This window comes from Hymenobacter rigui, from assembly GCF_003944715.1.
Lineage (GTDB): Bacteria > Bacteroidota > Bacteroidia > Cytophagales > Hymenobacteraceae > Hymenobacter > Hymenobacter rigui.
On sequence record NZ_RWIT01000024.1, the window covers coordinates 1 to 48662 of the forward strand.

Here is a 48662-nt window from a genome sequence, read left to right on the forward strand (position 1 = left end):
CTGCCGGGCTCCGGGCTCAGTCAGCGCCTGCGCCACGCGCTGGCGCAAATCCATCGAATACGCTTGCATATACCTGCTTACGTACGCTAGGCGACGGCAGCTACACCGTTCATGAATCCGCTATAAGGATACACTTTGTGGTAATCTGAAGAGGAATTCAGACTCTACTATTCGTCACTATTGGAGCTACTTGAGTTCTAATTCATTCACTTCGATATCAACTTTTTTCCAGTTTTCAGAATCAATATTCTTATTATCAACTTCTTTAATCCAGCTTATTCCTGGCAGTATCCTTATTTTATCCACATGACGCTGTCTATAACTACCGGGGCCAGGGTTCATCATTTGATATTCTATCACCCTATTACTTGAATGTATATTCTGATATTCAATAGTTTGAGTTTTCCAATCACCTCTCCAGATAAAAAGCAGCTTGAGGACAATCATTGTAATAATTAGTACCACAGTAAATATTACTGCTGTAGTAATGCTCCAGCGAAAGAACACTTTACCTACATAGACGGCTGCAGCGGCAAGTGCAACAACCAAAATACACAAGCTTATCAACAAGCTATTGATATCCAATGGAGTGGTTATATCGGCTATTAATAAAGTAGACGATACTAAAAACGTTATTAGTAAAACCCTATTTATCTTCATCGATTCACTACCTAGAATTTTTACGGCTATGCAGCCTCACGGCCGCGCCGCCATCGTAAACACCAGTTCCCCGCCCTTCACCACGTCCGCAAATTGCAAAAACGGCCGCGTGAGTTTCTGGCCGTTGAGGCGCACTTCCTTTACGTACACATTTTTGTCGCTCTGGTTTTTGACGGTGATGCGGAAGGTGTTGCCGTTTTCCAGATTCAGCGTGGCCCCGTGGATGGCGGGGCTGCCGAGGGCGTATTCCGGCGAGCCGGGGGCTACGGGATAGAAGCCCAGGGCCGAGAAGATGTACCAGGCCGACATCTGCCCGCAGTCGTCGTTGCCGCCGAGGCCGTCGGGGATGGGGCGGTACATTTTGGGCAGAATCATCCGGACGCGGGCCTGGGTTTTCCAGGGTTGGCTGGTCCAGTTGTAGAGGTAGGCCACGTGGTGGGCGGGCTCGTTACCGTGCACGTAGTTGCCGATGATACCGTCGCGGGTGATGTCCTCGGTTTCGGCGAAGAACTTATCCGGCAGGTGCATCGTGAACAGGGAATCCAGGTGGGGCAGAAACTTCTTTTCGCCGCCCATCTTGGCAATGAGGGCGGCGGGGTCCTGGGGCACGTAGAGGCTGTAGTTCCAGGCGTTGCCCTCAATAAAGCCCTGGTCGTGGGTGCTCAGCACGTCGAAGCGCGGGCGGAACGAGCCGTCGGTGAGGCGGGGGTGCATGAAGTTGATGCGCTGGTCGTACACGTTCTGCCAGTTTTGGGCCCGCTTGCTGAACTCGGCTTCGATGTCCGTCTTGCCCAGCTTACGGGCCAACTGCGCAATGCACCAGTCGTCGTAGGCGTATTCCAGGGTTTTCGATACCGAGGAGCCGCTTTTGTCCTCGGGCACGTAGCCAATCTGTTCGTAGAGGATAATACCGTCGAAACGTTGCTGGTGGGCGGTGGCCACGCAGGCGTCGAGGGCGCGCTGGGCCTGGTCGGCGGGCACCACGCCTTTCAGCACGGCATCTACCACCACCGGCACCGCGTGGTAGCCAATCATGCACCAGTTTTCGTTGGCATAGTGGCTCCACACGGGCAGCATGTGCAGGGTGCTCTGGTCGTAGTGGGCCAGCATGCTTTGCACCATGTCGGCGTTGCGCCGGGGCTGCAGCAGGTTGTAGAGCGGGTGCAGGGCGCGGTAGGTGTCCCAGAGCGAGAAGGTGGTGTAGTTAGTGAAGCCCTCGGCCCGGTGGATGTTCTGGTCGAGGCCACGGTACTGGCCGTCCACGTCCATGTAGGTAGTGGGGCTGAGAGCGGCGTGGTACATGGCCGTGTAGAAGTTCTCCTTGTCCACCCGTTTCGGCGACTCAATTACCACTTTGCTTAGCTCCTGCTGCCACAGCGCCTGCCCGGCCCGCTTCACGGCCTCGAAGTCCCAGCCCGGCACTTCGGCGCGCATGTTGCGCAACGCCCCCTCAGTGCTCACCCCCGACAGGGCCATTTTCACCTTCACCTTCTCCCCCGCCGTGGTCTTGAAATCGAAGAACAGCCGCAACTGCTCGCCGGCCAGCTCGGGGAAGTTCTGGCTCTGGTCGAAGCGGCCCCAGAAGCCCCGATACACCTGCTTCTTGGAGAGGTTGCGGCTGCCGTAGCTCACGAAGGGCTTCGAGAAGCTCATAGCGAAATACTGGGTGCGGGTGCGGGCCCAACCGTTGGTTTGGCGGTAGCCGGTTACCAGCGTGTCGTTTTCCACCCGCACAAACGTCCACACGTTCTTATCGGGGTAGTTGTAGATGCCGGCTGTGAGGTCGAGGATGATATGCGCCTGCTCCGACTGCGGAAACGTGTACTGGTGCATACCCACGCGGTTGGAGGCCGTCAGCTCGGCCAGGATGTCGTGGTCGTCGAGCTTCACGCGGTAGTAGGCGGGCTCGGCCACCTCGTTCTGGTGCGAAAACCGGGAGCGGTAGCCCCGCTCGGGCTGGTCGGCGGTGCCGGGGTTGAGCTGGAGCGGGCCGGTGGTGGGCATCACCAGAAAGTCGCCGAGGTCGGAGTGGCCGGTGCCGCTGAAGTGGGTGTGCGAGAAGCCCACGATGGTTTTATCGGCGTACTGGTAGCCGGCGCAGTACTCGTACACGCGGGGGTTGTACTTGCCGCTGAGCTCGTAGCCGATGGTGTCGGTATCGGGCGAGAGTTGCACCATGCCAAAGGGCACCGTCGCCCCCGGGTAGGTGTGCCCCATCCGGGCCGTGCCCACCAACGGCTTGGCGTACTGCACCAGGTTTTCGGTGGTTTTGGCCTTCTGGGCTAATGTGGGAACGGCTGCCAGGAGCAGCGCAGCAAGGATGGAAAGGCGGGGCATCAGCTTCGGGAGGTGGCGTAGAAGCTGGTAAGGTAGGGAGGTGTTACAATACTATTACAGTAAACTTCTAGCTTCTCCTATCTGGTCTGACCTAGCAGAATACTTAATGCCTTACTAGTTGCTTCCTCATTCAACCCAATCATTGGCTTAGTCATCACCCATCTTTTTTTAATATAATTGGGTAAACCGTTTATTGAGAGGTCGTCATCAATAATTACGTAATCCTCAGCTGCGCCGAATTGATCCACCCAAGCCTTAATCTCTTCACTCCTATTACCCAGTAAATTAATCGAATCCTTTTCATTAATTTTTACAATATCACTTGCTACCACACCCCTTTCCCTGAACAATATATACCACTGCTCTAAAGAAAAATTTATTCTATGTGTTGTTGTTAGCACAATAGTCGAATTTGTTGCAGAAATAATATCCGCTAAATTTTTCGATGCACTTTCATCAAATTTCAAGAATCCATCGGCTAACACCTCCGCTTTTCGCCAGATTGGTGTCGTTACCAATACTCCATCAATATCGAGTAAAATTTTCATAAATCTATTGACAGTATATCAGTGCCCATAACTCACCACCCGCGTCACCTGCCAGCGCCCGTCGCGTAGGCGCCACACCATCATGTTCTTGAAGGTGCCGCAGTCGTCACGGCCGTTTTCTACGTGGCAGAAGCGGTGCTGGTAAGTTTCCACGGCACCGTAGTTGTGGATGGGGTACACCTCCAGGGTGCCGGGCACGAGCTGGCGGTTGAGGCCGGTGGTTTTGTTCTGTTCGAACAGATTCCGGAAGCCCTGCATGGTTTGCTGGAAGTTGGCCAAGCCGCCTTTGTCGTGGTAGAACTCCAGGTCTTCGGCGAAGAAGGTTTGCAGCGTGGCCACATCGTGCCGGTTGAAGGCCACAAACATCAGGCTGTCCTGCCGGGCAATGGTGCGGTACAGTTCCGGCGACACCGGCGGCTGGGCCGCTGCCGTGGCGGGGGCGGCGGGGCCTACCGGGGCGCAGGCGGCGGCCAGGAGCAGGAGCAGCGCGGGTAGCGGGAGTTTCATGTGCGTTGGCGGAGGCCTGAATGGTGGCAAGGTAGAGCTTCCGCTGGATTTCTGACACGCTGGCTTCTAACAGAAGTATTTAGGCTGGGAATTGCGCAGCTTGACTGGCGGCCGGCTAATCGACCTTCAGCGGCGGGCCTATCACTTTCATTTCGTGGGCGGCAAACAGCTGCGCAACCTGCTGGGGCGTGGGTTCGGTTGTCAGGGCCGCCATGGCTACAAAAAACTCCTCCAGTTTGCCGGCCGGCTGCATCGTAACCAGCATGTGGCCTCGGGCACTTACCTGCGTCCAGGCGTGGGGCACCTGACGGGGCAGAAAGATGGAGTCGCCGGTTTTGAGTCGATACTTATCCTCTCCTACCTGAAACGCATATTCCCCGTCTAGCACATAGAAAACCTCATCCTGCCCCAGATGCACGTGCAAAGGCGTGCCCCGGCCCTGCGACAGGCTGGTTTGCTCGAAAATAGCTAAGTCGCCGTTGGTATCGTGGCCTGATACCTTCACGTCCAGGATGTTCTGATTCACACCCTTGAGTTGAATATGGCCATGCCGACGCCCTTCGCCGGCGCGGGCCCTGAACCCTTTGGCGTTGCGTTCTTCTCTCTGAAGAACATGGGGCCCGACCGTGGCGGCTGGCAGGGCTGCCAGAGTAGTGCGAATGAAGTGACGACGTTGCATAGCATCGGCCGGTAAATGCGCGAAGAAATCGACGAACTGTAGCCCGGTCCGGAAACACTGCCGCCACCAGTTCAGCTGCCCGGAACTATTCCGTACCAGAAGATACCATAGTAAAACCAGAATATAGAATTCGTGGACTTTGCCCCAAAGCCAATGGGGTTTCAGGAATGCATTGCGGCACTGGTCAGTTATCTTTGTAGGAGCCCGAAAGGCGTTTTCGCGTACCGGAAGCCCCGGTTGCTTCCTGGTTGTTGCTCTTGCCCGCATGAAAATTCTTCGCGTCCGTTTTTTCAACCTCAACTCTTTGCGCGGGGAGCACGCCGTTGATTTCAGCCAGACTCCCCTCTCCGACGCCGGCCTGTTTGCCATCACTGGTCCCACCGGCGCGGGCAAAACCACCATTCTGGACGCTATTACGCTGGCCCTCTATGGGCAGGTGCCCCGCCACGAGAGCAGCGGCCCCGAGCACGTGATGAGCCACGGCACAGGCGAAAGCTGGGCCGAAGTGGAGTTTGAGGTGAACGGGCAGCAGTACCGCAGCAAGTGGGGCCAATACCGGGCCCGCAAGCAGCCCGGCGGCAAGCTCCAGGACCCCAAAATGGAGCTGAGCGAACGGAAAATGGCCGAGGATGGCACCGAAACCTGGCCCTTCCTGGAAACCATGAAGCGCAACGTGCCCGTGCGCATTGCTGAGCTGAGCGGGCTGGAATACAAGCAGTTTCTGCGCTCCGTGCTGCTGGCCCAGGGCGACTTCACCCGCTTCCTGAAGGCCCCGGCCGGGGAGCGGGCGCAGTTGCTGGAAAAGATTACCGACACCCGCAAGTACTCCGATATTTCCCGGGCCGCGTTTGAGCGGGCCAAGCAGGAAACCCAGCTGGTGGACCAGCTGCGACAGGGTTTGGAAGGCGTGGCGCTGTTGTCGGCGGAGGAAGTGGCGCACCTGCAAACCGAGCTGCAGGACCTCAACGCCCAGCTCACCAAAGTCACTGCCACGCAGGAACAATGGCGCGAGGCCCGGCAGTGGCACCTGCGCCTGCAGGAGTTGCGCGAGAAGCTCCGCATCACCCAACAGCGGCAGCAGGAACTTACGGCCCAGGCTGAAACCCTGGCTCCGCTGCGTCAGCGTCTGGCCCTGCACCAGCAGGCCGCGCCCTTCGCCACCGACCACGCTTTGCTTCTGCAAACCGAGCGACAGGTAGCTACTCTTCGGCAGGAAGTAGCGCAGCTCCAGGCCCAGCTGCCCAAGTTGCAGCAGGCTGCCACCGCCGCCGAAACCGCCGGCACGGCCGCTACGCAGGCGTACGAGCAGGCTGCAGCTACTTTGCGCACCCAGGAGCCGCGCTTGCGCGAAGCGGAGCTGCTGGACCACCAGCTCCGGGAAAAGCAGCAGCAGCTGGAACAGGGCAAACAGGAATACCAGGAGCAAAACCAACTCTGGAAGCAGCAAAACCAGGAAGCCACCACCGCCGACCAGCAAAGCAAGCAGCAGCGGCAGCAGGCCCGGGACCTGCGCGAGTGGCTGCTGCCGCGCACGGTGCTGAGTACCGTAGCCGATGCCCTGCCCCCCCTGAGTGGTTACCTCCAGGACTGGCAGTACATCCAGACGGAGCTGGCCGAGCTGAACCGCAACCTGCAGGTGCGGCGGCAGCAGCTGGCCGCGGCCACGGCCACCGAGCAGGCCAGCTCGGAGCTGCTGCGCACGGCCCAAACGCAGCTGGCTACCGCCACCGAACAGCAAACCACCGCCACCGCCACCCGGCTCGACTGGCGCCACCAGCTCAGCCACCACGTAGCCCGGCTGCACCACGAGGAAACGGCTCTGGAAACCAGCCTGCAGGATTTACGACGGCTGATGCACGCCCACCAGTTGATTCTGACCCACGAGCAGGCCCGCCAGCAGCTGCAGGCCGGCGAGCCGTGCCCGTTGTGCGGGGCCCTGGAGCACCCCTACGCCGCCGGGGTGCTGGGCGTGAGCGAAGACTCGGTGCAGCGCGACCGGGACCGGGAACAGGAGCTTACCCGCCAGATGGTAACGCTGAAAGGCCGCATCAACCGGCTGGTCAGCATCAGCGGACTACTGGAAACCGATACGCTGCCCACTGCCCCGGAAAGCACCGTATTGCGCTGGCTTTCGGAGGAAGAGGAAACCACCGTGCCCGCCATTGTGCGCGGACTGGTGCAGGAGCTGCGCACCCTGGAGCAGCAGCAGCAGCAGGCCCACCTGGCCCAGACCAAAGCCGAAGCCGACCAGCACAACGCCCGTCAGCAGCAGCAGCAGCTTCAGACGGAACTGCAGCAGCTTGCCCTGCGCCTGCAGGATACTCAGGAGCAGGCCCCCAAAATCAAGGAAATTATCAGCAGCCTGCTCAAAACCTTTGGACTGGATTTTTCGGGTGAGAACGGACCGGAATTGATGCGCCGGCTAGAGCAAGCCGGTACCGAGTACCGCCAGAAGCTGCAGGAGGTCGAAAAACTGGAGCGGGAACTGGACCTGACCCAGGAGCGCGCCAACGCCGCCCTGCAGCGCCGCCAGGAGTTGCAGCAGTGGCTGGATAAGCGCAAAACCGAGCTGCACGCAGCCCACCTGGAGGTACTGCAGCTCCAGCAGCGCCGCCAGGAGCTGCTCCCCGATGCCGATGTGGCCCAGGCCCGGCAGCGGCTGGAAACGACTTTGCTCCATACTGACCAACACCGCCAGCGCCTCGATCAGCAGCTCCAGCAGCACCGCACCACTCTGTCGGTGGCCGTAGATAAGCTGCAGCAGCGCGAGCAGGCCCTTACCCAGCAGCAACAGGAGCTGCAGGAGCGCCGCACTACTCTCGCCCAAAACCTCACTGCCGCTGGCCTGAACCCCGAGCCTGCTACCCTTCCGGCTTTGCTGTTACCTCACGCCGAGGCCACGGCTGTGCAGGCCCAGCTGCAACGCTACGAGCAGGCCGTGCAGGTAGCGAACCAAACCGCCGAGGAAACCGCGCAGCAGCTAACCGCCGAGGAAAACCGCCACCTCACCGCCGAACCTATGGAAGCCGTGAGCCACTACCTCAGTATTGCCGGTGAGCAGCTGGCTACCCTGCACCAGCAGGTAGGTCAGCGGCAGGAGCGCCTGAATGCTCACCAGGTTGGGCAGGAGCGCCATGCCGCACTGGCCGCACAGCTGGAGAAGCAGCAGCAGGAAGCCCGCCGCTGGCGGCAGCTGGCCGACCTCATCGGCTCCGCCGATGGCAAGAAGTTCAGCGAGTTTGCCCAGGGCCTCACCCTGGCCCGCCTCACGGACCTGGCCAACCGCCACCTGCACCGCTTCACCGACCGGTACCGCATCCTGCGCAACGCCGAACAGCACCTCGATCTGCTGATTCAGGATGAGTACCAGGCCGGGGCTGTACGCACCATGAATTCGTTATCGGGTGGGGAGAGTTTCCTGGTGAGTCTGGCCCTGGCCCTGGGCCTCTCGGAGCTGGCCGGCCGCCGCACCCAAATTGACACGCTGTTCATTGATGAAGGCTTCGGCACCCTCGACCCCGATACTCTGGACGTGGCCCTCTCGGCGCTGGAGCTGCTGCAGGGCACGGGCAAAACCATCGGCATCATCTCCCACGTCGAGGGGCTGAAGGAGCGGATTGCCACCCAAATCAGCGTGCGGAAAGAGGCCGGCGGCGTCAGCTCGCTGCGGGTGGTTGGCTTTGGGGAGGAAGTGTAATGCCTTACTATGCATTGCCATTCCGAGCGAAGCTGTTTGAGACGTGAAGAAACGTCATGCAGAGCCGAAGGCGAAGCATTTCGCGTGCTGACGTCTGAATAGCCTGGCAACGCCAGTACGCGAGATGCTTCGGCTGCGCCTTTGCATGACGGTCAGCAAGTTGTAAACGACTTTTCAGACACACCTCAAGCCTCCTCGCGCTGGCCGGCAGTCCGGATTTCGGCCCAGGTCCAATAGCGCTTCGGCTCAATACCGGCGTAGCCCGCCCGGAAAAACGCCACTACTTCCTGCTCCAGCCGCTCTGGGGTGATGGAGGAAACATAGATGGGCCGCTGGTCGGGGTCGGCGTAGCGCTGCACTTTGGTGAGGCTCTTGCCGCTCAGCCGCAGCAGCGGACCGGTATCGGTAATGCCGTCGAAGGTCCAGCGGCGCGGGGTAGTTTCCAGCTGATTCAGGCGGGCAGTAAGGGCGTCCAGGGGTAAGCGGGGCAGCGTGGGTCGGCTTTCCAGATCAACCCAGGTCGTGTACTTGTATTCGAACTCGTAGCGCTGCCCACTGTACAGGCTCAGCACCACATCGGTACCCGCCGTGGCCCCGAACAGCGCGTAGTACGGCAGCGGCTCCGGCATGCACACCACCGTCAGCCCAATTTCCGGGTAGCGGCGGATGGTAGTGGCCGGGCGCTGCACAGTGGCTACGCCCTGCTGCACGCGCAGGTATTCCGGCTCCCAGGCAGCACGGCCGGCTTCGGGGTTCTCCAGCACCGCCGCGAAGCGGGGCAGAAACCACGCGAACTTCTCAGCCGATGCCTCATCCTCGCGCCGCCGCCGGGCCGGGGCTCCAAACGGCTCGTAGAACCGAGCTTTTTCCTCGGCATTCAGCCAGCACACCAGCTGCAGGGCGTGGTCGGCCTGCGGATCAAGCCAATTCATTTCCCGGAAGTCGCCGAGGGTGGCGACCAAGCGCAGCAGGTGCTCGTGGCGCAAGGCCAGCGCCGGATTCAGCAAGGCCCACACGCCCACAAACCCGTCAATATCAAAGTGGTTGGCCGTTACGGCGGCGGCTTCCAGGCCCGGCGTGTTGGGCTGGTGCAAAGCCCGCAGCACCGAGCCGGCACTGGTATCGTCGCGCAGCCCATCCGGCGTGGCGGCTCCACGCCAGTGCGCCAGCGTGAGTACCGCACCCAGCCCGGTACTGTCCACTACAATAGTCGGCTGCTGCCGGATCTGGCGGAAGGGCACAAAATATTTCACGATGATGCGGGAACAGTCTGGTACAAGGCAAAGGTACTGACCGGCATGGTTGCCGACTTCAGCCCTTTACCGACGGGGCCGGCGGTTACTGATGCGCTCTACCTTGCTGCGGCATACCCAGTGCAGATAAACCTGCAGTTCGGGTGCTTCGCGCAGGAGCTCAATGGTGTTGTACTGCCGGGCCAGCTGCCGGTTATCGAGCAGCAAATGAATGGTACTGTGGCAAGGCTGGCACAACTCAACCACAGGTCCGTAGCGGCCACCCTCCTCCCGGGGTACCAGGTGGTGGCGCGAAGTATGCTGTACCTCCCGCCCACACAAACCACACTGCCCCGCCCCCGCATGGGCCGCAGGAGCAACCGGCCATTCAATCTTCTTTTTTCGCATACTGCATTTCAGCATCTACGGAGTGGCATCAGATACCAGATTGATAGTCAGAGGGGATTTTTTTTGAAAGCAGCACAAAATCTTATTGGAGTTGTCGAATATCATTTATATTTGATTGCGCCTCAGTTGTATGATCATGTGAAGTGGGTAGATACCGGGTGCTTTCGTCTTCTCTCGTCTTCTTTTAAAAAGTCGGTTTTTCACCTTTATCGTTTCCCGTATGCGCGTTTCTACTCCTGCTCTCTCCCTCCGCCGTTTGCTGCAAACCGTTGGCTTTTTGTTGGCGTTGGTAGTTTTTTCGCCTACACAGGCAAAAGCCCAAACCTGGCTGGTATCCACGGATGCCTACGTGAAGATTGGGGTAATGGATAAGTTCGGCCAATTAGGCGGCTACACGGCCAAATTCGTTGTGATTAACCAGGAAACCGGTAAGGAATACGTACTGGTTAAGCAGGTTCCCAAAGGCCAGAATGGCATTGATGTGATATTCCCTTCCGAAGCAACTGAATCCGAGTACTTCAAAACTGACCGTGGCGAAGCGGGTAAAGCAGCTCCTGGCCGCTATACCTGGGAGTGTCAGGTTGGCGGAAAAAAAGTAGTTGGTGGCCGCTTCGGTTTTTCTGAAGTCGCAAATGATGTTACCTTGGTGGGCAAGAATTAACTCCTCTTTTCACCCGCACTCACCCACACCCAAAAGCCCAGTGTTGCAGCACTGGGCTTTTTTGGGCCTTTTTAGTTCATTTTAGCCGCTTACCGTTCCGGCGAAACCACCGTATAACGGGGAATACAGCCGCATGGTGCGGCAGATGCAACGACCCTGTATATGCCCAAAAAGTCTTTTTCTGAGTTGATTAACAGTCCGGGCATGCCGGTACTGGTTGATTTTTATGCCGACTGGTGCGGCCCATGCAAAACCATGGCTCCCATTCTGGAGCAGGTGGCTAATCAGCACCAGGGCAAGCTCAAAGTCATCAAGATTGATGTGGACCGCAACCAAGCGGTAGCGCAGCAGTTTCGAGTACAGAGCATTCCAACGCTTATTCTGTTCCACCAGGGGCAGCCGGTATGGCGGCAGGCAGGCGTAGTGCCCGCCGCACAAATCAGCCAAGTGGTACAGGGCGTGCTTCGCTAAGCCAATGGATTCTGCGGGTTTTACCCCAAAATCTATGCCTTGAAGCTGTTTATGGCGTTTTCCCAGGCCCGGCAACTCCGGCCGCCACTTTTGAATCATTTATCGACTCATTCGGTCGTGTGCGGCGTGTGCCCGTACTTTGGGGCTCATGGATAGACAGGGTAGAATGGTGGTTCAGTTTCTGATTTCTGGATTTCTGGTTTTGCTGACCGTGCTGCCCAACGCGGCCTGGGCACAGATTCAACGTACCCTGAGTGGCACCGTGCGGACTACCGGCACGGCCGAGGCGCTGCCCGGTGCCACGGTAGCCGTACCCGCCCTGGGCCTGGGTGCCACCGCCGATGAGCAGGGCGCCTATTCGCTCCGGCTGCCAGAAGGTCGGCATCAGGTAGTGGTTTCCTTTATCGGCTACCAGACCCAGACACTGACTATCAACCTGACCCGTAACCAGCGCCAGTCGTTTCAGCTGGCTGGGGCCGGCAATGAGCTGGGAGAAGTGGTGGTGGAAGGCCGCGGCTCGTTGCAGCAGAAACTCCAAACCGCGCAGATGAGCGTGGAGCGCCTTACGGCCAAGGAAGCCAAGCTGCTGCCCGCCCTGTTCGGGGAGGTAGACATCCTGAAAACGCTGCAGCTGAAACCGGGCGTGCAGAACGGCGGCGAGGGTACCTCGGGCCTGTTTGTGCGCGGCGGCTCCGCCGACCAAAACCTGGTGCTGGTGGATGATGCCCTGGTGTATAACCCCAGCCACCTGTTCGGGCTGTTTTCGGTGTTCAATCCCGATGCCGTGCAGTCGGTGGATTTGTACAAGGGCGGGTTTCCGGCGCAGTACGGCGGGCGGCTGTCGTCGGTGGTGGATGTGAAGCTGCGGCCCGGCAACCCCGAGAAGTTGGGCGTCAGCGGCGGTATTGGCCTGATTTCGTCGCGCCTGACGGTAGAAGGCCCCATCAAGAAGGGCAAAGGTGCGTTCTTACTATCGGGGCGGCGCACCTATTTTGATGTATTCACGCGCCAGATCAACAAGCTCAACGAGGGCAAGGACGACTACAACCCCATTCCCGACTACTACTTCTACGACTTCAACGCCAAGGCCAATTATAAGCTGGGCAGCAAGGATGAGCTGTTTCTGTCCGGGTATCTGGGCAATGATAAGTTTGGGTTCAGCTCGCAGAACGGCTTTAACTTCAAGTTTAACTGGGGCAATGCCGTGGGCGCGCTGCGCTGGAACCACGTGTTCAACCCGCGGCTGTTTCTAAATACCACGGCCTCCGTCACGCGCTACGAGTACCAGATTCGCAACCAGCTCGACCAGTTTGCCTTCAACCTGTCGTCGAACATCCGCGACCTGACGCTGCGCTCCGACCTCGACTACCTGCCCAACGACCGGCACGCGCTGAAATTCGGGCTGACGGCCACCGCCCACCGCTTCGGCACGGGCACGCTGCAGGCCGGCTCCGAGGACGGCCGCCTGGCCCTGGGCTCCAGCACCACCTACCCCGGTGCCGAAGCCGCCCTCTACGCCGCCGATACCTATAAGCCTACCCAGAAATGGCAGCTGGAGTACGGCCTGCGCCTGTCGGGCTTCCAGTCGGGAACCGACCACTACGGCGGGCTGGAGCCCCGGGCAGCGGTGCGCTACTCACTCACGCCCACCGTGTCGTTGAAAAGCAGCTACGCCCTCATGTATCAGTACGTGCACTTGGTTACCAACTCCGGGGCCTCGCTGCCTACGGATATCTGGTATCCGTCGCGTAAGTCAGTAAAGCCGCAGCGGAGTCAGCAGGTGGCGGCCGGTATCAGTTGGCTGCTGGGCGACGGGCGCTACCTCATCACCAACGAGGTGTACTACAAGTGGGCCCAGCGGCAGATTGACTTTAAAGACGGAGCCCAGCTGTTTGTGAACCCCGACCTGGACTCGGAGTTCCTGTTTGGCAAGGGCTGGGCCTACGGCAACGAGATATACCTGGAGAAAAAGCAGGGCCGCACTACTGGCTGGGTGGGCTACACCCTGGCCTGGACGAAGCGGCGCTTTCCGCCCCAGCGCGGCACTACTGGCGTCAACAACGGCAACACCTTCTACCCCACCTACGACCGGCGCCACAACCTGACGGTCGTGGTGCTGCACAGCCTCTCGGAGCGGGTGCAGCTCACGGGCTCCTTCGTATTCAGCTCGGGGCAGGCCACTACCCTGCCGCTGGCCCGGTTTGCATTCCAGGATTTGTACGGCGAGAAGGTGGCCGGTGTGCCTGTGTACCCGCAGCGCAATACCTACCGGCTGGCCCCCTACAACCGCCTCGACCTGGGTGTGGTGTGGAAGATGCGGCCCACCCGCTGGATTCCGGAAGCTGACCTCACCTTCAGCGTATACAACTCCTACAACCGCCGCAACCCCTATTTCGTGTATTTCGACCAGGTGAAGGACGAGCAGACGGACGAGGTAATCCGCTTCCGAGCCCGGCAGGTGTCGTTGTTCCCCGTCATTCCGTCGGTAACCTATAACTTCAAATTCTGAGCGCGGAGTATGCAGATTTCTCAGATTACGCGGATTTTGGTTTTGGCATTTGGGCATGAGGCTCAGCCGAACCCGTTGGGCAGCCGGCGGGGCGCTGTGGGCCGGTGGGCCGCGGGGACGCTGCTCGCGGGGCTGCTGGCGGGCTGCGGGCTGCAGAAGGACGTGGACGTGGTATTGCCCGATTACCCGCCTCAGCTGGTGGTGGAGGGCTACCTCGAAAACGGGCAGGTGCCGCGCCTTACCGTGTCGGAATCGGTGCCGTACTTGGCCACGCCTACCCCGCAGGTGCCCACCGATGTGAAAGCCGTGCTGACGCTGCCCAACGGACAGCGCCTGGAGCTGCCTTTCAGCCCCGGCACCGACCGGCGCACCGGCAAAGTGTACACCCACACCGGCAGCCGCCGGCTCACGGCCCTGCCCGGCCAGACGTTTGGCCTGGAACTCACCGACTCGCAGGGCCGCCGCGTGACGGGCTCGGCCACCATGCCCGCCACCGTGCCCATTGATACGGTGGAATGGAAATTCAACGACAAGCAGGGCGAGTTCCGCAAGGCCTACGTACTCACCCGCTTCCAGGACCCCGCCGCCACCGCCGACTACTACCGCCTGCAGATTCATAAGAGCCGGTTGGCCACCTCCCCCACCATCGACTACACTCCCGAGGACCGCCTCAGCAACGGCCAGGAATTTACGCTGGGCACCAGCTACCAGTTCGACACCAACGACACCTTATTCGTCTCGCTCTACCACATCGATCAGCCGTACTTCCGGTTTTTGCAGTCAGTGCAGGATGCGCGCAACGCCAATGGCAACCCCTTCGGTCAGCCCGCCGCCATCAAGAGCACCGTGGAAGGCGGAATCGGCGTGTTTACGATACTCAGCTATGATCGGCGCATGGTGATTTTGAAATAGCGGCAGCATACGTATTATGCAACCGCAGCCGCCACGGCGGGCTCTCTACTATACCCAACCTGCGGTACAAAGCGCTGCTGCTCCCGATAATCTGCCTGCCTTCTTAAGTATAGAGTTCTTACAGAAGCACTATCTTTCAACTGCATTTCTTACCCCCTATTTCTTTCTCTTTTTATGAATCGATTCAGTTTTGTTGTTCTTGGATTGCTGGCCGTATCCGGGATATCCTCCAGCTGCTCCAAAGACGACGTTAAGCCCGCCGCTACTACGTCGGTGGTAACGGCCCAGATGGCCCAGAAGTGGCGGCTCGACGACGTGTACCTGAACAACCAGCCGGCAGGCAGCGGCAGCGCTATCAAGGACCGGTACACTATCCAGTTCAAGGCCGATGGCACCTACGTACAGACGCTCATGGCCGATGGCACCACCTTCAACGGCACTTGGAAGCTGGATGAAAGCAAAATGCTGCTGAACCTGGTGGACCACAAAGGCACGGCGCAGGATTACAACGTAGGCAAGGTATCCAACCAGGAGTTGCGCTATGCCTGGGTGAATAAAAGCGGAGAAACCGAAGAGCGGCGCTTCACCAGTGTACTGTAAATAGCCCTTGGCTATTGCGCGTAAACAAGCTGATTTACATAAAAAGAGGCCCGCTACCACTTGGTGGCGGGCCTCTTCGATTTATGAAGATGTATTTGAGAATTACAGCTTCTCCAGTACCCGGCGCAGCAGCGCCGTGAGGCGAGGCTCGGCTACGGCAGCCGTGCGCAGAATGTCGGCAATGTCCACCTTCTTGAGCTTACCGGGGGCGCACAGGTCGGTAATAACGGATACGGCCAGCACCGGCAGCCCCATGTGTACGGCGGCAATTACCTCGGGCACGGTGCTCATGCCCACGGCATCGGCCCCAATGGTGCGCAGGTAGCGGTACTCAGCGGGCGTTTCCAGCATGGGGCCGGGCAGGCTGGCGTACACGCCCCGACGCAGATACTGCGTGAGGTCCAGCTCTTGGGCGGCTTCCTCGGCCAGCTGCAGCAAACTCAGGCTGTAGGGCTCCATCATATCGGGGAAGCGCAGGCCCAGCTCATCCAGGTTTTTGCCAATGAGCGGGTTGGTAGGCTGCAGGTTGATGTGGTCTTCCAGCAGCATCAGGTCGGAGTAGTTGTAGTCGGGGTTGAGGCCGCCGCTGGCGTTGCTCACGAACAGGTGCTGAATGCCCAGCAGCTTCATTACGCGCACCGGAAATACCACCTGCTCCATGGTGTAGCCCTCATAATAGTGAAACCGGCCGCGCATCACCAGTACCCGCTTGCCGGCCAGCGTACCGGCCAGCAGCTCGCCGGCGTGGCTTTCCACCGTGGATACCGGAAAGTGTGGAATATCGGCGTAGCTGAAGCGGTACTGTACTTCAACTTCCTGCGCCAAAGCGCCCAGCCCGGTTCCCAGGATAATACCCGCCTGGGGCCGGAATTCCAGCAGGGCGTGGCGGAGGTAGGTGGCGGCTTCGTTCAGTTCTTTCATCATCAGTTTTTTGGTGCAAGGTACGGCTTCACGCTATGGCTGCGCGGTGGAAAGCACAGCGTCGTTCAACGGGCCATTGCGTGAAAACAAAAAACCACCGACTTGCGCCGGTGGTTTTCTACGTGAAGCAAAAACCGTTACTGCACGTTCACCTCGAACGGCATCCGCATTTGCGCGCCTTTCATTTCGGAGAGCTTCTTGTACTGCTGGTACATGGGGTACATCGGGCCCATTTCGTCCTTCACCATGCGCAGGCGGGCTTCCTCGGAGAATGAGCTGAACAGGTTTTCAGCAAACGACTTCTGGCGGGGCAGCTTCTGGATGCGGTAGTCGCCTTCCTTCAGCTTGGCACGGCGGGCGGCAATGCGCAGGGCATCGTCCATGGAGCCCAGTACGTCCACGAGGCCCCGGGCTTTGGCTTCGGTGCCCGACCATACCCGGCCCGAGGCCAAGCGGCGCAGGCGCTCCACCGGCATGTTGCGGCCAGCGGCGGCTTTAGTGGTGAAGTCGGCGTAGATGCGGTTGATTTCCGCCTGAAACTGCTGCTGCTCAAACGGCGTGAGGGCGCGCGTTACGGTAGGAAAATCCGAGAATTTACCGGTGGTTACCCGGTCGGTGGTAATGCCGATTTTGTCGCGCAGGAAGGGCTCAATATTCGGCAGCACGCCAAACACCCCAATGCTACCCGTAATGGTGGTCGGGTGAGCCACAATGGTGTCGCAGCCCATGGCAATGAAGTAGCCGCCCGACGCCGCCACGTCCGACATGGAGCAGATGATGGGCTTCACTTTCTTGGTCAGCATTACCTCGCGGTAAATGATATCGGACGCCAGCGAAGAGCCACCGGGCGAGTTCACGCGCAGTACCACGGCTTTCACGTTCTTATCGAGGCGGGCCTTGCGGATGGCTTCGGCGAAGCGGGTGCTACCGATGCTTTCGTTGCCGCCCTTACCCGTTACAATGTCGCCCTCGGCGTACACTACGGCAATGCGGTTGCCGCTGGTGCTACCCTCGTCATCACCGGCCGACTTTTTGTAGTCCGACAGTTCAATCAGGCTCAGTTTTTCGTCCTTCTCCACGCCCAGCTTACCCTTGATATAGTCGGTGGCCTGGTCGTAGTAGCCCAGGTCGGTTACCAGCCCGAGGCGCTTGGCGTCATCGGCGTTGTGCACCAGCATGGAGTCAGAAATAACCTTGAGGCGGGCCGGCGTAATTTTGCGGGCAGCGGCCACTTCGGCCAGCATGGAGTTATTCAGCGAGTTCAGGAATGAAGACGTCTGCAGGCGGGCCGAATCCGACATGCTGGTGCGGAAGAACGGCTCCACGGCGCTTTTGAACGAGCCCACGCGGAAAATCTGCGCCTGCACGCCCAGCTTATCGAACAGGTTTTTGTAGTACATCGTCTCCGACGACAGACCGTTGAACTCCAGCGTACCCTGGGGGTTCAGATACAGCTTGTCGGCCACCGAGGCCAGGTAGTAGCTCTTCTCCGACTGCGCATCGGTGTAGCTCACGATGAACTTACCAGCCTTTTTGAAGTCCAGCAGCTCATTGCGGATTTCCTCCATAGAGGCCATACCGCCCTGCACCAGCTCCAGGTTCAGGAAGATGCCTTTGATGTCGTTGTCGCCTTTGGCCCGGCGGATAGCTGCCTTCAGCTCATCCAGCCCGATGGTGCTGCTCTGCCCGCCCGTAAAACCCGACAGCGGATTGGTAAACTCCCGCTCCCCGATGGGCTTATCCAGGGTAAGCTCCAGCACGGAGTTGCTGGCGACGGTTACTTCTTTATCGGAGGAAGCGGCGGCGGCAATGATGAGGACCAGTACCAGCAGGCCAACCCCGGCAAACAGTACGAGGCCGGTGAGGGTGGCCAGTACGTACTTGAAAAATTGTCTCATGGAAGTAGCAGATTAAGTATCTGAAGCAAAAGTAGCCGCTTTTCGCGCCCATAGCCGGGTATTCAACCAACAGCCCGGTTTGGAGGTGGAACGGGACTTAAAACGCCTGAGAGAGTAGATGATCTACAGAAATTCAACTCGCCCTGTGTTCTTATTCTCTTATCCAGACTTTACCTGTTCCTATTCCCAAATCAACTTGCCATAAAGTGCCCTTGGACACAGTAATGAGTTTAAAAGTAGTTGCGGGAAAGCCTATACCACTGACAGTAAATCGATAAGAACCTTCTCTAAGCCATAGATTATAATCACCCAACTCGTTTGTTGTTATCCGCTGAGTAGAGTTTGTTGCTGTATTGCGAGCCTCAATAACCCATTGTTTAGCAACCATATCAGACTTGTAAGCTTTTTTCGCAGAGCTCAGCGAAACAATACGCCCTGAAACTAAGGCAAGAATACTGTCTACAGTTCCTTTCTTCTCAAGAACAAGAATTCGGCTGTGGGCACCTCTATACTTTTGACAAACTACTTTGTTCGTTTGAGCTGGTAATGGTAGTGAGCAAAGCAAAGAGATAATAAGTATTAGAAGTTCTTTCATATTTCTGCTTGAGAGATAATCTGATTTAATACCCGTATTTCTCGCCCCAGAGCTGGCGCAGGCGCTCCTGGGCTTTGATCTCGGCGGGGTTCTGGCCGGGGTGGTAGAACGTGGTGCCGCTGAGGGCTTCGGGCATAAATTCCTGGTAGGCGAAGTTACCGGGGTAGTCGTGAGAATACTGATACTGGTTGCCGTAGCCCAGCTCTTTCATCAGCTTGGTGGGCGCGTTGCGCAGCGGAATAGGTACTGGCTGCACGCCCTGCTGGCGCACCAAGGCCCGCGCCTCCCGGATGGCTTTGTAGCTGGCATTGCTCTTGGGCGAGGTGGCCAGGTACACCACTGTCTGCCCCAGAATAATATCCGACTCCGGCATACCAATGACCGTTACGGCCTGGAAGCAGCTCTGAGCCAGCATCAGGGCATTGGGATTGGCCAGGCCCACATCCTCAGAGGCCAGAATGAGCAGGCGACGGGCAATGAACTTCACGTCCTCACCACCTTCCAGCATCACGGCCAGGTAGTAGAGGGCCGCGTTGGGGTCGGAGCCGCGGATGCTCTTGATAAAGGCTGAAATGACGTCGTAGTGCATTTCACCACCCTTATCGTAGCGCGCCAGGTGCTGCTGGGCCAGCTGCTGCACGCCTTCATCGGTAATGACGATTTCGCCGGTTGTAGCATCAGGGCGGCTGGCTTCCACCACAATTTCCAGCAGGTTCAGCAGCTTGCGCGCGTCGCCGCCCGAAATGGTGAGCAGGGCGTTGTAATCCTGCACCCGTACTTTTTTCTGCTTCAGCACTTTATCCTCAGCCAACGCCTTATCTACCAGGCCCGTGAGGATATCCTTGCCCAATGATTCCAGCACGTACACCTGCGCCCGGCTCAGTACGGCCGGAATCACCTCGAACGAGGGATTTTCGGTAGTAGCCCCGATAAGCGTAACGATGCCCTGCTCCACGGCCCCCAGCAAGGCATCCTGCTGGCTTTTGCTGAAGCGGTGAATCTCATCAATGAACAGCACCGTGCCGCGCTGCTTTTTGGCCCGCTCAATCACTTCGCGCACATCCTTCACGCCGGCATTTACGGCGCTGAGTGAGGCAAACGGCTTGCCCAGCTCCTGGGCCAGCAGATTGGCCAGCGTGGTTTTTCCCACGCCCGGCGGCCCCCATAAAATGAGACTGGGCAGCCGGCCCGCGTTCAGGTAGCGGCGCAGCACTCCTTCCGGCCCAATCAGGTGCTGCTGACCGGCATAATCGGCCAGGGTTTGAGGACGCATCCGCTCCGCCAGCGGCGCACCGGAGCGGGGCGCATACGGCTGGGGAGCGGGCGTAGAATCAGAATCGAAAAGGGAGCCAGTGGACATGAAGGCAGAAAATAGCACGAACTGTGTAGTCCGCGTATGGAAGAGTAGCTGCTATACGCGCATAACAAAGTTCGCGCTGCTACCTTCGTTTCCAATGAAGAATTCCGTGAAGGTGCACAGCGCCTTATTTATCGTGGCCCTGATTTACGCCGCCAACTACAGTATTTCCAAGGACGTGATGCCGCGCTACATGGGGCCGTTCGGACTGGTATTGCTGCGCATTGTGGGGGCGGCGGTGTTTTTTGGTGTACTCAGCCGCCTCATTGCCCCGCAGGACCGTATCATCGGCCGTGCCGATAACCTGCGGGCCATTGCCTGCGGGGTGCTGGGTATCGGGCTGAATCAGCTGCTGTTCTTTTCGGGCCTGAACCTCACCTCCCCCATCAACGCCTCGCTTATTCAAACCATTGCGCCGGTGGTCACGGTACTAGCCTCGGTAGTGCTGCTGGGCGAGCGGCTCACGCTGCCGCGGCTGGCCGGCATCGGGCTGGCGGGCGTGGGCGCGGCCAGTATTATTCTGAGTCGGGGGCCGGTGGCGGCGGGCGGGCAGGATGGCCTGTTGGGCAACGTGTTTATTCTGCTCAACGCCACGGCGTTTGGTGTGTACCTGGTGCTGGTCATGCCCCTGATGCGCAAGTATCATCCGTTTACGGTGCTGGCCCGCATTTTTCTGGTGGGGGCATTTCTGGCGGTGCCGGCCGGCTGGCAGCAAATCCAGCAACCCGACTACGCCAGCTTCCCGCCGGGCATCTGGGCGGCTATTGCATACATGGTTATCTGCCTCACTATTATGGCGTATCTGCTTAATAACTGGGCGCTGAAGTACGCTTCACCCGCCCTGCTGGGAGCCTACATCTACCTACAGCCGGCCCTGGCGGTACTTATTGCCGTAGCCGCGGGCAAAGACACGCTTACGCTCACCAAGGCGCTGCAGGCCCTGCTGATTTTTGGGGGCGTATTTCTCGTCAGCCAGAAGCCCAAAGCCGCACCTCAGCCGGTTCCGCTGGAGCCAGTGCAGGACTGACGGCCAATTGTCACCGGGACTTCAGGCCTGGGACAATTGGGTCACTCTGCCGAACTTTAAGGCTGCATTTCCTCAGCCGTGGACTTTCCCGAAACCCGCAAAATCATTCACTTGGACATGGATGCGTTTTACGCCTCCGTGGAGCAGCGCGACAACCCTGTGCTGCGCGGCAAGCCGGTGGCCGTGGGCGGCTCCCGGGCCCGGGGCGTGGTGGCCGCCGCCAGCTACGAGGCCCGGCAGTTCGGCGTCCGCTCGGCCATGCCCTCCACTACCGCATTGCGCAAGTGCCCGGGGCTAATTTTCGTGAAGCCCCGGTTTGAGGTGTACAAGGAAGTATCCCGGCAGATCCGCAGCATCTTCGCCGAGTACACGCCGCTCATTGAGCCTTTGTCGCTGGATGAGGCTTACCTAGATGTAACCGAAAACCTGAAGGGCATTGCGTCGGCTACGCGCATTGCCGAGCAGATTCGGGCCGAGATTCTGCAGAAAACGCAGCTCACGGCTTCGGCCGGCATCAGCTACAATAAGTTTCTGGCAAAGCTGGCGTCTGATTACCGTAAGCCCAACGGGCAGTTCGTCATCAAGCCCAGCCAGGGCCCGGAGTTTGTGGCAGAGCTGGCGGTGGGGCAGTTTCACGGAATTGGGCCGGCCACGGCGGCGCGGCTCAACAGCCTGGGCATCTTCACCGGCCTCGATTTACGGCAGCAAACCGAACCATTTCTGCGCCAGCACTTTGGTAAAGCCGGCTCCCACTACTACCGCATTGCCCGCGCCCAGGACAACCGCCCCGTGGTGCCCGACCGGCTGCGCAAATCCATCGGCTCCGAAACCACGTTCGAGCAGGATCTGCTGACGCCGGAGGAACTGCGGGCCGGTCTGCAGCCGTGCCTGGAATCCATCTGGGGCCACTGCCAGCGTACCGGCTTACGGGGCCGCACCATTACGCTGAAGGTGAAGTACGTCGACTTCCAGCAGATTACCCGCAGCCGCACGCTGTTTGGCTTGCTCACCAGTCAGGAAGCGTTTGAACAGCTGGCCCAGGAACTGCTCACTACCCTCCTGCCCACTCCCAAAGGCATCCGGCTGCTAGGGGCCTCCATCTCCAACCTCGAAACGCCCGATGACACCGTAGGCAAGCAGTTGGCCTTGTTGCTATAACGCAAACCGCCCCCGATACTGTAGAGTATCGGGGGCGGTTCCAGAAAACTGACAGGTTAGGAGAACCTCCTAGTTGTCAGCTTTCATTTTAGATTTTTTCCGCTTGTCTTTGGCCTTTACATCCGAAGTGGTGGTAGTGGCCGGACGATACGTGCCGTTGGTTGTCGACTGAGTTTCTACCGTAGTGGTAGTAGCCGGTACCGGCGTGGTCGACATGGGCGTAGTTGTAGTGGTCGTCTGGTTGATAGTGCCCTGGCTTTGCATGGGCTGACCCTGCATTGGCACCGTGGTGGCCGGCTGCGTGGTGGTGGTCGTCGTGTTGGTGGTGCTGGTCTGAGCGTTAGCAGCAGTAGCACCGGTCACGAGAAGGGCGGCAATGGCAAGAAACTTTTTCATAGCAGGTCAAATGGAAGGGTAAAAAATCAGGCGGCTCCCCTGCCGGAGAACCTATCGACTGAGCCTTTAACGCTACGCCTTGTCTTTTAGCCGCAAATGCCCATATTTTACACGCTTATCCCCGTAAGGTTGACGTCCTTTTTTCTCACTTTACCAGGTTTTATTTCAGCAGCTCGTGCAGGACCGTCTGCATGGAAATAGTGCGGTTGCCGGCTTCCTGAATGATGAGCGAGCCGGGCGCATCCAGCACCGCGTCCGAGACTTCCACGTTGCGGCGCACGGGCAGGCAGTGCAGGAATTTGGCGTCGTCGGTCAGGGCCATGTGCTCGGGCGTGAGCATCCAGGCGGGGTCGTTCTGGAGCACCTGGCCGTACTGCTGGTAGCTGCTCCAGTTCTTGGCCTGCACGTAATCGGCCCCGGCCAGGGCCTTCTTTTGGTCGTACTCGATGCGGGCCCCTTTCATGAACTTGGGGTCCAGCTCATAGCCCTCGGGGTGGGTGATGACGAAATCCACCCAGTCGATTTCCGAAAACCAGTCGCAGAACGAGTTGGGCACGCACTGGGGCAGGGCGCGCACGTGCGGGGCCCAGGTCAGCACCACTTTCACCCGCTCCTTCCGCTTGGTTTCGGCCACCGTAATCAGGTCGGCGAAGCTCTGCAGCGGGTGCAGCGTGGCGCTTTCCAGACTGATAACGGGCACGGTGGCGTACTGCATGATTTTCCGGAACACTTCCTCGCTGTAATCGGCCTCCCGGTCTTTCAGCGTGGGGAAGGTGCGCACGCCCAGCACGTCGCAGTACTGGCTCATCACCGCAATGGCGTCCTTGATGTGCTCCTGGGTGCCGCCGTTCATCACCGCGCCATCGGCCATTTCCAGCGTCCAGGAGTCGGCGCCGGCGTTGAGCACCCAGGCCTGCGCGCCTAGGTTGTAGGCCGCCTTCACCGAGCTAAGCCGGGTGCGTAGACTGGGGTTAAAGAAGATGAGCCCAACGGTTTTGTTGCGCCCCACGTGCTGGTAGCCGTATGGGTTAGCCTTGATTTCCAGGGCTTGCTGCAACAGGGCTTTATAGTCGCCCGCGTCGGCGAAGGAGGTGAAATTTTTCATGTGGGGGTATGGTAATAACCTGGTTCCGAAAGCTAAAAGAACGTCATGCTGAGCTTGTCGAAGCATCTCTACCGCTTCGCAAGCAAATCAGTCGCTCAAAGTTTCCAGATCAATAGGATTCCAGCTGGGATTGAAAGCTGAAATCAATGCGTCTTTCTTGCTGCGCGTCCAGCCTTTCAGCTGCTTCTCGCGGGCAATGGCCTGCATGGCATCCGGGCAGGCTTCGAAATACACCAGCAAGTCGGTCTGATACCGTCCGGTGAACTTGCCCGTGTCGCCGCGGCTCTGACTGTGCTCGTAAAGGCGGCGGGCCAAGTCGTTAGTGACGCCGATGTACAGAACGGTTTTGGTCGTATTGGTCAGGATATAGACGTACATTCTACGTCTGTCTTAATCAGAGAAAAAGTTTGACAACCCCCATCAGCAACAGAGCTAACTGTAGGCAAATGGCAATTGTCAGAGAAAAGGGCACCACTTTCACTTTGTATGGTTTTCCCTTGTATGGAACTAAAGCAAGCAATGAACCTAGCAGGAAGCTTATCAGCTGTATCCCAAGAAACAACGTCCTGATTGTTGCTCCGCGCATTGCCTCACTTTGCCCCTCAACGACATGACCTGCCAAGTCACGACCATCTCCGACCGTAAAAGTGCTAACTAAAAAGTTGAGAATAGCCAGTATAACGATGGCAAAAAGCTGTTTCTTGGTAGTGTTGCCCATGCTCACAAGGTATTTTGTATTTTAAAAATAACCCGACACGCTGAGCGAAGCGGTAGAGATGCTTCGACTCCGCTCCGCTTCGCTCAGCATGACGTTCTTTTCTGTCTCTCGCTCTACTATTTACATCGCCTTGTACTCGTTCCAGCTCTTGATCTTCAGATCCTTCATTTCCAGCCGGCAGAAGGCCTGGATGAATGCTTTGGCCAAGCGGGCGTTGGTGAGCAGCGGAACACCGAAGTCGATGGCCGTGCGGCGGATCTTGTAGTCGTTGTCCAGCTCGCCCTTCGAGAGGTTTTTGGGGATGTTGATGACCAGGTCGATTTTCTTCTCCTTGAGGTAGGTCAGCACGTTAGGCTCCTGCATTTCATCGGGCCAGAAGAGCAGGCTGCTGGGCACGCTGTTTTCGGCGAAGAAGCGGTGGGTGCCTTGGGTGGCGTAAATCTGGTAGCCCTTCTGCACCAGCAGCTCCACGGCCGAAAGCAGCGTGACTTTCGATTTGATGGGGCCGCCGGAAATCAGCACGGTTTTCTGCGGAATCTTGTAGCCCACGCTCAGCATCGACTTCAATAAAGCTTCCTCGGCGGTGTCGCCCAGGCAGCCTACTTCGCCGGTGCTCACCATGTCCACGCGCAGCACCGGGTCGGCGCCGGGCAGGCGGGTGAAGGAGAACTGCGGGGCCTTCACGCCCACGAAGGGCAAATCGTACACCCGCTCGCTCTCGTCGCGGGTTACGTCCTTGCCCAGCAGCACCTGGGTGGCCTTTTTAATCAGGTTGTTGCCCGACACTTTGCTCACGAACGGGAAGGAGCGCGAGGCGCGGATATTGCACTCAATTACCCGGATTTCGCGGTTTTTCTCCAGGAACTGGATGTTGAACGGCCCGCTGATCTGGAAGCGCTTGGCAATCTTCTCGGCAATGATTTTGAGCTTGCGCACCGTGCCCACGTACACGCGCTGGGGCGGGTAGTACATGGTGGCGTCGCCGGAGTGCACGCCGGCAAACTCGACGTGCTCAGAAATGGCGTAGCTCACGATTTCGCCCTTGTCGGCCACCGCGTCCAGCTCAATTTCCTTGGCCTCCTGCATAAACTCCGATACTACCACCGGGTATTCGGCGCTTACCTCGGCGGCGGCCTGCAGGAAGGCTTCCATCTCGAAGGCATTGGACACCACGTTCATGGCCGCACCCGACAGCACGTAGCTCGGCCGGATGAGCACCGGGTAGCCCACTTCGTTCACGAACTCAAACATGGCGTCGAGCGAGGTCAGCTCCTTCCAGCGGGGCTGGGCAATACCCAGCTCGTCCATGATGCTGCTGAACTTGTGGCGGTTTTCGGCCTCATCGATGCGGGCCGGGGCGGTGCCCAGGATGGGCGCGTTGGCGTCGGCCAGGCGGGTGGCGAGGTTGTTCGGAATCTGGCCGCCGGTGCTCAGAATCACGCCCTCGGGCTGCTCGAACTCCAGAATGTCCATCACCCGCTCGAAGCTCAGCTCCTCGAAATACAGCCGGTCCGACACGTCGTAGTCGGTGGAAACGGTTTCGGGGTTGTAGTTGATGATGATGGTTTTGTAGCCTTCCTCGGCAGCCGTCTGCACGGCATTCACGCCGCACCAGTCAAACTCTACCGACGAGCCGATGCGGTACACGCCCGAGCCCAGAACGGCAATGGATTTGTCGGCTTCCGGCTCCAGGTCGTTTTCGGTGCCGTGGTAGGTGCTGTAGAGGTAGTTGGTTTTGGCCGGGAATTCGGCCGCCAGCGTGTCAATCTGCTTGATGACGGGCAGCACGCCCAGGGCCTTGCGGCGGGCGCGCACCAGCAGCTCGTCGGCTTTCACGTCGCCCTCACCCAGCAGCTTCACGGCAATCTGCTGGTCCGAGAAACCGGCCTTTTTCGCGTCGCGCAGCAGGCTGGTTTCCAGCGCATCCACGCCGCTGCCGCGGCGGGCGGCCAGCTGGTTGCCCAGCTCAAAAATGGTGAGCAGGCGCTGCAGGAACCACAGGTCAATCTTGGTCAGATCGTGAACCTGCTGGATTGTGTAGCCGGCCTCGAAGGCCAGGTTGATGGCGAAGATGCGCTCCTCGTTCGGCTCGCTCAGCAGCTGGTCGATGGTGGCGTTGTCCACCTGCTCGAGCTTGTTGGCCACGAAGCCGCGCTTGCCGGTATCCAGCATCCGCAGGCCCTTCTGGATGGCTTCCTCGAACGACTTGCCGATGGCCATTACCTCGCCCACGCTCTTCATGGCCGAGCCAATCTGCCGGTTCACGCCCGAAAACTTGCCCAAATCCCAGCGCGGCAGCTTCACCACCACGTAGTCGAGGGCCGGCTCGAAGAAGGCCGAGGTGGTCTGCGTCACGCTGTTTTTCAGCTCGGCCAGCGAGTAGCCCAGGCTCAGCTTGGCGGCCACAAACGCCAGCGGGTAGCCCGTAGCCTTGGAGGCCAGCGCCGAGGAGCGCGACAGGCGCGCGTTCACCTCAATCACGCGGTAATCCTCCGACACGGGGTCCAGCGCGTACTGAATGTTGCACTCGCCCACGATGCCCAGGTGGCGGATGGTTTTGATGCCGATGCTGCGCAGCTTATGGTACTCCCGGTTGCTGAGCGTCTGCGACGGAGCCACCACGATGCTCTCCCCGGTGTGGATACCGATGGGGTCGAAGTTCTCCATGTTGCAGACGGTGATGCAGTTGTCGTAGGCATCCCGCACCACTTCGTACTCCACTTCCTTCCAGCCCTTCAACGACTCCTCCACCAGAATCTGGTCGGAGGTGGTGAAGGATTTCTGGGCCAAAGCGCGCAGCTCTTCCATGTTGTTGGCGAAGCCGCTGCCCAGGCCGCCCAGCGCAAACGCCGCCCGCACGATGATGGGGAAGCCGATTTTCTCGGCCGCCGCCAGCGCGTCGTCCATGTTGGTTACGGCCACGCTGCGGGCCGAGAGCACGCCAATCTGGTCGAGCTTCTCCTTGAAGATGTCCCGGTCCTCGGTGTCGATGATGGCCTGCACGGGCGTACCCAGCACCTGCACGTTGTATTTCTCAAACACCCCGGCGCGGTACAAAGCCACGGCGCAGTTCAGGGCCGTCTGGCCGCCAAAGGCCACCAGAATCCCGTCGGGCTGCTCCTTCTTGATAACTTCCTCCACGAAGAAAGGCGTCACGGGCAGGAAGTACACGTCGTCGGCAATGTTGTCCGACGTCTGCACGGTGGCAATGTTGGGGTTGATGAGGATGGTGCGGATGCCCTCCTCCTTCAGCGCCTTGAGGGCCTGCGAACCGGAATAGTCGAACTCCCCGGCCTCGCCAATTTTGAGCGCGCCGGAACCAAGGATGAGAACTTTGTTGGGTTTGTTCATGTGGTGAGCCCCCCGGCCTCCTCCCCCCGGTAGAGGGCAGGGGCCAGACGATTGGTGGTTGATGAGTGTGGTGAAAGGCGTTGGACGATTAGTTGGAATACACCGTGTCGCTTTTGGTGATTTTCCAGGTACCCGAGGGCAGGCGCTGCATGCGGGCCCGGACGGTGGCGGTGGCCTTCTCGCCCTGCAGCGTGAGGTAGAACGTGAGTGAATCCTGCTTGGGCCCGGGCTTACCGGCTTTGAATTTCCGGTGCAGAATCTTGCCGGTGCGGCGCAGGATGCGCGGCGACACCGGCCCGCGCCCCATGGCCGAGAGCACCACCTCCGACTGTTTACCCAGCGCAAAGCGCATCATGTCCTCGCCCGTCAGCTGCTTGCTGCCATAGTAAATGACGAAGGCCACCAGCCCAAGCAGCAGGTACACCCAGGTTGGAATACCGGTATCTTTCACTTTCATGCACGCAGCAGATTAGCAGGCTCCAGGCCCGGAAGAGAAAGGAAGCAACGCGTAGCCCGCCGACGGGCCGTTATTTACCGCTCTTGTACTCCTTCACGGAGTCCAGAAACTGGTCGAACAGGAACTCCGTGTCCTGGGGGCCGCCGGCGGCTTCGGGGTGGAACTGGGTGGAGAAGAACGGCTTGGTTTTGTGCTTGATGCCTTCGCAGGTGCCATCGTTGAGGTTTTCGAACAGCATGTCCCACTCGGCTGGCAGCGTGGCGGTGTCCACCGCGAAGCCGTGGTTCTGGCTGGTGATGTAGCTGCGCTGAGTACCCGTGAGCTTTACCGGTTGGTTGTGGCTGCGGTGGCCGTATTTCAGCTTGAACGTGTCGCCCCCCGCGGCCAGGCCCATGAGCTGGGAGCCCAGGCAGATGCCGAAGATGGGTTTGTCCTGCGTCAGGGCAGTTTGCAGGTGGCCGATGGTGGCGGTGCACATTTTCGGGTCGCCGGGGCCGTTGCTCAGGAACAGGCCGTCGTAATCGAGCTGGGTGAAGTCGTAGTCCCAAGGCACCCGGATCAGCTCCACGTCGCGCTCCAGGAAGCAGCGGATAATGTTGGTTTTGGTGCCGCAGTCCACCAGCACAATCTTGTGCTGGCCCGTGCCGTAGTGTTGCACGCCCTGGGGGCTCACCTGGGCCACCAGGTTTTCCAGGTTGGGGTCGTGCAGCGGCACGTCCCGCTCAGCCACAATCTTGCCGAGCATGGCCCCCTTCTCGCGCAGCTTCTTGGTGAGCATGCGGGTATCCACCCCGAAGATGCCGGGGATGTTGTACTCCGCCAGCCAGTCGCCCAGGCTCTTGGCGGCGTTCCAGTGGCTGTGCTCCTCGGAGTAGTAGTTCACCACCAGGCCGGCAATGTGAATCTTGTCCGACTCGAAAATCTTCGAAATCGACTCGTACAGCTCCTCACCCGGCACCCCGTAGTTGCCCACCATAGGGTAGGTCAGCACCAGAATCTGCCCGGCAAAGGACGGGTCGGTGAGGTTTTCGGGGTAGCCGGTCATGGCCGTGCTGAATACCACCTCGCCCGCGGCGGAGGTGAAGGCGCCGAACGACTGGCCCTGGATTTCAGTACCGTCTTCGAGGACGAGTTTTACTGTTTTGGACATTTAGGTAAGGTGAAAAAGACCTGTGTTGTCAGTGAGTTTCTAACCAATAGATGACTTATCGAAAAAGCCATTGGCACTATACCAAACTTCACGCATGAAAGGCGCAATAAGCCAGCAGTTGGCTAAATCATCAGTTTCGAAAAATGACCAGTACCATATGCTCCACTTATGTAAGGAGAAATTCTCTTTTAAGATTGGCTCCAGAACTCCCCAGCATTTTGAGAATTCCACCGTTTTTTCTTGATTCTCTACCGCTTGAATAATGATTTCCATCAAGGCAAACTTCTTATCCTCGTCGGTCAAGGAGAGGTAGTGCTGAACGTATTTGTCAATATCAAGTGGATTTGCCACTTCCCATGACCAGTCCTGCATATGCGGCTCATTGGGCAAGTTCAACTCCTTTGCCAGCTCATCAATTGCTTGCCTAGTTTCACAACGGAAAGGAGGTTTCTGAAGAAGCATATTTTAGCCTTGGTTAGAGTAACCCTTGTGGCAAAGGCCTTGCAACCGTCCGGATACAATTTCGGCTGGAACAGAACCGAATACCGAGGGTCTATTCCAGCCGAACAATGAGGTAAGCCAAACGGGAGAGAAAGAAACTAAATCAATCGGTCCCGCACCCTGCCACTTCCAGATGTCGGGCATCGGAAAGTCGGGCGGGCACAACTGCTGGAAGGAAAAGGGGGAGGCTGTTCTTTCGGGGAAAGAACCGGCCGGTTGCTGCGCAGGAGTCACCAATGGCAGCGGGCAGCTTATCAGAAGGGGAGCGTGGCTCGGTAACTTCAGGGTGCTACTCATTGGGGCTGCAAGTTAGGCCACAGGTCGTTTACTTTTTCACTTCGGCCGGAATTAATGCGTACAGCGCCTGTAAAAACCGGTCTACCTCGGCTTTGGTGATATTCAGCGGCGGCAGCAGGCGCAGCACCGTGGGGTCGGAGGCATTGCCCACGAAGATGTGGTGCTCCGCCAGCAGCTGGTCGCGCAGATCTTTGATGGGGAAGTCGTACTTGATGCCCACCATCAGGCCCCGGCCGCGGATTTCCTCGGCCCCGGCGTGGGCTTCCAGCGCCGTGCGCAGGTAGTCGCCCAGCTCGGCGGCGTGCTGCACCAGGTTTTCCTGCTCAATGACTTCCAGCACGGCCAGCGCGGCGGCGCAGGCCAAGTGGTTGCCGCCGAAGGTGGTACCCAGCAGTCCGTAGGAGGCTTTCAGCTCGGGGGCAATCAGGATGCCGCCGATGGGGAAGCCGTTGCCCATGCCCTTGGCCACCGAAATAACGTCGGGCCGGATACCGGCGTGCTGGTGGGCGAAGAACTTGCCGCTGCGGCCGTAGCCGCTTTGCACCTCGTCGGCCAGCAGCAGCGCGCCGTACTGCTGGCACAGCGCCGCCAGCCCCTGCAGAAAACTATCGGAGGGCATGATGATGCCGCCCACGCCCTGGATGGGCTCGATGATGACCCCGCACACGTCGCCGCCCTGCAGCACCTGCTCCACCGCCGCCAGATCGTACTCCAGGAAGCTGATGTGGTGGTCGGCGTTGAAAGGCGCCACGATTTTGGCGTTATCCGTGGCGGCTACCGCGCCTGAGGTGCGGCCGTGGAACGCGCCTTTGAAGGCAATGACGCGCTTTTTGCCAGTGTGGAAGGAAGCCAGCTTCAGCGCATTCTCGTTGGCCTCGGCCCCGGAGTTGCACAGAAACAGCGTGTAGTCCTCGTAGCCCGAAACCCGGCCCAGCTTCTCGGCCAGCTCCCGCTGAATCGGAATCTGCACCGAGTTGGAGTAGAAGCCGATATTCTGCAGCTGCCCGGTGAGGCGCTGTACGTAGTGCGGGTGGCTGTGACCGATGCTGATAACGGCGTGCCCGCCGTAGAAGTCCAGATACTCCTGGCCCTTGTCGTCCCAGAGTTTCGCCCCCAGCGCCTTCACGGGCGTGATGTTGACGAGCGGATACACGTTGAAAAGCTCCATGGTCTTTTAGCAGTTGTCTTGAAGACTAAATTTTAGAAGAAACTAGTCTAGTGATATCTCTAAATCAGCTGGAATATTGTCTGAATTTAACCTCTCGTATAGCCCCTTATTGATTCCGATGAATGACATTGCGTCGTAGCTTCTGAATAGAGTAGTCTGATCTTTTGACTCTATATCCATATGAATTCCTTTTTCAGCTACTTCCTCCTCCTCAGTTTTTTGAATTACCGAACCCCTGTTTTCATCCGTAATCATTATCTGCCAATCACCGGCATCATCAACTAAGAGTCCACCAAAAGCTGTCTTGATTCCAGCCCAGGAGTCACTGGATATATGCCAGATGGCCCCCGATGGCACGCAGCGGATTACTTCAGAAAGAAGGCGGATTTCGCTAGACATGATTCACGAGTTAATGCCGCGTTAAAACACCCCGGCCTTCAACCCCAAACCCGTCGTTTCGGGCAGGCCAAAAATCAGGTTCATGTTCTGCACGGCCTGGCCGGAAGCGCCTTTCACCAGGTTGTCGATAACGGAGGTGATAAGCAGCTGCTTGCCGAGTTTCTGCACGTGCAGCAGGCATTTGTTGGTGTTGACTACCTGCTTCAGATGCACTTCCTTGTCCGACACCGTGGTAAACGGGGCATCCTGGTAGAACTGCTGGTACAGCGCGCGGGCCTCGTCCTGGGTCAGGTCCGATGGCGTGTAGACGCTGGCGAAGATGCCCCGGGTGAAGTTGCCGCGGTACGGGATGAAGTGAATGTCCACGTCCAGCTCGTGTTGCAGCTGCGCCAGGCTCTCCCCTATCTCGCCCAAATGCTGGTGCGTGAAGGGCTTGTAGATGGACACGTTGTTGGTGCGCCACGAGAAATGCACCGTCTCCGAGAGGCTCTGCCCCGCGCCCGTGCTGCCCGTAATGGCCGATACGTGCACGTCGTCCTGGAGCTTGCCGGCCTGGGCCAGCGGCAGCAGGGCCAGCTGAATGGCCGTGGCGAAGCAGCCGGGGTTGGCAATGCTCTGGGCCTGCTGAATTTGGCTGCGGTTCAGCTCCGGCAACCCGTACACAAACTCCCGGCCTTCAAACTCCGCGTCGGCTTCCAGACGGAAGTCGTTGCTCAGGTCGATGATGTGGGTGGTTTCGGGTAGCGTATTCTGGGTCAGCCAGGCTTTGGAGTTGCCGTGGCCTAGGCACAGAAACACCACGTCCTCGTCGCCCTGTAGCGCGGCCGCGAAGCGCAGCTCCGTGTCGCCCACCAGGTCGTCGTGCACCTGGTAGATGGGGTTGCCGGCGTTGGAAGAACTCACGATGCCGCCCAGCTCCACAAACTCGTGGTGCAGCAGAATCCGCAGCAGCTCCCCCGCCGTGTAGCCGGCCCCGCCGACGATACCAGCCTTAATTTTCATCGTTGAACGAGCCGTGAATCCGCAGCTGGTTGCTGAAGATTTTGATGAAGCCTTTCGCGTCGCGCGAGTCCCAGGCGTTGTTTTCCTCGCCGTAGGTAGCCACCTTCGACTGCATCATATCAAACGGCGACTCCACGCCCAGCAGCTCAAACTGGTAGGGCTTCAGCGTCACGTACACCGTGCCCGACACCCGCTCCTGCGACGATTCCAGGAACGCCTCCATGTCGCGCATCACCGGGTCGAGGTACTGCGCTTCGTGCAGCAGCGTGCCGTACCAGTTGGCGATGTAATCCTTGTGCAGCAGCTGCCAGCGGCTGGACGTGTGCTTTTCCAGCAAATGGTGGCCTTTGATGAGGATCAGTGGCGCGGGTGCCTCGAAGCCCACGCGGCCCTTGATACCCAGAATCGTGTCGCCCACGTGGGTGTCGCGGCCGATGGCATACTGGCCGGCCAGCTCGTTGAGGGCCACAATCAGGTCCACGGGCTTCATAGCTTCGCCATTCAGCGCTACCGGCTCGCCTTTCTCGAAGGTGATGCTGATTTCCTGCGGTTCGTGCTGGCTCAGCTGCGTCGGCCAGGCCGACTCGGGCAGCCCCTGGCGGGAGGTCAGGGTTTCCACGCCGCCCACGCTAGTGCCCCAGATGCCCTTGTTGATGGAGTATTTGGCTTTTTCCCAGCTCATCTCCACGCCATTGGCTTGCAGATATTCGATTTCCTGCTGGCGCGAGAGGCCCAGGTCGCGGATGGGCGTGATGATTTCGGTGTCGGGCGAAATCACCGAGAAGGCCACATCGAAGCGCACCTGGTCGTTGCCGGCGCCGGTGCTGCCATGGGCAATGTAGTCGGCCTTGTTCTCGCGGGCGTACTCGGCCAGCGCTAGGCTCTGGAACATGCGTTCGGCACTCACGCTCAGCGGGTAGGTGTCGTTTTTGAGCACGTTGCCGGCCAACAGGTAGCGCAGGCACTGCTGGTAGAACCGCTCGGTCACGTCAATCACCTCGTGGCGCGTGGAGCCCATTTCGTAGGCGCGCTGCTCGATGCCGGCCAGCTCCTCCTGGGAGAAACCGCCCGAGTTAACAATCACCGTGTGGACTTCCAGACCCAACTCGCGGGTCAGGTACACCACGCAATAGGACGTATCCAAGCCGCCGCTATAGGCGAGAACTACCTTTTTTTTCATTGAGTGCTGAAGATTATGAGAACGTCATGCTGAGCTTGCCGAAGCATCTCGCGTGCTGATGTTGTTGGAAAAAGAACGTCATGCTGAGCGAAGCCGGAGGCGTAGTCGAAGCATCTCTACCTCTGGCTAACTCAATCGTGAGCACGAAGCGGTAGAGATGCTTCGGCAAGCTCAGCATGACGTTCTGGTGACTACCGATTACTGCTTCTGCTCCAGAATTTCAATGGACTGCTGCGTGAAGCTGTCGTCCAGCGTATCGTACACCATACCGGTGCAGAGGCACATTTTGCGCTGGTTTTCCATCAGGATGCCGTAGTTTTTGCAGCTGGAGCAGCCCTTCCAGAAGTCGTCCGACTGCGTAAGCTCGGGGAAGGTCACGGGGCGGTAACCCAGCTCGTTGTTGATCTTCATCACAGCCGCCGAGGTGGTGATACCGAAGATCTTAGCCGCCGGGTACTTGGTGCGCGACAGCTCAAACACGCGGTGCTTGATGGCGCGGCCCAGGCCCTCTTTGCGCAGCTCGGTGTTCACAATCAGTCCCGAGTTCACCACGAATTTCGCGTCCTCGAAGGTTTCGATGTAGCAGAAACCCGCCAGCTGGTCATCAACGAAGGCGATGATCGAGTCACCCTTTTCCATCTTCTTAATCAGATAGTTAGGGTCACGCTTGGCAATGCCGACACCGCGGGTTTTGGCGGATTCGGCATACCATTGACAGAGGGTTTCCACATACTGCGCATCGGCAGCATTGGCGACTCGTAAAATCATGGTCAGGACTCGGTTAGTGGCCGATGTTATACGGCTACAGACTCGGAAAGACAAAAAAGGAAGGGAGCAGGCGAGGCTGCGCGGGCTCCGGCGGTGGAGCCGGAAGCATCAGAAACCCGAAAGCGAGGTGGGCACGTGGGGCCGGGAAGTGGGGCGTTCCGGCTGGGGGCCGGAAGAAGTCGCACTGGAAATTACACTCGGACTACGGTCGGTTGATTCGTGGATGGTCTCTTGGGGTGGGCTCCGGAGGGAGGACCCGGCGTCGGTTCGCGGTAGAGGCGGAACCCGGACGTACTATTGCAGCCAGCGGTTAAGCTGGCATGATTCGCACGACCAGCCTAGGTCGTCGCAGAAGCGCAATAGAAGAGAGTTGAATCATGACGGGTGCCGCAGGGCGGCTGGGGAGTGTTTTCACGGTTTAAATCGTTTAAACCGCTAAATCGTTGCAAAACTAGAGGATTTTTTTTGGAAACTTTGCCGCTCCGGGAGCAAAATAAATTTCTTAACAGTGAGGCCGCCCGGTTGCGGCCGGGGCCCGATGAGCCTCATTTTGGCAGCGTACGGCACGCAATGCCGCATTTCTCCCTACTTGCATCCTATGAGCGAAGGCCTGAAAATTTTTAAAATCGGGGGCGGCATTATTGATGATGACGCCCAGCTGCAGCGGTTTCTGCGGGAGCTGGCGCAAGTGCCGGGCCGCAAGGTGCTGGTCCACGGCGGCGGCAAAGGCGCCAGCCAGATGCTGCGCGACCTGGGCCAGGAACCCCAGATGGTGCAGGGCCGCCGCATCACCGACGCGGCCACCCTCGACATCGTAACCATGTTCTACGCCGGCAAAACCAACAAGCAGGTGGTGGCCGGCCTGCAGGCCGCGGGCGTGCAGGCGCTGGGCCTCTCCGGCGCCGACGGCAACGCCATCCGGGCCGTGCGGCGGCCGGTGCGCGACATCGACTACGGCTTCGTGGGCGACCTGCCGGCCGATGCCGTGAACGTGCCCCTGCTGCGCCAGCTGCTGGAAACCGGCCTGCTACCCGTGTTCTGCGCCATCACCCACGACGGCACGGGCCAGCTGCTCAACACCAATGCCGATACCATTGCCAGCGTGCTGGCCTGCGCCCTTGCCCCGCACTACGCCGTGGAGCTGCACTACTGCTTCGAGAAGGACGGCGTACTACGCGACGTGGCCGACGACGCCTCGGTGATTCCGCAGATAACTGCCGCCGAATACCAGCAGCTGAAGGCCGCGGGCATCATTGCGGCCGGCATGGTGCCCAAGCTGGATAACGCCTTTGCCGCCCTGGAAGCCGGCGTGGAGCGGGTGGTTATCGAGCACGCCCTGCGCATCAACGAGCCCGTAAGAACCGTGCTATGCCGGAGCTAACCGCCCTTACTGACGCCGCCATTGAGCTGCTGATTCAACTGGTGCAGACGCCCTCCTTCTCGCGGGAAGAAGACCAGACGGCCGAGCTGATTTTCCGGTTTCTGGCGTTCCGCGGGGCGCGCCCCCAGCGCGACGCCAACAACGTGTGGGCCGTTTCGAAGCACTTCAACCCCAGCAAACCAACCATCCTGCTCAACTCCCACCACGATACAGTGAAGCCCGGCACATCCTGGACCGCCGACCCGTTCGGGGCCGCAGTGGAAGGCGACCGGCTGACCGGCTTGGGCAGCAACGACGCGGGGGCTTCGGCGGTAAGTCTGCTGGCCACGTTCCTCTACTTTCACGAGCAGGAGAATCTGCCCTACAACCTCATCTGCGCCATTACGGCCGAGGAGGAGGTATCGGGCGCGAACGGCATCCGCCGGCTGCTGCCGCTACTGCCCCGGATTGACCTAGGCATCGTGGGCGAACCAACCCAGATGGACCTTGCCGTGGCCGAAAAAGGCTTGGTGGTGCTCGACTGCGTGGCCCACGGCCGCACCGGCCACGCCGCCCGCGAGGAAGGCGAAAACGCCCTCTACAAAGCCCTCGACGACGTGCAGCGTTTGCGCGACTACCAGTTCGAGCGGGTGTCGGAGTTGCTGGGCCCAGTGAAGCTGACCGTAACGCAGCTGCAGGCCGGCACCCAGCACAACGTGGTGCCTGACCGCTGCACTTTCGTGGCCGACGTGCGCACCAACGAGCTGTATACCAACCCCGAAGTGGTAGAACTCGTGCGGGGCCTCATCGGGGCTGAGGTGACGCCCCGATCTACCCACCTCAACTCCTCGCGCATCCCGCTCACGCACCCGCTGGTGCAGCGCGGCGTGGCGCTGGGCCGCCGTACCTTCGGCTCCGTCACCCTCTCCGACCAGTCGATGATGACCTTCATCACCGTCAAAATCGGCCCCGGCGACTCGGCCCGCTCCCACACCCCCGACGAGTACATCCTGCTCAGCGAAATCCGCGCCGGCGTGCAGGGCTACGTGGAGCTGCTGGACGGGCTGGAGCTGTAAGAATATTGCCGATAAAAGAACGTCATGCTGAGCTTGCCGAAGCATCTCTACCGCTTCGTTGCAATGCCAACTCAACGAAGCAGTAGAGATGCTTCGGCAAGCTCAGCATGACGTTCCAACGTCCATCAACCACCCCTAGCCCCTGCTTTCCAAGGAGGGGAACTAGCTTTTTAGCTTTTAGCACCACCACACCATGAAAATCTGGGATAAAGGCATTGCCGTTGACAAGAAAATCGAACAGTTCACCGTCGGGCGTGACCGGGAGCTGGATATGTACCTGGCGCAGTTCGACGTGCAGGCCTCCCGGGCCCAGGCCAACATGCTGGCCGGGGCGGGGCTGATTTCCGCGGCGGAAAACCAGCAGCTGCAGCAGGGCCTGCAGGAGCTGGCCGCCCAGCTGGAAGCCGGCACGTTTACCATCGGTGAGGACTTCGAGGACGTGCACTCCAAAATCGAAGCGTACCTGACCGAGCACTACGGCGACGCGGGCAAGAAAATTCACACCGCCCGCTCCCGCAACGACCAGGTGCTGACCGCCATTCAGCTGTTCCTGAAAGACTACACCCGGCGCGCGGCGGCCAAAACGATGGAGCTGGTGGAGGTGCTGCTGCAAAAGGCGGAAGTCCACAAAACCGACCTGATGCCCGGCTACACCCACTTTCAGGCGGCTATGCCCAGCTCGTTCGGGCTGTGGTTTTCGGCCTACGCCGAGCACCTGTTGCTGGACCTGGCCCTGTTTGAGGCGGCCCACACCGTGGCCGACCAGAACCCGCTGGGCTCGGGCGCGGGCTTCGGCAGCTCCTTCCCCATCGACCGGCTGCAGACCACGCAGGAAATGGGTTTCAACAACCTGGCCGTGAGCAGCGTGGGGGCCCAGATGCTGCGCGGTAAAACCGAGAAAACCGTGGCCTTTGCCCTAGCCGGCATGGCCGCCACCCTAGCCAAAATGAGCTACGACTTAGTGCTCTACAACGGGCAGGACATGGCCTTCGTGGAGCTGCCCAAGGAGTTCACTACCGGCAGCAGCATTATGCCCCACAAAAAGAACCCCGACGTGTTTGAGCTGATCCGGGCCCGCTGCAACGCCTTGCAGGCCCTACCCAACACACTCATGCTGGCCACCGGTAACCTGCCCAGCGGCTACCACCGCGACTTCCAGATTCTGAAGGAAATCCTGTTCGAGCCGATGACGCAGTTTCTCGACATCCTCGACATCGTGCTGTTTGCCCTGCCCCAACTGCGCATTAAGCCCGACCTGCTCAACCAGCCCAAGTACGACGCCGTGTTTACGGTGGAGAACATCAACCAGCTGATTCAGACCGGCACGCCCTTCCGCACCGCCTACAAGCAGGTGGGCCTAGCCGTGGAAGACGGCTCGTACGTGCCACACAAGCAATTCCAGACCACCCACCTCGGCAGCGTGCACAACCTCGGGCTAGAGGAAATCCGAGCAAAAGTGGCGCGGTTCCGGCAGGGCAGCCGGCTGATGTAGCGCCGATTACCTGTCTTCAGGACTCAATATCAGCACAGACCGCACCTCCGTATTATGGTGGTGCGGTCTGTTGCGTATAGTCACTGCCAAGGCAGTTATAAGCGTGATTTCCCTGACCAGATTCGCTATATAGTAAATGACAAAATTATATACAATACGTGCAAACCCCTGATATAAAGGCTATTGAACATAAACATTAACATGGTGAGTGATTACTCACGAAAAAAAGTAAGCTAATACTTACTTGTTTCAGAATCCTTGCGTAATATTGTCCCACTAACGGTAGCGAATCCCACTAGCTGCTGCTTAGCAATTCCCACGCTCTGTTAATCCGGCTGTACTCCCACCCTCAGCCGGCCTTTCCGAAAAATCGCGCGAGTCTGCCCCCGGCTCCTCGCCAGCTGATCTTCGGAAACCACGTAGCCGGCCGATTCGGAACCTCCGAGTCGGCCGGCTTCTGTTTAGCCGCTTGCTGAGCAGTTTTACGAATCCCACTGGTTTTTTGAAAAAAAACGCGTTTTTAGCGAATAGAGCCCGAACTTGCGCCTTCAATCGGCCTTCAGGCACCATCCGCTTCTGTCTCCCTTCGCCGCGCTAAACCAACCGCTACATGACAAACCGCAAACAGCACATTGCCGACATAGCATTGCAGCTATTTGGGGACAAGGGCTTCGAAAATACATCTACCCAGCTGATTGCCAAAGCCGCCGGAGTATCCGAAGCCCTTATTTTCAAGCACTTCGGCTCCAAAGACCAGTTACTGGAATTCGTAATCCGGAACGGCTATAAGCGCATTATTGAAGATAACCGGGGCGGACTGGCCGAGCCTGATCCGCTGGCGTTTATCTATAGCGTGATTGAACTGCCGTTTAAGCTGGTGCAGGCTGAACCGCACTTCTGGAAGCTACAGTACCGCTTGGCCGACTCCGAAATGGCCCGGCAGCAGCACGAGCGGTTCATGAAGCCGGTACCGGCACTGCTGCGTGAGGCTTTCAAGAAGCTGGGTTATGCTGACCCTGACAAGGAAACTGAATTGCTGTTGCTGCTGGTAGAGGCGCTCTGGAAACAGGAAGCCACCAAAACCGATGATGCGCATGGCCAGGGCATGCTGGATTTCATCAAGCAGAAGTACGCTCGTCAGGAGTAGTAGTAGCTCAGGGTTGTTGGCGGGAACGGTAATTGCGCCGAAACTGCACTACCAGAATTACTAGTGCGCTGCTTTGCAGAACCGTCCCGGTTACCAGTAGCACTGAGCCACCCGTCCAGTGCTGAATACGGAACAGGCTGCCCAGCAGAATCAGCCCAAAGCCCAAGATAAAGACACTCACGGCCAGCCATAACGCAGTTTTCATACAGTATATATTTACATCGGATAGCCTAAGATGCAAAAAAGACCGCCACAACTCCGGGTTGTGGCGGTCTTTTTTATGGCCGGTTCGGATGGTGGCCAGATCAGCAGAAAGCTGCTGAAGAAGCCAAAAAATCGGCGTTAGTGCTGTGCAGGCTTATCCATCCGCCGGAAGAACTTCAGCAAAATCAGCAGTGGGGCCATTACCGTAATGAACAGCCCGAACAGCCGCACGAAAGTCATGGCATCAACCAGTGCCTTGCTGGTATTACCATAGAAATGCTCCAGCGTCCAGATAGTGGCGCCCATGTAGGCAGCCAGCCCGACGATGGTGCCCAGAAAGAGGGCGGTAAAAGAGGGAAGTTTGAACATAGCTGAAAGGGAATAGATTAGTAGATGAGCAAATATAGCAAACGCCCCCAACCACGTATGTAGTTGGGGGCGTTTGGTTCATTGCCTGAATATTGGCTGATGCGCTTACAGGTGAATTACCTCGCCGTAGGCAGCAGCGGCGGCCTCCATAATAGCCTCACTCATTGTGGGGTGCGGGTGCACGGCCTTAATGATTTCGTGGCCGGTAGTTTCGAGCTTGCGGGCTACCACTACTTCGGCAATCATTTCGGTTACGTTGGAGCCAATCATGTGGGCACCCAGCCACTCACCGTACTTCTTATCGAAGATAACTTTCACGAAGCCATCCTTCACGCCGCCGGCCGAGGCTTTGCCCGAAGCGGAGAAGGGGAATTTGCCCACCAGAATATCGTAGCCCTGTTTTTTGGCTTCTTCTTCGGTGAGGCCTACCGAGGCAATTTCCGGCGAGGCGTAAGTGCAGCCGGGAATGTTCTGGTAGTTGAGCGGCTCGGGATGGTGGCCGGCAATTTTCTCCACGCAGATGATCCCCTCGGCCGAAGCCACGTGGGCCAGTGCGGGGCCGGGCACGATGTCGCCGATGGCGTAGATGCCGGGCACGTTGGTCTGGTAGAAGTCGTCCACGAGGATGCGGCCTTTCTCTACTTTAATGCCCAGCTCTTCGAGGCCGATGTTTTCGAGGTTGGTCACCACGCCGGCGGCCGACAGCACCACGTCGCAGGCAATTTGCTGGTCGCCTTTGGCGGTTTTGATGGTTACGTTGCAGCCTTCGCCGCTGGTATCCACTTTGGTTACCTCAGCCGAAGTCAGCACGTTTACGCCGATTTTCTTGAAGGATTTCTCCATCTGGCGCGATACTTCCTCGTCCTCCACGGGCACGATGCGGGGCAGGTACTCCACCACCGTTACCTCGGAGCCCATGGTGCGGTAGAAGTAGGCAAACTCCACGCCGATGGCACCGGAGCCCACTACTACGAGGCGCTTGGGCAGCTCGGGCAGCACCATGGCCTGGCGGTAGCCGATGATTTTTTTGCCGTCGATGGGCAGCGCCGGCAGCTCCCGGGCGCGAGCACCGGTGGCCAGAATGATGTGTTTGGCCTCAATGGTGTCTTTACCGCCATCGGCCTTGGTAAGCTCAATTTTGCCAGGAGCCAGCAGCTTGCCGGTGCCCATGATGGCGTCAATCTTATTCTTCTTGAACAGGAAGTTGATGCCTTTGCTCATGCCATCGGCCACGCCCCGGCTGCGCTGAATTACCGCGCCGAAATCGTACCCAACGCCCTCGGCCGACAGACCATAGTCTTTGGCGTGGTTGAGGTACTCAAATACCTGAGCGCTCTTGAGCAGGGCTTTGGTAGGAATGCAGCCCCAGTTGAGGCAGATTCCGCCGAGCGACTCGCGCTCCACCACGCCTACTTTCAAGCCCAGCTGCGAAGCCCGAATAGCGGCTACATAGCCACCGGGGCCGCTGCCGATAACGACCAGGTCGTATTGCAATGCCATAGTATGTTCAATTGAAGGTGAGGAAAGAAGACCCACCCGCAGCGGCTACGCCGGGACAAGGGCCGGGCAAAGATAGGCAGGCCGCGCTACTCTGCCACGTTGCGCCCGGGAAGTGAGGCGAACCGGCCCGGACAAAATTTTGTGCCGGAGCCCAGCCTTTACGGGTAGCGGTGCGTACAACGCCCGTTGACCATCGGCCAACACCTTGCTTCTGACTGCCTTTCTCGTTCACCGTCATGAAATTACCCTTACTTTCCCTATTTGCTGGCTCCACCCTATTGTTGGCTGGCGCCTGTGCCCGGGGCACCACCGCCGATGTGGAGCGCCCTACCTCTGCCGCCCGCAACGTAGCCCGCGAAACCGCCCTGGCTCAGCGTGCTGACTCTGTTGCCCGGCCTGCCTCGACTACGATGGTAGCTTCGGCCGCCCCGGCAATACCCCTACCCGTGGAAGCCGCCGCCCGCAAAACCAACGCCGACTACCGGGACGAAATCCGGATAGCGGACCAGAAGCTGAAGGTAAAGCCCCGTGACTACGATGCCCTGCTGATGCGGGCCAAAGCCAAAAGCCATCTGAAGGATTATAAAGATGCCATGCCCGATTACAACGCGGCGCTGCGTCTGAAACCCGCCAGTGCTGAAGCGTACTACAACCGGGGCCTGAACCGTCTGAAAATGAAGGAGTACAGCGCCGCCATTGTGGATTTTAGCAAAGCGGTGAAGTATAACCCCGAGGACAAAGAGGCCTATTTTGGGCGGGGTGCGGCCAAAATGCAGCTGTTCAACTTTAAAGGAGCCGTGCCGGATTTCGCCAAAGCCATCAGCATCGACCCGAATTACGCTGACGCCTACGAGTACCGCGGCATCAGCTACGCCTCCATCAACAAGCCCGCCGAGGCCAAAGCCGACCTGGAAAAAGCCACCCAGTTAAACCCCGAAGCCGAAAAAAGCCTGCGCCGCTATACTGGTAAATAACCGTCATTGCGAGGACGCAGGACGAAGTAATCCTTCCTTCCCGCAGCACCAATCCTTCCTCTACTCAAAAGCCCCTGACGCCAGCACGGACGGCAGGGGCTTTCTGCTTTTCTGCGTTTGCGCCCTGAAAAGGACGGATTACTTTGTCCTCCGTCCTCGCAATGACCACTACTTCCCTAGCAGCAGCTTCACGTAAAAGCTGGGTTGGCGCAGCCGTTCGCGCAGGTCGAGGTCCAGGAACATGTTGCTGATGGTTTCGGCCAGTGTAGGGTTGTTGGCGGCGCGGTTGGCAATGAAGTTGAACAGCCAGGGGTAGCCCAGCAGCCGCTGCATGGCCCGGCTCAGGCGCAGCTCCTGCCAGAGGCGGTTGTACACGGCTGCATCGTAACCTTTCAGAAAACCAGCCGAGAAATCCTGCGCGGCCAGGGCCCGGGCGGCCCAGTCGGCGGCGTGCCGGCCCGATACCATGGCGTGGCTGATACCTTCCCCCGAAAATGGGTCGATAAGGGAACCAGCGTCACCGAGCAACAGGTAGCCGGGGCCCGAGAGCGGGCGGCGCTTGGAGCCCAGCGGCAGCCCGAAGCCGCGCACCGGACCCAGCCGTTCAGCCATGGCAAACCGGTCCTTCAGGGCCGGGTGGGTATGCAGCATTTCCTCCAGCCGCTCCCGCAGCTTCACCTTCTTCCGGGATACGGCTTCGGTGAGCATGCCCACGCCCACGTTGGCCTCACCGTTGGGCAGCGGGAATACCCAGAGGTAGCCCGGCAGAAAGTCTTTGATAAAGTGCAGCTCGATGAAATTATCGGGGTGCAGGCCCTGCACACCCCGGTAGTAGGCCCGCAGACCGGCGCAATGGTGCTCGGGCTCCAGCTCGTGGCCGCCCACTACCCGCGCAAAGTGCGACTGGGCCCCGTTGGCCACCAGCAGCAGCCGGCAGGTGGCAATTTCCTGCCCGTCGGCCGCCAGCAGCCGCCAGCCGCCGCCGGGCAACGGCTCGTGGCGGGCCACGTCGGTATTTTCGCGAAAGTCGATTTCGGGGCGGCGGCGCACTTCTTCGATGAGGAAATTATCGAAGTGGATACGCTTGCTGATGTGGCCGGCGGCACGGTCGAGGGCGGGGTTGTAGCGGGGCTTGAACGGTACGGCCAGGCGGCGGCCGTTGGGGGCGTAGAAATCAATGCCCCAGCTGGGCAGCTGCATGGGCTCGGCGGCGAAACGGGCCGGCAATTCCTCCCCTATCCGACGCAGCTCACTGATGACTTTGCCGCTGAGCGCGTCGCCACACACTTTGTCGCGGGGGAAGGTGGCCTTGTCGAGCAGCAGGCAGCGGTGGCCGGCGTTGGCGAGGTGCAGGGCCGCTGTGGCTCCGCCCGGTCCGGCCCCGAGGATGCAGATATCGGTCATTTTGAGCTACTAGCTAGTAACTGTTGGCTGCTAGCTTATGAAAGAGAATAGGGCCGCAAGCTACAGCAAAGCAGGTAGTATCCGGCGAACTAAAAAAGCTAACAGCTTCTATTCCTATCTTCGCCCTCATGACTCAACTGCTCGACGGAAAAGTGGCCCTGATTACGGGCGCTTCCAAAGGAATTGGCCGCGCCATTGCGGTGTATTTCGCCCAACAGGGCGCTCAGGTGGCCTTCACCTACCTTTCCAGCGTGGAGAAAGGCCAGCAGCTGGAACAGGAGCTGGCAGCTCACGGCACCAAAGTAAAAGGCTTCCGCTCCGACGCCTCCATCTACGCCGAAGCTGAAAAGCTGGTAGACGACGTGGTGGCCGAGTTCGGCAAGCTGGACATTCTGGTAAACAACGCCGGCATCACTCAGGATGGCCTGCTCATGCGCATGAGCGAGCAGCAGTGGGACCAGGTAATTGCCGTGAACCTGAAGTCGGTGTTCAACCTGACCAAGGCGGCCACCAAGCCCATGATGCGCGCCAAAGCCGGCAGCATCATCAACATGACCTCGGTAGTTGGCATCAAGGGCAACGCGGGTCAGGCCAACTACGCGGCTTCCAAGTCGGGTATCATTGGCTTCACTAAATCGGTGGCGCTGGAGCTGGGCTCCCGGAACATCCGCTGCAACGCCATTGCCCCTGGCTTCATTGAAACCGAAATGACCGACGCCCTCGACCCCAAGCAGGTGGATGAGTGGCGCAAGGCTATTCCGCTGAAGCGCGGCGGCAAGCCCGAGGATATTGCCAAAGCCACCGCCTTCCTGGCCTCCGATGATTCGTCGTACATCACCGGCCAGGTGCTGCAGGTGGATGGCGGCATGCTGACCTAAGTCTAAAAAACACTTCACTGAACGTCATGCTGAGCTTGCCGAAGCATCTCTACCGAAGCTAATCAGATAGAATAGCACTACGGTAGAGATGCTTCGGCAAGCTCAGCATGACGTTTTTTTGTATGGCAATACTATGAAGCGTACTCTTTGCTTCTTATCTCTGATACCGATTACGCTTCTTTTTTTATGCATGCTAGTCTGGATTGGAATACAATTCTACAGGCCATATGCGCAGAGGAAAGCTGTTCTTGCCACGATACAGCGCTTTAATCAGGAGAATATAACCCGGCAGGCAGTTGAAATAGATACACTGGCCCCGACAGCTCATAATTAATTGTACATGCGTCGCCCTTTATCCATTGCGCTGGCCCTGCTGTTGATTGTAGCCGCTATGTCCGCCACGTACCTGCGGCACCGGTTTAGCCGGTTTCAGCGGCGGCACCGGGGCGAGCTGACGATTCTGTCCATTTCACTGCAGTTGCGCGAGGGGGATTTGGTTTTCCAGACTTCGCGCTCCGCTCAAAGCCAGGCTATTCAGCTGGCTACCCACTCGCCCTACAGCCACTGCGGCATGCTGTTGCGGCAGGGCGGCGAGTGGCAGGTACTGGAGGCCGTGCAGCCGGTGCGTCTCACCCCGCTGGAGCAGTGGATTGGGCGCGGCCGGGGGAGCCATTTCGTGGTGAAGCGCCTGCACGATGCGGACCAAGTGCTTACCCCCGCCACCCGGCGCCTTCTCCGACGCACCGGCCTGCACTACCAGGGCCGCGCCTACGACCTGTATTTCGGCTGGAGCGACGAGCGGCTGTATTGCTCCGAGCTGCTCTGGAAAACCTATCAGCAGGCCACCGGCCGCAAAATCGGGAAGCTCCAACGGCTGCGCGAGTTCGACCTTTCCCACCCCGCCGTGCAGGCCAAGCTGCGGGAGCGGTACGGTAGCCATCTGCCCCTGAATGAGCCGGTCATTTCCCCCGTTGCCATGTTCGATAGTCCGGAACTGGTGAAGGTGTTGCAACGGTGAGGCTGGCATTCTTAACGCGTTGAGAATTCAAAAAGACCGTCGTGCGGAGCGCAGCGGGCCACGCTGAGCATTGAATAGGGTAAATAACGCTGCCGACCACTTCAGCACTATCTTGTCCCGCATCCGTAAGGGCTTCTGACTATTCTCGACTTACCTATGAGCAAAGCCGTTTTCATTGCCACTGCTGAGCCGTACAGCGGCAAATCCGTTGTGACGCTGGGGCTGGTGCACCTGCTGCTGGGGCAGGCGCAGCGGGTCGGCTACTTCAAGCCCATCATCACGCCCCTTGCCGACGGCCAGCCCGACTACCACATCCAGACAGTGCTGCAGCACTTCCAGCTGCCCCTCGCCTACCCCGACACCTACGCCTACACCGGCCAGGAGGCCCTGCGCATGGTGGAAGCCGGCCGCGCCGGGGAGCTGCTCGACACCATCATCCACCGCTTCAAGCAGCTGGAAGCCGCCCACGACTTTGTGGTGGTGGAAGGCACCGACTTCGTGGGCAGCAGCCTGGCCCTGGAGCTGGATTTGAACTGGCAGGTGGCCCGCAACCTGAGCGTGCCGGTAGTGCTGCTGATTTCGGGGTTGGGCAAAACCGTGGAGCAGCTCGTCAACGCCGCCCTGTCCATCCGGCGCGATGCGCTGGAAAGCGAGGTGCAGGTGCTGGCGTTGGTGCTCAACCGCGTGGCCCCGGAACAGCTGGACGAGGTGCGCGCCCTGCTCCGTGACCAGCTGCCGCCCGAAACGCAGCTGGCCCTCATTCCGGAAAGCCCGGCGTTGCGCAGCCCCACCATGCAGGAAATCCATGACCAGCTGGGCGGGGAGCTGCTGTTCGGGGCCGACCAGCTCGCCAACCCCGTCGACCACTTCATCAACGGCTCGATGCAGGTGCCCAATTTTCTGCTGCGCCTGGAGGAAAACGTGCTCATCATCACGCCCGGCGACCGGGCCGACCTTATTCTGAGCGCCCTACAGGCCAATATGTCGGCCAACTACCCGCGCGTGGCGGGGCTGGTGCTCACCAGCGGCTACCGGCCCGAGGACTCGGTGCTGCGCCTGATTGAGGGCCTCCCCGTGGCCGTGCCCATGCTACTGGTGGAGTCGGGCACGTTCCAGACCACCACCCGCATCGGCAACATTCAGGCGCGCATCGGGCCGCAGCAAACCAAGAAAATCCGGCTGGCCATCCAGACGTTTGAGCGCCACCTGGATGCGCCCCGCCTGTTGGAGCAGCTCAGCACGTTCGCGCCGCGCGGCCTCACGCCGCACATGTTCCAGTACCAGCTGCTGCAGTGGGCGCGCAGCCAGCGCAAGCACATTGTGCTGCCCGAAGGCAACGACGACCGGGTGCTGCGCGCGGCGGCCCGCCTGCTGGAACAGGACGTGGTGAGCCTGACTATCCTCGGCGACCCGACCCAGATTCTGGCCGCCGCCAAGCGCCTCGGCCGCCCCCTGGACCCGCAGCGCGTGCAGCTGCTCGACCCGGCCAATTCCGCGCTGTTCCAGGACTTCGCCGAAACCCTGTTTGAGCTGCGCCGCAGCAAAGGCGTGACCCTGGAAATGGCCCGCGACCTGATGACCGACGTGTCGTATTTCGGCTCGATGATGGTGTACAAGGGCTTGGCCGACGGCATGGTGTCGGGAGCGGTGCACACCACGCAGCACACCATCCGGCCGGCGCTGCAGTTTATCAAGACGCGGCCGGGCGTGTCGGTAGTGTCGTCGGTGTTCTTTATGTGTCTGCCGGATCGGGTGGCGGTGTTTGGCGACTGCGCCGTGAACCCCAACCCCACCGCCGAGCAGCTGGCCGAAATTGCCATTTCCTCGGCCGACAGCTCCCGGCGCTTCGGCATCGAGCCGCGGGTGGCCATGCTCTCCTACTCCTCCGGCACCTCCGGCGAGGGTGCCGACGTGGACAAGGTACGCCAGGCCACCCAGCTCGTGCGCCAGCTCCGCCCCGATTTGCTGGTGGAAGGCCCCATCCAGTACGATGCCGCCGTGGACCCCGCCGTGGGCCAGCAGAAGCTACCCGGCTCGCCGGTAGCAGGCCAGGCCAGCGTGCTCATCTTCCCCGACCTGAACACCGGCAACAACACCTACAAAGCCGTGCAGCGCGAAACCGGCGCCCTGGCCATCGGCCCGATGCTCCAGGGCCTGAACAAGCCCGTCAACGACCTGAGCCGCGGCTGCACCGTCGACGACATCTACAACACGGTGCTGCTGACGGCCATTCAGGCACAGGGCTAGTTTCGGCAGCCGCACAAAGGCCCCGTTGCTTCAGGTGGAGCAGCGGGGCCTTTTTTAATTTATATCGATTTATTATGTACAATGGTTTTCAGCTTGGCGAAGTGGGGGCAATCGAAGCACAAAACTTTAAATTTTCACAAAAGTTGAACCGAAGAACAACTGCTGAATTTTGCGCCAAATCCTCGATTTTGCCAAAATTATAGCAGATTCGTGAACAGTTCGTCCTGGCTCCGTGCAGCTGCGTAGAATGGAATATGAAACCGTATTCGCTTGATTTGCGCAGCCGCGTGGCGGCCGCCTGCCGCGAGCCTGGGGCGAGCAAGG

Annotated in this window: 44 protein-coding genes; 16 read left to right on the forward strand and 28 right to left on the reverse strand. The window is 59.2% G+C overall.

Features of this window, described 5'->3' with window-relative positions; translation table 11 throughout:
* Window positions 1-186: 186 nt before the first annotated feature.
* The 5 genes from EI291_RS21840 to EI291_RS21860 form a co-directional block, all read right to left on the reverse strand.
* The gene (locus EI291_RS21840) at window positions 187-585 is read right to left on the reverse strand and encodes a hypothetical protein (protein WP_148103440.1); all 399 of its coding nucleotides are present in this window, start codon (window positions 583-585) and stop codon (window positions 187-189) included.
* A gap of 111 nt (window positions 586-696) precedes the next feature.
* Entirely contained in the window at window positions 697-2997 is a 2301-nt protein-coding gene (locus EI291_RS21845) for a GH92 family glycosyl hydrolase (RefSeq protein ID WP_125424417.1), read from the reverse strand.
* Between the two features lie 77 nt (window positions 2998-3074).
* On the reverse strand, window positions 3075-3545 hold the full coding sequence (locus EI291_RS21850; RefSeq protein WP_125424418.1) for an HAD domain-containing protein: 471 nt from the start codon (window positions 3543-3545) through the stop codon (window positions 3075-3077).
* An 18-nt stretch (window positions 3546-3563) separates the two neighbouring features.
* Window positions 3564-4052, reverse strand: a complete 489-nt coding sequence (locus tag EI291_RS21855; protein ID WP_125424419.1) for a nuclear transport factor 2 family protein — start codon at window positions 4050-4052, stop codon at window positions 3564-3566.
* Between the two features lie 115 nt (window positions 4053-4167).
* A complete protein-coding gene (locus EI291_RS21860; protein WP_240635634.1) occupies window positions 4168-4578 on the reverse strand; it encodes a cupin domain-containing protein in 411 nt (136 codons plus the stop codon).
* Window positions 4579-4996: 418 nt separating this feature from the next.
* Here EI291_RS21860 and EI291_RS21865 point away from each other — a divergent pair, with 418 nt between their 5' ends.
* Window positions 4997-8428 carry an AAA family ATPase gene (locus EI291_RS21865; RefSeq protein WP_125424421.1) on the forward strand — a complete coding sequence of 1144 codons (3432 nt, stop codon included), beginning with the start codon at window positions 4997-4999 and terminating at the stop codon, window positions 8426-8428.
* A 185-nt stretch (window positions 8429-8613) separates the two neighbouring features.
* Here the strand turns inward: EI291_RS21865 and EI291_RS21870 are convergent, their stop codons facing one another.
* Window positions 8614-9681 (reverse strand): DUF6687 family protein, encoded by a 1068-nt coding sequence (locus tag EI291_RS21870; protein WP_240635635.1) that lies wholly within the window; start codon window positions 9679-9681, stop codon window positions 8614-8616.
* Between the two features lie 66 nt (window positions 9682-9747).
* Entirely contained in the window at window positions 9748-10068 is a 321-nt protein-coding gene (locus EI291_RS21875; protein WP_125424423.1) for an HNH endonuclease, read from the reverse strand.
* A 220-nt stretch (window positions 10069-10288) separates the two neighbouring features.
* Here EI291_RS21875 and EI291_RS21880 point away from each other — a divergent pair, with 220 nt between their 5' ends.
* The 5 genes from EI291_RS21880 (at window position 10289) to EI291_RS21900 (ending at window position 15221) form a co-directional block, all read left to right on the forward strand.
* Window positions 10289-10729: a hypothetical protein gene (locus EI291_RS21880; protein WP_125424424.1), complete on the forward strand. Its 441-nt coding sequence runs from the start codon at window positions 10289-10291 to the stop codon at window positions 10727-10729.
* Between the two features lie 162 nt (window positions 10730-10891).
* The gene (trxA, locus tag EI291_RS21885; protein ID WP_125424425.1) at window positions 10892-11200 is read left to right on the forward strand and encodes a thioredoxin; all 309 of its coding nucleotides are present in this window, start codon (window positions 10892-10894) and stop codon (window positions 11198-11200) included.
* A gap of 211 nt (window positions 11201-11411) precedes the next feature.
* Window positions 11412-13709: a TonB-dependent receptor gene (locus EI291_RS21890; protein ID WP_240635636.1), complete on the forward strand. Its 2298-nt coding sequence runs from the start codon at window positions 11412-11414 to the stop codon at window positions 13707-13709.
* 9 nt (window positions 13710-13718) lie between these two features.
* Window positions 13719-14621, forward strand: a complete 903-nt coding sequence (locus EI291_RS21895) for a DUF4249 domain-containing protein (protein ID WP_125424426.1) — start codon at window positions 13719-13721, stop codon at window positions 14619-14621.
* A 174-nt stretch (window positions 14622-14795) separates the two neighbouring features.
* Complete coding sequence (locus EI291_RS21900) at window positions 14796-15221, forward strand: lipocalin-like domain-containing protein (protein WP_125424427.1); 426 nt, start codon at window positions 14796-14798, stop codon at window positions 15219-15221.
* Between the two features lie 102 nt (window positions 15222-15323).
* On the opposite strand, the gene EI291_RS21905 is transcribed toward EI291_RS21900, so the two are convergent.
* The 4 genes from EI291_RS21905 to EI291_RS21920 all read right to left on the reverse strand — a co-directional run bounded on the left by EI291_RS21905 (window position 15324) and on the right by EI291_RS21920 (window position 19908).
* On the reverse strand, window positions 15324-16145 hold the full coding sequence (locus EI291_RS21905; protein ID WP_170172762.1) for a purine-nucleoside phosphorylase: 822 nt from the start codon (window positions 16143-16145) through the stop codon (window positions 15324-15326).
* A gap of 134 nt (window positions 16146-16279) precedes the next feature.
* Entirely contained in the window at window positions 16280-18040 is a 1761-nt protein-coding gene (sppA, locus tag EI291_RS21910) for a signal peptide peptidase SppA (RefSeq protein ID WP_125424428.1), read from the reverse strand.
* A 151-nt stretch (window positions 18041-18191) separates the two neighbouring features.
* Window positions 18192-18635, reverse strand: coding sequence for a carboxypeptidase-like regulatory domain-containing protein (locus EI291_RS21915; protein ID WP_125424429.1), 444 nt, complete (start codon window positions 18633-18635; stop codon window positions 18192-18194).
* A gap of 25 nt (window positions 18636-18660) precedes the next feature.
* Window positions 18661-19908 carry a replication-associated recombination protein A gene (locus EI291_RS21920; protein WP_125424459.1) on the reverse strand — a complete coding sequence of 416 codons (1248 nt, stop codon included), beginning with the start codon at window positions 19906-19908 and terminating at the stop codon, window positions 18661-18663.
* 181 nt (window positions 19909-20089) lie between these two features.
* On the opposite strand from EI291_RS21920, the gene EI291_RS21925 reads away from it, so the two are divergent.
* Window positions 20090-21019, forward strand: coding sequence for a DMT family transporter (locus EI291_RS21925; RefSeq protein ID WP_125424430.1), 930 nt, complete (start codon window positions 20090-20092; stop codon window positions 21017-21019).
* A 78-nt stretch (window positions 21020-21097) separates the two neighbouring features.
* Window positions 21098-22177, forward strand: a complete 1080-nt coding sequence (gene dinB, locus EI291_RS21930) for a DNA polymerase IV (protein ID WP_125424431.1) — start codon at window positions 21098-21100, stop codon at window positions 22175-22177.
* A gap of 69 nt (window positions 22178-22246) precedes the next feature.
* On the opposite strand, the gene EI291_RS21935 is transcribed toward dinB, so the two are convergent.
* The 13 genes from EI291_RS21935 to EI291_RS21995 all read right to left on the reverse strand — a co-directional run bounded on the left by EI291_RS21935 (window position 22247) and on the right by EI291_RS21995 (window position 34669).
* Window positions 22247-22573, reverse strand: coding sequence for a hypothetical protein (locus EI291_RS21935; RefSeq protein WP_125424432.1), 327 nt, complete (start codon window positions 22571-22573; stop codon window positions 22247-22249).
* A gap of 160 nt (window positions 22574-22733) precedes the next feature.
* Window positions 22734-23678 carry an N-acetylornithine carbamoyltransferase gene (locus tag EI291_RS21940; protein ID WP_125424433.1) on the reverse strand — a complete coding sequence of 315 codons (945 nt, stop codon included), beginning with the start codon at window positions 23676-23678 and terminating at the stop codon, window positions 22734-22736.
* Between the two features lie 87 nt (window positions 23679-23765).
* The gene (locus tag EI291_RS21945; protein WP_125424434.1) at window positions 23766-24056 is read right to left on the reverse strand and encodes a GIY-YIG nuclease family protein; all 291 of its coding nucleotides are present in this window, start codon (window positions 24054-24056) and stop codon (window positions 23766-23768) included.
* Window positions 24057-24072: 16 nt separating this feature from the next.
* Complete coding sequence (locus tag EI291_RS21950) at window positions 24073-24396, reverse strand: hypothetical protein (RefSeq protein WP_125424435.1); 324 nt, start codon at window positions 24394-24396, stop codon at window positions 24073-24075.
* A gap of 120 nt (window positions 24397-24516) precedes the next feature.
* Window positions 24517-27747, reverse strand: coding sequence for a carbamoyl-phosphate synthase (glutamine-hydrolyzing) large subunit (gene carB / locus EI291_RS21955; protein ID WP_125424436.1), 3231 nt, complete (start codon window positions 27745-27747; stop codon window positions 24517-24519).
* An 88-nt stretch (window positions 27748-27835) separates the two neighbouring features.
* Complete coding sequence (locus EI291_RS21960) at window positions 27836-28204, reverse strand: hypothetical protein (RefSeq protein ID WP_125424437.1); 369 nt, start codon at window positions 28202-28204, stop codon at window positions 27836-27838.
* 70 nt (window positions 28205-28274) lie between these two features.
* Window positions 28275-29354 (reverse strand): glutamine-hydrolyzing carbamoyl-phosphate synthase small subunit, encoded by a 1080-nt coding sequence (carA, locus tag EI291_RS21965; RefSeq protein WP_125424438.1) that lies wholly within the window; start codon window positions 29352-29354, stop codon window positions 28275-28277.
* Between the two features lie 39 nt (window positions 29355-29393).
* The gene (locus EI291_RS21970) at window positions 29394-29816 is read right to left on the reverse strand and encodes a hypothetical protein (RefSeq protein WP_125424439.1); all 423 of its coding nucleotides are present in this window, start codon (window positions 29814-29816) and stop codon (window positions 29394-29396) included.
* Between the two features lie 364 nt (window positions 29817-30180).
* Complete coding sequence (locus EI291_RS21975; RefSeq protein ID WP_125424440.1) at window positions 30181-31320, reverse strand: aspartate aminotransferase family protein; 1140 nt, start codon at window positions 31318-31320, stop codon at window positions 30181-30183.
* A 42-nt stretch (window positions 31321-31362) separates the two neighbouring features.
* Window positions 31363-31719 carry a hypothetical protein gene (locus EI291_RS21980; protein WP_125424441.1) on the reverse strand — a complete coding sequence of 119 codons (357 nt, stop codon included), beginning with the start codon at window positions 31717-31719 and terminating at the stop codon, window positions 31363-31365.
* 21 nt (window positions 31720-31740) lie between these two features.
* Window positions 31741-32721: an N-acetyl-gamma-glutamyl-phosphate reductase gene (gene argC, locus EI291_RS21985; protein ID WP_125424442.1), complete on the reverse strand. Its 981-nt coding sequence runs from the start codon at window positions 32719-32721 to the stop codon at window positions 31741-31743.
* The gene (argG, locus tag EI291_RS21990; protein WP_125424443.1) at window positions 32711-33901 is read right to left on the reverse strand and encodes an argininosuccinate synthase; all 1191 of its coding nucleotides are present in this window, start codon (window positions 33899-33901) and stop codon (window positions 32711-32713) included. Before argG ends, argC begins: the two co-directional genes overlap by 11 nt.
* Before the next feature lie 198 nt (window positions 33902-34099).
* On the reverse strand, window positions 34100-34669 hold the full coding sequence (locus tag EI291_RS21995; RefSeq protein ID WP_125424444.1) for a GNAT family N-acetyltransferase: 570 nt from the start codon (window positions 34667-34669) through the stop codon (window positions 34100-34102).
* A 598-nt stretch (window positions 34670-35267) separates the two neighbouring features.
* On the opposite strand from EI291_RS21995, the gene argB reads away from it, so the two are divergent.
* The 4 genes from argB (at window position 35268) to EI291_RS22015 (ending at window position 39744) form a co-directional block, all read left to right on the forward strand.
* The gene (gene argB, locus EI291_RS22000; RefSeq protein WP_125424445.1) at window positions 35268-36050 is read left to right on the forward strand and encodes an acetylglutamate kinase; all 783 of its coding nucleotides are present in this window, start codon (window positions 35268-35270) and stop codon (window positions 36048-36050) included.
* Window positions 36038-37105 carry a M20 family metallo-hydrolase gene (locus EI291_RS22005; protein ID WP_125424446.1) on the forward strand — a complete coding sequence of 356 codons (1068 nt, stop codon included), beginning with the start codon at window positions 36038-36040 and terminating at the stop codon, window positions 37103-37105. The genes argB and EI291_RS22005 overlap by 13 nt, the downstream gene beginning before the upstream one ends.
* Before the next feature lie 193 nt (window positions 37106-37298).
* Window positions 37299-38597: an argininosuccinate lyase gene (argH, locus tag EI291_RS22010; RefSeq protein WP_125424447.1), complete on the forward strand. Its 1299-nt coding sequence runs from the start codon at window positions 37299-37301 to the stop codon at window positions 38595-38597.
* A gap of 610 nt (window positions 38598-39207) precedes the next feature.
* Window positions 39208-39744, forward strand: a complete 537-nt coding sequence (locus tag EI291_RS22015; protein ID WP_125424448.1) for a TetR/AcrR family transcriptional regulator — start codon at window positions 39208-39210, stop codon at window positions 39742-39744.
* 7 nt (window positions 39745-39751) lie between these two features.
* On the opposite strand, the gene EI291_RS22020 is transcribed toward EI291_RS22015, so the two are convergent.
* The 3 genes from EI291_RS22020 to lpdA form a co-directional block, all read right to left on the reverse strand.
* Complete coding sequence (locus EI291_RS22020) at window positions 39752-39949, reverse strand: GldL-related protein (protein ID WP_125424449.1); 198 nt, start codon at window positions 39947-39949, stop codon at window positions 39752-39754.
* 137 nt (window positions 39950-40086) lie between these two features.
* Window positions 40087-40317 carry a hypothetical protein gene (locus EI291_RS22025; RefSeq protein ID WP_125424450.1) on the reverse strand — a complete coding sequence of 77 codons (231 nt, stop codon included), beginning with the start codon at window positions 40315-40317 and terminating at the stop codon, window positions 40087-40089.
* A gap of 105 nt (window positions 40318-40422) precedes the next feature.
* Window positions 40423-41817, reverse strand: coding sequence for a dihydrolipoyl dehydrogenase (lpdA, locus tag EI291_RS22030; protein ID WP_125424451.1), 1395 nt, complete (start codon window positions 41815-41817; stop codon window positions 40423-40425).
* 236 nt (window positions 41818-42053) lie between these two features.
* Here lpdA and EI291_RS22035 point away from each other — a divergent pair, with 236 nt between their 5' ends.
* A complete protein-coding gene (locus EI291_RS22035) occupies window positions 42054-42791 on the forward strand; it encodes a tetratricopeptide repeat protein (protein WP_125424452.1) in 738 nt (245 codons plus the stop codon).
* Window positions 42792-42959: 168 nt separating this feature from the next.
* Here the strand turns inward: EI291_RS22035 and EI291_RS22040 are convergent, their stop codons facing one another.
* Window positions 42960-44195, reverse strand: coding sequence for an NAD(P)/FAD-dependent oxidoreductase (locus tag EI291_RS22040; protein WP_125424453.1), 1236 nt, complete (start codon window positions 44193-44195; stop codon window positions 42960-42962).
* Window positions 44196-44323: 128 nt separating this feature from the next.
* On the opposite strand from EI291_RS22040, the gene fabG reads away from it, so the two are divergent.
* The 3 genes from fabG (at window position 44324) to pta (ending at window position 48338) form a co-directional block, all read left to right on the forward strand.
* Complete coding sequence (fabG, locus tag EI291_RS22045) at window positions 44324-45073, forward strand: 3-oxoacyl-[acyl-carrier-protein] reductase (protein ID WP_125424454.1); 750 nt, start codon at window positions 44324-44326, stop codon at window positions 45071-45073.
* Window positions 45074-45413: 340 nt separating this feature from the next.
* On the forward strand, window positions 45414-46091 hold the full coding sequence (locus EI291_RS22050; protein WP_125424455.1) for a YiiX family permuted papain-like enzyme: 678 nt from the start codon (window positions 45414-45416) through the stop codon (window positions 46089-46091).
* A gap of 156 nt (window positions 46092-46247) precedes the next feature.
* Window positions 46248-48338 (forward strand): phosphate acetyltransferase, encoded by a 2091-nt coding sequence (gene pta / locus EI291_RS22055; RefSeq protein WP_125424456.1) that lies wholly within the window; start codon window positions 46248-46250, stop codon window positions 48336-48338.
* Window positions 48339-48662: the final 324 nt, after the last annotated feature.

What these genes read in the sequence shown, in the direction of transcription:
- EI291_RS21845 (WP_125424417.1), bottom strand. Translation starts at nt 2,997, where the DNA reads ATGCCCCGCCTTTCCATCCTTGCTGCGCTGCTCCTGGCAGCCGTTCCC.
- EI291_RS21850 (WP_125424418.1), bottom strand. Translation starts at nt 3,545, where the DNA reads ATGAAAATTTTACTCGATATTGATGGAGTATTGGTAACGACACCAATC.
- EI291_RS21855 (WP_125424419.1), bottom strand. Translation starts at nt 4,052, where the DNA reads ATGAAACTCCCGCTACCCGCGCTGCTCCTGCTCCTGGCCGCCGCCTGC.
- EI291_RS21865 (WP_125424421.1), top strand. Translation starts at nt 4,997, where the DNA reads ATGAAAATTCTTCGCGTCCGTTTTTTCAACCTCAACTCTTTGCGCGGG.
- EI291_RS21875 (WP_125424423.1), bottom strand. Translation starts at nt 10,068, where the DNA reads ATGCGAAAAAAGAAGATTGAATGGCCGGTTGCTCCTGCGGCCCATGCG.
- EI291_RS21880 (WP_125424424.1), top strand. Translation starts at nt 10,289, where the DNA reads ATGCGCGTTTCTACTCCTGCTCTCTCCCTCCGCCGTTTGCTGCAAACC.
- trxA (WP_125424425.1), top strand. Translation starts at nt 10,892, where the DNA reads ATGCCCAAAAAGTCTTTTTCTGAGTTGATTAACAGTCCGGGCATGCCG.
- EI291_RS21895 (WP_125424426.1), top strand. Translation starts at nt 13,719, where the DNA reads ATGCAGATTTCTCAGATTACGCGGATTTTGGTTTTGGCATTTGGGCAT.
- EI291_RS21900 (WP_125424427.1), top strand. Translation starts at nt 14,796, where the DNA reads ATGAATCGATTCAGTTTTGTTGTTCTTGGATTGCTGGCCGTATCCGGG.
- EI291_RS21905 (WP_170172762.1), bottom strand. Translation starts at nt 16,145, where the DNA reads ATGATGAAAGAACTGAACGAAGCCGCCACCTACCTCCGCCACGCCCTG.
- sppA (WP_125424428.1), bottom strand. Translation starts at nt 18,040, where the DNA reads ATGAGACAATTTTTCAAGTACGTACTGGCCACCCTCACCGGCCTCGTA.
- EI291_RS21915 (WP_125424429.1), bottom strand. Translation starts at nt 18,635, where the DNA reads ATGAAAGAACTTCTAATACTTATTATCTCTTTGCTTTGCTCACTACCA.
- EI291_RS21920 (WP_125424459.1), bottom strand. Translation starts at nt 19,908, where the DNA reads ATGCGTCCTCAAACCCTGGCCGATTATGCCGGTCAGCAGCACCTGATT.
- EI291_RS21925 (WP_125424430.1), top strand. Translation starts at nt 20,090, where the DNA reads ATGAAGAATTCCGTGAAGGTGCACAGCGCCTTATTTATCGTGGCCCTG.
- EI291_RS21935 (WP_125424432.1), bottom strand. Translation starts at nt 22,573, where the DNA reads ATGAAAAAGTTTCTTGCCATTGCCGCCCTTCTCGTGACCGGTGCTACT.
- EI291_RS21940 (WP_125424433.1), bottom strand. Translation starts at nt 23,678, where the DNA reads ATGAAAAATTTCACCTCCTTCGCCGACGCGGGCGACTATAAAGCCCTG.
- EI291_RS21945 (WP_125424434.1), bottom strand. Translation starts at nt 24,056, where the DNA reads ATGTACGTCTATATCCTGACCAATACGACCAAAACCGTTCTGTACATC.
- EI291_RS21950 (WP_125424435.1), bottom strand. Translation starts at nt 24,396, where the DNA reads ATGGGCAACACTACCAAGAAACAGCTTTTTGCCATCGTTATACTGGCT.
- carB (WP_125424436.1), bottom strand. Translation starts at nt 27,747, where the DNA reads ATGAACAAACCCAACAAAGTTCTCATCCTTGGTTCCGGCGCGCTCAAA.
- EI291_RS21960 (WP_125424437.1), bottom strand. Translation starts at nt 28,204, where the DNA reads ATGAAAGTGAAAGATACCGGTATTCCAACCTGGGTGTACCTGCTGCTT.
- carA (WP_125424438.1), bottom strand. Translation starts at nt 29,354, where the DNA reads ATGTCCAAAACAGTAAAACTCGTCCTCGAAGACGGTACTGAAATCCAG.
- EI291_RS21970 (WP_125424439.1), bottom strand. Translation starts at nt 29,816, where the DNA reads ATGCTTCTTCAGAAACCTCCTTTCCGTTGTGAAACTAGGCAAGCAATT.
- EI291_RS21975 (WP_125424440.1), bottom strand. Translation starts at nt 31,320, where the DNA reads ATGGAGCTTTTCAACGTGTATCCGCTCGTCAACATCACGCCCGTGAAG.
- EI291_RS21980 (WP_125424441.1), bottom strand. Translation starts at nt 31,719, where the DNA reads ATGTCTAGCGAAATCCGCCTTCTTTCTGAAGTAATCCGCTGCGTGCCA.
- argC (WP_125424442.1), bottom strand. Translation starts at nt 32,721, where the DNA reads ATGAAAATTAAGGCTGGTATCGTCGGCGGGGCCGGCTACACGGCGGGG.
- argG (WP_125424443.1), bottom strand. Translation starts at nt 33,901, where the DNA reads ATGAAAAAAAAGGTAGTTCTCGCCTATAGCGGCGGCTTGGATACGTCC.
- EI291_RS21995 (WP_125424444.1), bottom strand. Translation starts at nt 34,669, where the DNA reads ATGATTTTACGAGTCGCCAATGCTGCCGATGCGCAGTATGTGGAAACC.
- argB (WP_125424445.1), top strand. Translation starts at nt 35,268, where the DNA reads ATGAGCGAAGGCCTGAAAATTTTTAAAATCGGGGGCGGCATTATTGAT.
- EI291_RS22005 (WP_125424446.1), top strand. Translation starts at nt 36,038, where the DNA reads ATGCCGGAGCTAACCGCCCTTACTGACGCCGCCATTGAGCTGCTGATT.
- argH (WP_125424447.1), top strand. Translation starts at nt 37,299, where the DNA reads ATGAAAATCTGGGATAAAGGCATTGCCGTTGACAAGAAAATCGAACAG.
- EI291_RS22015 (WP_125424448.1), top strand. Translation starts at nt 39,208, where the DNA reads ATGACAAACCGCAAACAGCACATTGCCGACATAGCATTGCAGCTATTT.
- EI291_RS22020 (WP_125424449.1), bottom strand. Translation starts at nt 39,949, where the DNA reads ATGAAAACTGCGTTATGGCTGGCCGTGAGTGTCTTTATCTTGGGCTTT.
- EI291_RS22025 (WP_125424450.1), bottom strand. Translation starts at nt 40,317, where the DNA reads ATGTTCAAACTTCCCTCTTTTACCGCCCTCTTTCTGGGCACCATCGTC.
- lpdA (WP_125424451.1), bottom strand. Translation starts at nt 41,817, where the DNA reads ATGGCATTGCAATACGACCTGGTCGTTATCGGCAGCGGCCCCGGTGGC.
- EI291_RS22035 (WP_125424452.1), top strand. Translation starts at nt 42,054, where the DNA reads ATGAAATTACCCTTACTTTCCCTATTTGCTGGCTCCACCCTATTGTTG.
- EI291_RS22040 (WP_125424453.1), bottom strand. Translation starts at nt 44,195, where the DNA reads ATGACCGATATCTGCATCCTCGGGGCCGGACCGGGCGGAGCCACAGCG.
- fabG (WP_125424454.1), top strand. Translation starts at nt 44,324, where the DNA reads ATGACTCAACTGCTCGACGGAAAAGTGGCCCTGATTACGGGCGCTTCC.
- EI291_RS22050 (WP_125424455.1), top strand. Translation starts at nt 45,414, where the DNA reads ATGCGTCGCCCTTTATCCATTGCGCTGGCCCTGCTGTTGATTGTAGCC.
- pta (WP_125424456.1), top strand. Translation starts at nt 46,248, where the DNA reads ATGAGCAAAGCCGTTTTCATTGCCACTGCTGAGCCGTACAGCGGCAAA.